The sequence below is a fragment of the Curtobacterium sp. MCBA15_016 genome, from assembly GCF_001865105.1.
In the GTDB taxonomy this organism is placed as follows: Bacteria; Actinomycetota; Actinomycetes; order Actinomycetales; family Microbacteriaceae; genus Curtobacterium.
This window is the reverse complement of the sequence record NZ_MJGR01000012.1, coordinates 1-40,512: the sequence shown is the minus strand read 5'-3', so window position 1 is coordinate 40,512 and position 40,512 is coordinate 1. Positions and strand designations below refer to the sequence as shown.

Below are 40,512 nucleotides of genomic sequence, written 5' to 3'. Positions count from 1 at the left end.
GCGGCCCCGGCGGCCCCGGCAGACCCGTCGCAGCCGGACCAGCCCGTCCAGTCCGTCCAGCCCGGTGCGCCGGTCGGCCAGCCGCACCCGAGCCAGCCCTTCGTCGGCCAGGGCGCCCCCGCCCCCGCGCCGATGTCCCCGCACGCGAAGAGGGTCCTCGTGCGCTCCCTCGTCGCGGGCGGCGCGGTCGTCGTGGTCGTCGTCGCGGGAGCGATCACCACGGGCGTGCTCCGCACCACCGTCTGGGGCCCCGGACCGACGGCCCGGTCGTACGTCGACGCGATCGCGCAGGGCGACGCGGACACCGCGGCGAGCCTGAGCGAGGTGACCGGCGACGCCTCGATGCTCGACTCCGCCGTGCTGGAGAGCGCGAAGGACCGTCCCACCGACGTCCGCGTCGGCCGGGTGTCGACCAGCGGGGACACCGCGTACGCGAACGTCACCTTCCGGCAGGGCGACGCGCAGCGCTCCGGCCAGATCGTCCTCGAGCGGACCGGCACGTCGTTCCTCGTGAAGGACGAGTGGCGCGTCACGGAGCCGCTCACGGACCGCGTGACCATCACGGCCGGAACGGTCCTCGAGGGCGCCGACGTGACGATCGGCGGCAAGAAGGTGGGCGAGATCGAGAACGGCGCCTTCACGTCGCTCGCCTACCCCGGCAGCTACCAGGTCGAGGTCGGCGGCACGGAGTACTTCACCGGCGGCACCGAGACGCTCCGCGTGGGGTCGTCGAGCTCGCCGTACGCCGACTTCGAGGCGAAGCCCACGAAGGAGCTCGAGACCGACGCCGAGCAGTACGTGTCGGACCTCATCGACGACTGCGCGGCGAAGACCGACATCAGCTACGCGGACGGCTGCCCCTGGTACGGCCCGTACGACGCGGACGGCGCGGTGCAGTACGACGTCCGGTCGAAGCCGGATCTCGAGGTGCAGTCCTCCGGGGGCGGACTCGTCGAGGTGACCAGCACCGCGGACGGCAGGATCGGGTACTCGTACACGGACTACTTCGGCGACGCGCAGAAGAGCGAGGACACGTTCGACGTGGACGTCTACCTGAAGGTCGAGGACGGGAAGCTCGTCTCGGCGTACTGAGAGCCCGTACCGCCTGCACGGCCGACCCTGGAGTCCCGGGGTCGGCCGTCTCACTAGGCTCGACCCCATGGTCATGACACGGGCGTGGCGGAACGGCACCGCGGCGGAACGGGACTTCCCGGTCGACCGGATCTCCGAGCTCATCGCCGAGGACGGCACCTTCGTGTGGGTGGACTACACCGACCCCGAGCCGTCCGACCTCGAGCACGTCGAGGCCGAGCTCGGCATCCACGCGCTCGCGGTCGAGGACGCCGTCGAGCGCGGCCAGCGCCCGAAGCTCGACCGGTACCGCGACAGCCTCTTCCTGGTCGTCTACGACGTGGGCGGCCTCGACCACGCCGGAGACCTCACCACGCACGAGGTGAAGGCCTTCGTGACCGAGCACGCCCTCGTCACGATCCACGGCAGCGACGTCGACACCGGGGCCATGGAGCGCCGGCTCGACGCGACCACGGACATCGCCGACCACGGCGTCCCGTGGTTGATGTGGGGCCTGCTCGACGCGGTCACGGACCACGCCACGAACACGGTCGAGGACATCGAGCGCCGGATCGACGCGCTCGAGGAGGACCTCTTCGAGCACGGCACCCCGCGTGAGAAGCAGATCCAGCGGCGATCGTTCCGCCTCCGCAAGGCCCTGGGCGTCCTGCGCCGTCAGGTGGTCCCCACGCGGGACAGCGTCGCCTCGTTGCTGCACGGAGACGCCGAGACGATCTCGGACGGCATCCGCCCCTACTTCCGCGACGTCGAGGACCACCTCGTGTCGATCACCGACTCCGTCGACCAGCTCCGCGACGCGGTGTCGAGCGTCCTCGACACGAACCTCAACCTGGCGTCGAACCGGCAGAACACGGTCATGAAGAAGGTGACGAGCTGGGCGGCGATCATCGCGATCCCGACGGCGATCACGGGGTTCTTCGGCCAGAACCTGAAGTTCCCGGGAATGGGCGAGTGGAGCGGGCTCTACTTCTCCCTCGGGCTCATCATCGCCTCATCGCTGACGCTGTACCGGGTATTCAAGGCGAAGGACTGGCTCTAGAGCCGAAGCGCGAGGACCCCGGCGACGACGGTGAGCGGTGCCACGATGCACCCGAGCGCCATGTACCGCCCCCACGACAGGTGGACGCCCTCGGACGACAGTCGTGCGTGCCACAGCAGCGTCGCGAGCGAGGCCCACGGCGTGATGAGGCAGCCGGCGTTCACCCCGACGAGGAGCGCCGCGTAGCGCAGGGCCTCGTGCCCGGCGGCCGGCTCGAGCACCAGGTAGGCGGGCAGGTTGTCGATCGCGTTCGCCGCCAGCGCGCCGGCACCGCCGAGCACCAGGAGCGACCCCGTCCCGGTGCCACCGGAGAGCGCAGCCACGATCGGGTCGGTGATGCCGGTCGTGTGCAGCGTCTCGACGACCACGAACAACCCGGCCGCGAAGACGAGCGTCGACCACGGCACGCGCGACGGCTTGAGCTCCGACGGCGCCCGGAAGGCCGCGACGACCACGAGCACGACCGCCGCGGCGATCGCGGCGATCCACACCGTGACGCCGGCGGTCAGGGCGATCACCAGCGCGACGAGCACCGCCGACGCCGACCAGAAGAACACCGGGTCGGTCGCCGCCCGGACCGAGACCGGCGTGTACCGGCCGAAGAGCTTGCCGCGGAACACCACGAGGAGCACCGCGCACGGGACCACCACACCGGCGAGCGCCGCCCACACCATGAGTCCGGCGAACGGGATCGGCCCGTCGAGCCCGATGCGGTCGACGGCGAGCAGGTTCGTCAGGTTCGACACCGGCAGCAGCAGCGACGCCGTGTTCGCGAGCCACACGGTCGTCAGCGCGAACGGCATCGGCGGCAGTCCGACCCGCCGGGCGAGCGTGATGACGATCGGGGTGAGGAGCACGGCCGTGGTGTCGATCGACAGGAACACGGTGCAGAGGACCGCGAGCACGACCACGGCGCCCCAGAGCCCGATCGTCCGACCGCCCCCGACCCGTGCGGCGACGTCGGCGAGCCGGTCGAACACCCCGGCGTCCGCCGCGAGTTCGGCGACGACGGTGAGTCCGAGCACGAAGGCCAGCACCGGGACGACCCGGTCGGCGAGCTCGGCGAGGTCGGACAGTGGGAGCAGCCCGAGGGCGACGCACACCGCGCCCACCACGAGCAGGACTCCCCCGATGACGGCCTGGCGCACGACGACTCCTCCACGAGTGCGCCGGGCAGGGCGTCCGGCGGCGCTCCAATGTACTGGCCGGTAGCGTTGACGGGACGACGACAGGAGGAACCCGTGCGGAAGTTCATGTTCAGCGGTGCGGTGTGGAGTTCGATCATCAGCGGCTACAGCGTGCTGCAGACCACGCGGCAGGGCCCGCGTGACTGGCGCCTCGCGCTGACGTGGGTGGCGTGGATCGCGACGACGCTCGTGGCGATCGGCACGGTCGTCGAGGACGACCGCGCCGTCAAGGCCAAGCAGCCGTAGACCGCGACGCGACCCGGTGACGGACGGGAGGGACGGTGCCAGCTGGCACCGTCCCTCCCGTCCGTCTGTTCCGGGGCCGGCCGGTCAGCGCTCCGACCGCGGGATGTCCGAGGTCTGGATCGGCCCCGTGAAGAGCGCCGCACGGTCGTCCTGGTCCGGCGTGAACAGCGCGGACTCCGAGGCGGTCGACGCCGCACGCCGTCGCGGCGCCGCGACCTCGTCCACCATGAGCACCCGCTGGACCGGCAGCGCGTCGGGGTGGGTCCGCTGGATCCAGTCGACGAGCTCCTCGCGGATGTAGCAGCGCAGGTCGAACAGGGACGGGGCGTCGTGCGAGGTCGCGAGGACCCGGACACGCACGGACCCCTGCACGGCGTCGGTGACCTGCAGGACCTTCACCCGGCGGTCCCAGAGCTCGGTGCGGTCGAGGATCCGGTCGAGCTCGGCCCGCATCTCCCCCGGCCGGACCCGCCAGTCGAGGTCGAGCTCGACGGCACCGAGCAGCTCGCTGTTGGTCCGGGTCCAGTTCTCGAACGGCGTGCTCGTGAAGTACGTCGACGGCAGCACGAAGCGTCGGTCGTCCCACAGGTGCACGACGACGTAGGTGAGGGTGATCTCCTCGATCCGCCCCCACTGCTGCTCGACCACGACGACGTCGTCGACACGGATCGACCCGGAGAACGCGAGCTGCATGCCGGCGAAGACGTTGCCCAGCGTCGACTGCGCTGCGAGGCCCGCGATGACGGAGATGAGCCCCGCCGACGCGAGCACGCTCGCCCCGGCTGCCTCGACCCCCGGGAAGGTCAGCAGGATCGCGCCGATGCCGATGATCACGAGGACCGCGACGGTCAGCCGACGGATCACGAGGACCTGCGTACGGATGCGGCGGGCCTGCCGGTTGTCCGGGACGTCGATGCGGAAGCGGTGCAGGCCGAGGTCCTCGAGGAAGATCGCGATCTGGCACGCCAGCCAGGTGCCGGCGGCGATCGTGGCGATGAGGAAGCCGTGCGACACCGGCGCGCGCCACGGGAAGGCGTCCGGCCGGTTCGGGACGCTCGTGACGAACGCGACCCAGAGGAGCACGACGAGCAGTTCGGTGCGGAACGGGTGCTTCATGCGTCGGGAGAGCACGGCCGCCCAGCGTTCCCGCCGCGCGAGTGCGCGGAAGACGAGGTGCAGGACGAGCGCGGCGGCGGCGGTGACGAGCAGCGCGACGCCGATCGCGACGAGGAGCCGGAGGAGGATGTCCATCCCTCCATCGAAGCGGTGGACGACGGACGTCGTTCAGGAACGCGACCACCCGCACGACAGGAGGCGCGATGCCGGACCGGCACCGCGCCTCCTGGCAGGGACTGCTGCTACTTCGTCGAGGTGAGCGAGTCCACGTAGTCCTGGTGCTCGGACGCCCACTTCGCGGTGATCGCCGGGTACTCGCTCGTCTTCGCACCGCTGTTCACCAGCGCGTTCTCGAGCGAGTAGAGCGTGTCGGAGTCCATCGCGAAGTCCTCCATCCACTTCGACGCCTGCGGGAACTCGTCGGCGAAGTCCTTCTTGGCGATGGTGTGGATCTCCTCGTTCTTGCCGAGGGCGCCCTTCGGGTCCTCCAGGTCCTTGATCGGGAAGGCGTCGTACGCCCAGTGCGGACGCCACAGCGTCACGACGACGTCCTCCTTCTTCGCGATCGCGGCCTTGAGGTCGGCGAGCATCGCCGGCGTCGAACTCGTGATGAAGTCCATCCCGTCGAGGCCGTACTTCGGGATCACCTGGTCCTGCACGACCTTCGTCTCGCCGGCCGCGGGCTCGATGCCGACGATCTTGTTGCCGAAGTCCGAGGCCTTCGCCGTGAGTTCGTCGATCGAGTCGATGTCCGAGTACTCCGGCACGGCGAGCTCGAGCGACGCCTGCTCGTTCCACGCGCCGAGGTCCGTGAGGTCCTTGCCGTACGTGTCCATGTACTCCTTGTGCGTGTTCGGCAACCAGGTGTCGAACACGACGTCGTAGTCGCCGGATGCGAGGCCCGTGTAGGCAGGGGCGACGTCGGAGTTCGTGAGCTGGACGTCGTAGCCCTTCTCCTCGAGGACGTGCTTCCACAGGTAGCTCGCGGCGGTGTCCTCGTCCCAGCCGTTGAAGACGACGACGTGCATCGACTTCTGGTCGCCGTTGTCGAGCGTGCCGGAGGCGCCGTAGTACCCGGGCGGCATGCACGCGGACAGGCCGAGGGCGGTGGCGGCGGCGAGCGCGGCGGCCGCGAGGGTGCGCTTGGTTCGCTTCATGATCTGTTCCTTCCTCACGCGTCGACGGTCTGGCGGTCGGTGACCGCTTCGGTGGTGGCGGCGGTCTGGGCGGTCGCCGCGTTCGGCGTCGCGGTCGCGGTGGGCTTCCGCTTTCCGCGTCCGAAGAGCCTGGAGGCGCGGCCCGAGTCACCGCCGAGCGCTGCGGTCAGGCGGTCCAGCAGGATCGCCAGCACCACCACCGACAGGCCGGCTTCCGCACCGAGACCGACGTCGATGCGGTTCAGCGAGGCGACGATCTGCTCGCCGAGTCCCCCGGCGCCGACCATGCCGGCGATGACGACCATCGAGAGCGACAGCATGATGACCTGGTTGACGCCCGCCATGATGCTGGCCTTCGCGAGCGGCAGCTGGATCTGGCGGAGGATGCGCCACGGGCTCGACCCGAACGCGGCGCCGGCCTCGACGACCTCGCTCGGGACCCCGCGGATGCCGAGCTCGGTGAGCCGGACGCCCGGAGCCATCGCGAACACGATCGTCGCGACGATGCCGGGGACGACGCCGACGCGGAAGAGCAGCAGCGCCGGGATCAGGTAGACGAAGGCCGGGGTGGTCTGCATGAAGTCGAGCACCGGGCGGATGATCCGGCTGGCGGTGTCCGATCGGGCGGCCCAGATGCCGAGCGGGATGCTGAACACGACAGCGAGCCCCGCGGCGACGATCACGAGGGCGAGGGTGTCCATCGCGTTCGTCCACTGGCCGACGCTCACGATGAAGAGCAGACCGACGGCGGCGCCGAGTGCGAGCTTCCAGCCCTTCGCGACGAACGCCAGGACCACGAGGATCGCGACGACCACCCAGAACGGCGGCGTGGAGAGGAAGTACTCCATCCACGCGTCCATCCACGTGAACACGTAGCGGACGACGTCGAAGAAGCCGGAGAGGTAGGTGGTGATCCAGTCGACGATCGCTGCGACCCAGGTGCCGAGGGGCAGGTGGAAGTCGCCGAAGGAGTTGGTTCCGGGGGTGATCATGCGTGGTCTCCTTCGGCGAGGGTCGAGTCCATGTCGGAGTCGGAGATGCGGGTGACCGGCTCGAGCACCGGGATGGGCATCGTCGCCGTCGGCACGTTGCCGAGGGCGGCGAGCAGCGTGACGCGCGGGACGACCCCGAGCAGGCGTCCCTCGTCGTCGACGACCGCGATCGGCAGCGGCGACTCCACCGCGAGCTCGAACAGGTCGGTCAGCGCGGTCTCCGGCGCGACCCGGGCGTACTCGGTGTTGACGATGGCGTCGAGGTTCGTGTCGCCGGCCTTGACCTGGCGCATCACGTGCCGGTCGCGGACCCACCCCTCGAGCTTCCGGCCGCGTCCGGTCACGAAGACCGCGGCCGTCTGCAGGTCGCGCATGGTCCGGAGCGCGCCACGCGGGCCGACGGTCAGCGGGACCGCGGCACGTGCGGGCTCCATGACGCTCGACGCGGTGAGCACGCGGGCGCGGTCGACGTCCTGCACGAACTGGGCGACGTAGTCGTTCGCGGGGTCGGTGAGGATGTCCTCCGGCGAACCGATCTGCACGATCCGGCCGTCGCGCATCACGGCGATCCGGTCGCCGAGGAACATCGCCTCGTTGAGGTCGTGCGTGATGAAGACGATCGTCTTGCCGAGGCGCTGCTGCAGGTCGACGAGCTGCTCCTGCATCTCGCGGCGGATGAGCGGGTCGAGGGCGCTGAAGGCCTCGTCCATCAGCAGGACGTCGGTCTCCGCGGCGAGGGCGCGGGCGATGCCGACGCGCTGCTGCATGCCGCCGGAGAGCTCGTCGGGCTTGGCGTCCGCCCAGACGTCGAGTCCGACCAGGCCGATGACCTCGCGGGCCTTGGCGAGCCGGGTGGCCTTGTCGACGCCGTTGACCTCGAGGCCGTACGCGACGTTCTCGAGCACCGTGCGGTGCGGCAGCAGCGCGAAGTGCTGGAAGACCATCGACACGCTGGTGCGTCGGATCTCGCGGATCTCCTTCGGCGTCGCCTTGGTGACCGTCCGGCCGCCGATCTCGACGCTGCCCGCGGTCGGCTCCAGCAGGCCGTTCAGCATGCGGATGAGCGTCGACTTGCCCGAGCCGGACAGGCCCATGACGACGAAGATCTCGCCGGGACGCACGTCGAAGGACGCGTCGATGACGGCTGCCGAGCCGAGGTCACGGACCTCGTCACGGGTGGCGCCGTCGGCCAGGCGGCGGACCGCTTCACCGGGTCGGCGGCCGAAGACCTTGTAGGCGCCGTGCACGCGCACGGCCGGGACGTCGGTGGGGTGGTCCGGCGTGACGGCACGCCGGTCCTGGGGTGGTGCGATGGTCAACGGTGCTCCTCGCGGGACCGCGGCGCGAGGACGGCGCACGGCGGTACCGGTGGTTGCGGACGGGTCGCCCGGCACCGTGTTCGGCGGCATCGCATCGAGCCCGCGCAACGGCGCAGGGCGAGCGATCACGCACGCGGGGGTCGTACTCGGGACGACCCCGGTCCAGCCGACCGTACGGCCCCCGCCGTGCTGCTGCGGTGGACGCGTCCTGATCGTCGGTGTCCCCTGAAGGGACGTTCAAGGCTATCGACGCTTGTCCCCCGGCGCGAATCCGGGTCCGCCGGAATCCCGGCACCGGTGTACCCCGTTCACGGCGTGTCGCCCATCGGTCCGGGGATCGCGATCGTGACCGGCTCGTTACTTTTCAGGAGACTCGCATGGTTGTGTGCCACCCCGGTTCGACGCACCTGTAGCGTGTCGCGCATGACAGCGCAGAACGACACCGGGGTGGACCGCGCGCCCGCGAACGACTTCTCGCACGAGCAGGAGGGCTACCAGCACGGGCTGAAGCCCCGGCAACTGCAGATGATCGCCATCGGCGGCGCGATCGGCACGGGGCTCTTCCTCGGCGCGGGCGGTCGCCTGCACACCGCGGGGCCGGCCCTGGCGGTCGTGTACCTCATCGCGGGCATCTTCGCGTTCTTCATCCTCCGGGCACTCGGTGAGCTCGTGCTGCACCGTCCGTCGTCCGGGTCGTTCATCTCGTACGCCCGCGAGTTCTTCGGGGAGAAGTTCGCGTACGCCGCCGGGTGGATGTACTTCCTCAACTGGGCGATGACCTCGATCGTGGACACCACCGCGGTCGCGCTCTACCTGCACTACTGGGCCGGACCGCGCGCGATCCCGCAGTGGGCGCTGGCCCTCGCGGCGCTCGTCGTCGTGCTCGCCGCGAACCTCGTCGCCGTGAAGGTGTTCGGCGAGCTGGAGTTCTGGTTCGCGATCATCAAGGTCGCCGCCCTGGTGGCCTTCCTCATCGTCGCGCTCGTGTGGCTCGTGTTCGCGTTCCCCGTCGAGACGGGCGGCGAGACGGTCCGGACCGGCTTCAGCATCTGGGCGGACAACGGCGGCCTCTTCCCGACCGGCCTGCTCCCGGCGGTCCTCGTCGTGCAGGGCGTCGTGTTCGCCTACGCCGCGATCGAGCTCGTCGGGACCGCGTCCGGCGAGACGCAGGACACCGAGAAGGTCATCCCCCGCGCGATCAACTCGGTCGTCTTCCGCATCGCGGTGTTCTACGTCGGGTCGGTCGTCCTGCTCTCGCTGCTCCTGCCGTACACCTCGTACAAGGACGGCGTCAGCCCCTTCGTGACCTTCTTCTCGTCGATCGGCAACCCGCAGGTCGGCCAGGTCGTCGGCTCGATCATGAACTTCGTCGTCCTCACCGCGGCGCTGTCGTCGCTGAACGCCGGGCTCTACTCGACCGGACGCGCACTCCACTCGATGGGCATGAACGGCTCCGCGCCGAAGTGGACCACGAAGATGACGAAGGGCGGCGTGCCGTTCGCCGGCATCCTGCTCACCTCGGCGTTCACGCTGGTCGGCGTCATCCTCAACCTGTTCGTCCCCGGGCAGGCGTTCGAGATCGCCCTGAACATCGCGAGCCTCGGGATCATCACCGCCTGGGGCACGATCATCCTCTGCCAGATGAAGCTGCGGTCGTGGGCGAAGCAGGGGCTCGCGAAGGAGCCGTCGTTCAAGCTGCCGGGCGCGCCGTACACGTCCTGGCTGACGCTGGTGTTCCTCGCGACCGTCATCGTGCTCATGGCGATCGACTACCCGATCGGCACGTACACGATCGCGTCGCTCATCATCGTCATCCCGCTGCTCATCCTCGGCTGGTTCCTGCAGCGCGACCGCATCCTCCGGATCGCCTCGCTCCGCTCGGGCATCACGGGTCCGTACCCGGTGACCGGTCGGGACCCGGCGAACCAGGTGCGTCGGAGCGGCTCCGGCACGGACGGCTCCTCGACCGCAGCGACGGACGGTTCCTCGACCGGGTCCACGGATGCGTCCGCTGGTCCGGACGCCGGGTCGGACGACCACCGGGCCTGATCGCCGGCCGCTCCCCCGTCCGTCGGCTCGACCGGCGAACGGGCGGAGTGTCCGGATAGCGAAACAGCGCGCCCGGGGCGTGCAGGAGGGTCCGGCACCCGTCGGTACGATCGGCGGGTGCCGGACCCATCTGTCTCCCCCACGCTCGACCTCCAGCTCACCTGGCGCGGTACCTTCGGCCGCGTCCGGGTGTTCGACGACCGCGTCGCCGCCGAGACCAGCTACGAGCGGGACGCGCTGACGCCGGTGCCGATGGAGTCCGTGCGCGGGTGGCGGATCGAACCGTGCGACTTCGACGCGGTGTGCGTCGAGTTCGTCACGCCCGGGGAGACCTACCGGGTGCTGCTCGACACCACGGACGAGCAGGTCGCCGGGCTGGCGTTGCGTCGAGCCCTGGGCGCGCCGTTGCCGTCCGCGTCCTGACGCCCACCGCCGACCGGCGGGCGCTCACGGCCAGGACGGGTGGGCTGTACCGTCCGCGAGCCGACGTCCCCACACCGCGTCGAGGTCGGCGACCTGTGACTCGTCCAACCGGACCGCACCCGCGGCGAGGTTCTCGGCCAGGTGCCCGGCGTCCGACGTCCCGGGGATGAGCAGGACGTCCGGCGCGTGCTGCAGCAGCCACGCGAGTCCGAGCTGCGCCGGAGTGACGCCGAGCTCGTCCGCGATCCGCACGGCCACCGGTTCGTCCACGACCTTCGGGAGGCCCGGGAACGCCCCGCCGAGGGGGAAGTACGGCACCCACGCGATCCCTTCCCGGATGCACTGGTCGAGCAGCGCCTCGTGCTCACGGGCCACGAGCGAGTAGGCGTTCTGCACGCAGACGATCCCGGCCGCGAGCCCCCGCTCGAGCACCTCGCCGGACACGGCGCTCAGACCGATCCCCCCGATCAACCCCTCGTCGCGCATCGCGGTCATCTCCGCCAGCTGGTCCTCGACGTCCACGAGCTGGTCCCCCTCGGCCAGCAGACCGGGGCCGGTGTCCGCTCGGCGGAGGTTCACGACGTCGATGCGCTCACGGCCGAGGCTGCGCAGGTTGGCGTGCACCTGAGCGCGCAACTGCTCCGGACGCTGCGCGAGGGCGAGTGGCACCGGTGCGGCGACCCGGACGGCACCGACCTTGCTCACGACGACCACGTTGTCATCGGCCCCGAACGCTCGCCGGATCACGTCGTTCGCGACGCCGTCTCCGTAGAAGTCCGCGGTGTCCACGTGGTCGACGCCGAGCTCCCGGGCGCGGTGCAGCAGGGCCACGCCCGCCTGCCGGTCGTCGGTGAACCGTTCGAGTGCCATCGCCCCGTAGCCGATCCGTCCGACGGTCCGACCGCCGAGCGTGGAGGCGCCACCCGGGCGCCGTGACTGTTCCTCGTGCATGTCATCTCCGGTAGTGTCGATCGAAACGGAGGAACCTCCGCTTCGATCAGCATAACCGGAGGAGCCTCCGCTTTGTCCAGCGATCCCGTGACGAACGCTCGGCGACCTCGCGCGGACGCCGCGCGTAACCGCCAGCGGGTGGTGGACGCCGCGCGTGCGGCCTTCACCGCGCAGGGCGAGGACACGTCGCTCGAGGCCGTGGCACGGGCCGCAGGCGTCGGGATCGGGACGCTGTACCGGAACTTCCCGACGCGCGAGGACCTCATCGCCGCGGTCTACCGCGCCGAGCTCGATGCGGCGCTCGCGACCGTCGACGAGCTCCTCACCCCCGGTACCGGCTCCGGGAGCGCCGCGGACGCCTTCCGGGCCTTCGCCGGCCGGTACGCCGAGTTCGTCGTCACGAAGCGGGGGCTCGCCGAGACCGTGCGGGCGGGGGCGTTGCGCGGGACAGCCGAGGCCGCGGGGACCCGAGAGCGGGTGAACGCGGCGGTGCAGCGGTTCCTGGACGCCGGGGCCGCCGACGGCTCGCTCCGTGCCGAACTGCTCGCCGACGACGTCACGGCCGCACTGGTGGGCATCCTGCTCTCCACCCGCGACGCGGTCGACGCCGCGCAGACGGGCCGGCTGCTCGACATCCTCGTGGCGGGACTCAGCCGTCCTGCGGCGCGAACTGCGTGACGCGGAACGTCGCACCCTGCGGGTCCTGCAGCTCCGCGGCCCGGGTCCAGAAGCCGTCCCACGAGCCCAGCACCCGGCCGCCGAGCTGTTCGGCGAGCGCCGCGGCACCGTCGCGGTCCGCCACGCTGAACGACACGTGCCAGTCGTCGGCACCGGCGTCGAGCCGGGCGAGCGCGGAGATGACGTCGGCGAACCCCTCGGGCGTGCCGACCTGGCGTTCGCGGATGTCCGGGTCCGAGGTCGCCGCGAGGTGGTCGCCGTACCCGGGCAGCCGGACCATCGCGCTCGGGCCTTCCTCGATGCCGGAGACCTGCCAGCCGAAGAGCTGCTCGTAGAACCCGATCGCCTGCTCCGGATCGGTCGAACGGAGGTCGCTGAACACCCACCCACCGGGGGCGTTGATGTGCTGCGCGCCGAGTCGGGCGCGCGCCTGCCAGAGCCCGAACGCGGCACCACGGGGATCGACGCAGTCGACACTGCGGCCGGCCGCTCCCCCGGGTCCGGCGTCCTCGGCGGGACCAGCGGTGCCGCCGAGCTCCGTGACGCGACGGGCCACGGCGTCGGCGTCGTCGACCGCGATGTACGTGCGCCACGTGGCCGGCTCGTCACTCGACGCGACGGCACCGACCTCGTGCCCGTCGATCGACACGATGCGGTAGGAGCCCGGCGCCCCCGGCGGGAGTCGCTCCTCGAAGTCCCAGCCGAACAGCCCGCCGTAGAAGGCCTGGGCCGCATCCGGGTCCGGCTGTCGGGCGTCGATCCAGCTGGGGACGCCCTGGGGGTACGTGCGCGGGGTCTGGTCGGTCATCGTCGCTCCCGGGTGAGCCGGCGCGTGGCCGGATGCCCCAGGTCTACCGCGGACCACCGACGCCCTCGCGCCCGCGCCCGCGCTCGCGCCCACGGCCGCGCCCGCGCCCGCGCCTCAGTCGTCGGTGTCGACCTCGTCCGTGACGACCTTGCCGGTGCCCGCGTCGAGGCGGACGCTGTGCTTGGTGCCCGAGGCGTCGCGGACGTCGCCCTCCCAGACGACCTTCCCGAGGTGGTCGTCGAGCCCGAGCTCGGTGATCGTGCCGGCGTGCAGGTCCTCGAACCGGCCGACCGCGTCGTCCACGGTCAGGTCGGCCGCGGCCGTGAAGCGCTCGTTCTCGGCCCGGTCGTCGGCGTCCGAGGTCTCGGTGCGCGGCGATCCGGACACCGCCGTGCCGGCCTCGTTCGTGTGCACCTCGTGCTCGGTGCCGTCGTCGGTGACGACCAGCACTTCGTACGCGGTGCCGTTCTGCTCCTGCTCGACCGAGATCACGGTGCCAGACCCCACGGCGTCGCGGGCGGTGGCGACGGCGGCACGCAGGGCGTCGTTCGACGTGGCGGACGCAGCGGTCGCGCCGCCGGACGCCGATCCGGACGAGGACGACGACGACGTCGTGGACGAGGCCCCGTCGGACTGCGCGGTGGAGCACCCGACGAGGGCGAGGGACGCCACGAGCGGCAGGGCGGCGATTCCGGCGACACGACGGGTGGAGCGGGCTGTGGTGGTGCGGAGTGCGTTCATGCGACCAGGGTGCCGGGCGGGTGCTGAAGCACGGCTGAAGCCCCCTGGTCAGCCGCCGAGTGCGATGCGGACCGCGAACCGGGCGCCGCCGAGGGGCGAGTCCGTCACGACGACGTCCCCGCCGTGTGCCCGGACTGCGTCCTGGACGATCGCGAGGCCGAGCCCCGCGCCGCCCGCGTCCCGGCTGCGCGCCTCGTCGAGCCGGACGAGACGTTCGAACACGCGGTCACGGTCTGCCGGGGCGATGCCCGCCCCGTCGTCGTCCACCGTCAGGACGGCGCGTCCGTCCTGCTCGGCGAGCGCGACGACGACCCGACCCTCGGCGTGCCGGACGGCGTTGTCGACGAGGTTGCGGACCACTGCGGCGAGGAGCCGTTCGTCCCCGAGGACACGGGCAGGCCCGATCCCGGACCCCTCGACCCGGATCGACCCGTCGGTGCTCCCGCCGAGCCGTCCACGCGCCCGGGCCACGGCGTCGAGCGCCAGGTCGTCGAGGTCCACCGGACGCCGGACGCCCACGTCGCCCTCGTCGAGCCGCGAGAGCTCGAGGAGGCCCGTCACGAGGTCCTGCAGCCGGAGCGCCTCCGAGCGCACCACCTCGGACAGCTCGACGACGTCGGCGCGGTCGGGGTGCGCCGTGGCGACCTCGGCGTGCTGGCGGATGGTCGCGATCGGCGACCGCAGCTCGTGGGAGGCGTCGGAGACGAACCGCCGCTGCCCCGCGGCGGAACGGTCGAGCCGGTCGAGCATGGTGTTCATGGTCGTGGCGAGCCGGGCGATCTCGTCGCCGGTGTCCGGGACGGCGACCCGGGCGTCCGGTCGTGCCGCGCGGATCGTCTCGACCTCGGTGCGCATGCGTTCGACCGGGCGCAGCGACCGGCCGGTGACCACCCACGTGACGGCCCCCATCACGAGCACGAGCACCGGGACGCCCACGGCCAGCAGCGCGACCGCGGCACCGACGGCGGCGTCGGTCTGGTCGAGGGAGACCCCGTAGACCAGCGTCGCGTCCCCGCCGCCGGGCAGGTCGACGTCGTCGGCGACGAGCAGCCACCGCTCGCCGTCGTGGGTCCAGCGGGACTCGTCGGCCGTCGGGAGCGCCGGTGGATCGGCGTCGTCCCCGTGGGCGAGGACGGACCCGTCGTCCCGTACGACCTGCACGAGGACGTCCTCGTAGCCGCTCACGACCCCGGCGCCGTCGGCCTCGACACGAGCCGAGGCCTGCTCGAGCCCCGACTCCGCCGTGGTCCGCACCCCGTCGAGGAGGACGAGGCGCAGCACGACGACGAACGCCGCCGCGCCGACGAGCAGCGCCGCGAGCACGACGACGACCGCCCCGAGGGTGGTCCGCGCCCGGACGGACCGGAAGCGCCGGCGGCCGCCGTCAGCCACCGTCCGCCGCCAACCGGTAGCCGGCGCCGCGCACGGTCTCGATCGCGGTGCGACCGAACGGCCGGTCGACCTTGCGACGCAGGTGTCCGACGTACACCTCGACGATGTTCGGGTCGCCGTCGAAGTCGACGTCCCACACGTTCTCGATGACGTCGCGCTTCGAGCAGACCTCGCCGGCGCGGCGCGCCAAGAACTCGAGGACGGCGAACTCCCGACTCGTCAGCTCGACGGGCGTCGACGCCCGGGACACCGTCCGGGCGGCCGGGTCGACGACGAGGTCACCGAGCGTCAGGACCGCCGGGCGCTCGCGCGCACCACGGCGGACCAGGGCACGCAGCCTCGCCACGAGGACGGGGTGCGAGAACGGCTTCGTCACGTAGTCGTCGGCCCCGGCGTCGAGCGCCTCGACCTGGTCCCACTCGCCGTCCTTCGCCGTCAGCATGAGGACGGGCGTCCAGTCGCCGTCGGCACGGAGCTGCGCGCACACGGCCCAGCCGCTGAGCCCGGGCATCATCAGGTCGAGCACGATCGCGTCGTAGCCGAACTCGCGGGCGTGCCACAGTCCGTCGACGCCGTCGTGGGCGACGTCGACCGCCCACCCCTCGGCTTCCAGCCCGCGACGGACGCCGTCGGCGAGCCGCACCTCGTCGTCGACCACCAGGACACGCATGCCCCGATCCTGCCGTGCGCCGCTGAAGCAGGCCTGAAGCGTCCTGGACGCGACCGGTCGCGGGCCAGGAGGCGCGGTGCGAGCCCGCACCGCGCCTCCTGGCCGGCACCGGGTCACGTCCACAGCCCCGTCGTCGCCGGGTCCCGGGACGGATTCGGGTTCTGGCCCGGCCTCCGGCGGCGACGGTACCAGCGCCGATCCTGCTCCCTCGGCGACGGACACGCTCGCAGCCGACCGGGCCGGCGAGGCCGGTCGGGACCGGCTCAGACGAGCAGGAGGATCCCCGCGACGACGGCCGCGACGGCGATCGCCAGCGCGATGAGCAGCAGCACGAGGTGCACCGTGTAGAACGTCGTCGGCTTGCCGGCGGCGTCACGCGCCCGGGAGTCCTTCGCGACCCGCTGGAAGAAGCGGGGCCAGGTGACGACGTTGAAGACGGCACCGATGAACAGGACGAGGGCTGCGAAGACGGTCACCCGACGATCCTAGACACCGCGGGCACGGGGCCGGTGGTGCTCGGCCGCCCCCAACGCGGCCGAGTCCCACCCCGTGCTGCCACATCGCGTGTAGCACCTGCTACAGACCCTACACGGCGGCCCGGACGACGTCGACCCATCCAGTGGGATCGATGTCCCGTTCTGGTAACGACTGGCGCTACGCCGCGTCGAGGGCCGCTTCGGCGTCGGCCAGGGCCCGCTGCTCCGACTCGCTCAGCGACTGCCGGGCGCGACGGGCGCCGTCGTTGATCTCGACGATGAGCCGACTGAGCCGCGTCGCCGGATCGCCGGAGTCGGGGTAGGCGTTGTCGGTGCCGATCCGCGCGTGCAACGGCGTGAGGGCGCACAGGGCGGTCTCCACCCGACGGGAGCGCCGACGACGGGAGACCTGGTGGCCGATGACGAGCAGGAGCATCCCGGACGACACGCAGATCACCGCACCCGGGGTCGTGACGTCGTAGGGCAGCGCGAGGGCCCGGGTGAGGCCGAGGTCGCCCAGGACGTGCGCGAGGTCCATCACCACGACGACGACCATCCGCACGACACCGAGGACCCCACCGAGCACGAGGACCCACAGGCCGACGAGGTCGGTGGTGGTGCGGGCCTCGCGCAGGTGCAGGACGCAGATGAGTCCGGTCGCGCCGAGCGCCACCCCGAGGTAGACCGTCTGCGCGATCGAGTAGACCGTCGCTGCCGGGTGCGATCCGGCGTCGAGCATGAAGGTCGTCGTCGTCGCGGGCTTGTCGAGCACGGTGAACGCCACGATGACCACCACGACGACGACCGCGCACGTCACGACGATCGCGTTCCGGAGCCACGGCCGCGCGGCACCGACGGCCTTCGACACACCCCAGAGCAGGGTGCTCGTCCCCGCGACCATCAGGCAGTCGCTGACGACCGTGACCACGTTGAACCCGCCGAACAGCGGATCGAGCCACCGGTACAGCGGGTCGACGTTCGTGACGATCGTCGCGGCGAACAACAGGAAGGTGACCGCGAGCGTGCGGTCCTGCCCGCGCTGCAGGACGAACAGCGTGACCGTGCCCGCGATCAGGAGCAGCGCCTGGACGAGGGAGACGATCACCCGAACACCCCGCGGAACGCGCTCGGACGGTCGCGGTGGCCGCGGATGAGCCCGGCGAGCCGGTCGGCGAAGACCTCGGCCTCGTGCTCGTACTCGTTCGAGAACAGCCCGCGGGCGAGTGCCCGCTCGACCTTGTACTCCGGCAGGTCCGGGATGACGTCGCGGATGTAGGCCGCCTGCGGGGCGTGGTCCTGGTGGCGGTGCAGGATGTGGCCGAGTTCGTGGCCGATGACGAACGACCGGAACGTCCGCGAGGCCGTCGGGGAGATCATCACGAGGTGCTGCCGCTCGAGCGTCGCCACGAAGCCGCACACGGGCTCGGCGGCGAGGAACGCCTCTTCGCGGACGACGATCGGCTTGCCGACCACCTCGGCCGCGGCGGCGACGGCCTGGTCGACGTCGGACCACCCCTCGGCCGCACCACGCGCCCAGAACGCCTCGACGAGGTCGGTCGGTGCGCTCATGCGACGCTCCCCCGGGCGGACTCCTCCTCGAGCACCTCGGCGATGCGACGGAGCGCCTCGGGCGAGAGCTCACCGGGGAAGGTCCGGGCGGCGAAGCCGCTGACACGTGCCGATCGGAGGGAGCGGACGAGGGCGAGCTGGGCGCCGATGCGCTCGGGGACGTCGCTGTCCTCGAGCAGGAAGCGCTCGTCGACCTCGAAGAAGCCCGCGAGCAGGCGGAGCAGCCCGGTGTCACGGTTGCGACGGCCGTCGCCGGAGAGCATGTACGTCCACTTCGCCCGGGACAGCGAGCCACCCTGGGCCGCCACGTACTCCTCGATCGCCGCGAACGGGACGGGGGCGCCGCGCTGCGCTTCCTCGAAGTCGAGGAGGAGGTTCAGCCGGCGCGCGAGTTCCGCGGCGTCGAGCACGCCACCCCTCGGATCTGCTGTCGCCATGTCGATCGGACTCCTCCCCAGCCGCACGTCGTGCAGGACATGGTAGCGCGAGCCGCCGACGAGGACCTCGCTAGCCTCGACGGTGTGAGCACGCCGTACCCGTCCACGGTCGCCGCCTCGGTCGAGCACGAGATCGTCATCACGAAGTCGCGCTTCATCACGACCGTGGCGCCGGTGTCCGGGGTCGCGGACGCGGACCGGGTGATCGCCGAGGTCCGCCGCCGGCGGTGGGACGCCCGGCACAACTGCACCGCGATGGTCACCGGCGTGCTCGGGGACCAGGCGCGGTCGAGCGACGATGGTGAACCCTCCGGGACCGCCGGCGTCCCGATGCTCGAGGTGCTCCGACGCCGCGGGCTGACCGACGTCGTCGCGGTCGTCACGCGGTACTTCGGGGGCGTGAAGCTCGGCGCCGGCGGCCTCGTCCGTGCCTACTCGACCTCGGTGTCCGAGGCACTCGACCGCGCGACGCTCGTGCACCGGCGTGCACTGACCCGGGTGACGGTGGACGTCCCGCACGCCGACGCCGGCCGGATCGACAACGTGCTGCGCGACTGGGTCCGGCACCACGGAGCCACGCTCGGCGACCCCGCGTACGGCGCCGCCGCGACGTTCGAGCTCTGGGTGCCGGGCGACGGCATCGAACCGCTGCGTGCCGACCTCGCCGCGACCTCGGCGGGAGCGCTCGACCCGGTGGTCGGCGAGGAGCGCGTGGTCGACGTCTCCGCCGACTGATCCGCACGCGGAGTCGCGGCCGAATCGCACTCCGGGCGTGTCTCACCGTGCGGCACCGCACGCCGGGAACGACGAAGGCCCCGACTCGATGAGTCGGGGCCTTGCTGGTGCACCCCCTCGGACTTGAACCGAGAACCCACTGATTAAGAGTCAGTTGCTCTGCCAATTGAGCTAGAGGTGCATGTTGCGCTTCCGTGCTGCAACGGGAAACAACAATAGCATGGGTTTCGCGTGCTCTTGACCACTCGGGGCACGGACCACGAACAGGAGCCCCATGACCGACCGTCTCGCCGCCGGCGACACCGCCCCCGACTTCACCCTGCCGGACCAGGACGGCACCGAGCACTCCCTCTCGGCCCTGCGTGGGAAGAAGGTCATCGTGTACTTCTACCCGGCAGCGTCGACGCCGGGGTGCACCACGGAGGCGTGCGACTTCCGCGACAACATGTCCTCGCTGCAGGCCGCCGGGTACGAGGTGCTCGGCGTCTCGAAGGACGACCTGCCGGCGCTCAAGACCTTCCAGCACGAGCAGGCCCTGACCTTCCCGCTGCTGAGCGACCCCGACCTCGCCGTGCACAAGGCGTACGGCGCCTGGGGCGAGAAGAACAACTACGGGAAGATCGTCACCGGCACGATCCGCTCCACGATCGTGGTCGACGAGGACGGCACCGTGCAGCTGCCGCTCTACAACGTCAAGGCGACGGGGCACGTGGCGAGCCTGCGGAAGAAGCTGGGCCTGGTCTGAGACCCGACTGATCGACGGACGGGAGGCGCGGTGCCAGCTGGCACCGCGCCTCCCGTCCGTGGATCAGGACCGTCTACTCGACCGGTCGGGCGAGCGCGTCCGTCACCGGTCGCGACAGCACCAGCGTGATGCCCAGCAGCGCGGGGATGAGCAGGAACCAGCCGACGGCGGGCACGCGGAAGACGCCCTGGAACGCCCCGATCGCGAGCGCACCTTGCAGCACCTGCCAGACGATGATCCCGGACCGCACCCACGGACGACGGTTGCGGAGGCCGATGAACAGGGAGCCGAGCCAGAGCGCCGCGATGGCCGCGAGGACCGTCAGCGCGATCCCGGACGCGATGCTCGTGGCCGGCGCGACGATGAGTTCGACGATGAGGACGATCGTCACGACGACGAGGGCGGCGAACTCGAGTCCGACGACGACGAGGAGCGCCAGGAGGGCAGGCGACCGCCGCTCGACGTGGTCGGGCTCGGTCGGGGTGGTGTCGGGCACAGCATTCCTCCAGCGTCGGAACCCTTGATTTGGCCCTACCAGTATGGAACGATATTCGAGGTCGTTTGGACGGCACGATGTGGTGTGCGTCTCCCGTGGTTCGACGCTCCTCCCCCGAGCGTTCTGCGGGCGTCAGACTCGCTTCCAGCGGACTCCTCCCCCACGGGTGTCCCCTCGTGCCTCGCGCATGCTCAGCGTTCCGATCCCCGAACCACGGCCCCGGCCTGCCGTTCGAGCATCGATTTCAAGGAGCACCACACATGGACTGGCGTGACCAGGCAGCCTGCCTCACCGCGGACCCCGAGCTCTTCTTCCCCGTCGGGAACACCGGACCGGCCGTCGATCAGATCGAGAAGGCCAAGTCGGTCTGCGCTCGCTGCACGGTCACCGAGATGTGCCTGCAGTACGCCCTCGAGAACAACCAGGACTCCGGTGTCTGGGGTGGCCTGAGCGAGGACGAGCGCCGCGCGCTGAAGCGTCGCGCCGCCCGCGCTCGCCGCGCTTCCTGACCCGGCGCCTGCTGCGCGCCTGACGCCCGCCGCCCCCTCGGGGCCGGCGGGCGTCGTCGTGCGCGGGGCGCGGCTGCGCCGCGCGCGGGGGCGGCTGCGCCGCGCCGCGCCGCGCCTCCAGGCGGTTGCGCATGCCTGCGCACAACGGAAAGCACGCGGCGCCGCGCGATCGCGCGGTTCGGACGCACTTCCGTTGTGCGGCCGCCCTCTGCGCATGCCGCCGCGGCGAACCACGGAACCGACGTCGAACCAGGGCCCGACGGCGGTTCGACGTCGGGAACGTGGTTCGACGCGGGCCTGGCGGGCGCACGCCGCGCCTCCAGGCGGTTGCGCGTGCCTCCGCACAACGGAAAGCACGCGACGCCGCGCCTCCAGGCAGTTGCGCGTGCCTCCGCACAACGGAAAGCACGCGACGCCGCGCCTCCAGGCAGTTGCGTGTGCCTGCGCACAACGGAAAGCACGCGACGCCGCGGCATCGCGCGGTTCGGACGCACTTTCGTTGTGCGGCCGCCCGCTGCGGCTGCGGTTGCGGCGGGCGCGCCGGCGCGCGCGCCGCGCGGCGAACCACGGAATCGACGTCGAACCAGGGCCGGACGGTGGTTCGACGTCGGGAACGTGGTTCGATGCGGCCCTGGCGGGCGCACGCCGCGCCTCCAGGCGGTTGCGTGTGCCTGCGCACAACGGAAAGCAGGCGACACCGCGGCATCGCGCGGTTCGGACGCACTTCCGTTGCGCGGCTGCATGCTACGGCTGCCGCCGCGGCATGCGCGCCGGCGCGCGCCGCGCGACGAACCACGAGACCGACGTCGAACCAGGGCCGGACGGTGGTTCGACGTCGGGAACGTGGTTCGATGCGGCCCTGGCTGGCGCGCGGCGCCTTCAGGCGGTTGCGCGGGACGCCGCGGCGGGCGCGCGGCGCGGGCGCGGAGCGCGCTACGCGGCGCCCGGGTTCGCCGTCAGCCAGCGGAACGGGATCGTGATGGTCACCTCGGTGCCGCTGCCGGTCAGGGTGTGCCAGTCGATGGTGCCGCCGAGCTCGCCCTGGATCAGCGTCCGGACGATCTGTGTCCCGAGGCCCGACCCGACCTTGCCCTCGGGCAGGCCCCGCCCGTTGTCGCGGACCTGGATGTCGAGGTGGTCGTCGAAGCGCTCCGCCACGATCTCGACCTCGCCGTCGCGGCCGTCCAGCCCGTGCTCGACGGCGTTCGTGACGAGCTCGGTGAGCCCGAGCGCGAGCGGGGTCGCGGCCTCGGAGGGCAACACCCCGAACTCCCCGGTCTTCTTCGGGCGGACGGTCGTGTTGTGCGACGCCGCGACCTCGGTCACGAGCTTCAGCACGGAGTCGAAGACCTCGTCGAAGTCGACGTTCTGGCTGAGGCCGGTCGACAGGGTGTCGTGCACGACGGCGATCGCGGCCACGCGGCGCATCGCGTTCTGCAGCGACGTCCGGGCCTCGTCCGAGTGAGTGCGGCGCGCCTGGATGCGCAGGAGCGACGCCACGGTCTGCAGGTTGTTCTTCACGCGGTGGTGGATCTCGCGGATCGTCGCGTCCTTGGTGATGAGCTCGCGCTCCTGGTGCCGCAGCTCGGTGACGTCGCGGCAGAGGACGATCGCACCGATCCGCTCGCCGTGGTCGCGGAGCGGGATCGACCGCAGCGAGACCGTGACGCCCTTCGACTCGACGTCGGCACGCCACGGGGCACGGCCGGTGACGACCAGGGGCAGCGACTCGTCGACGTCGAGCTGCGCACCGATGAGCTCGGTCGTGACCTCGGCGAGGGACTTCCGCTCGAGCTCGCCCTCGAAGCCCATCCGGTTGAAGGCGCTGAGGCCGTTCGGGCTGGCGAACGTGACGATCCCGTTCGTGTCGAGGCGGAGCAGGCCGTCGCTGGCGCGCGGTGCACCGCGTCGGGGTCCGGCCGGCGCACCGATGTCGGGGAAGTCACCCGTGGCGATCATGCCGAACAGGTCGTTCGCGCTCGCGGTGAAGTTGAGCTCCTGGCGGCTCGGGGTGCGCATCTCGTCCTGGTTCGAGTGCCGCGTCACGACCGCGATCGGGCGTTCGGTCGTCTCGGCGCTGTTCGCGCTCAGCCGCCGGAGCACCGGGATCGCCCGGACGCGCGTCGGGGTGTCCTCGTACCAGTCCGGCTCGGCGGAGTCGACGACCTTCGCGCCGACGAAGCTCTCGGTGACCTGTTCGCGCCACTCCTCGCGGATCTCCTGCCCGACGATGTCGCGGTAGAAGAGCGTCGCCGCGGAACTCGGGCGAGCGTGCGCCACCGCCACGAACGAGCCGTCCTCGGCGGTCGGGACCCAGAGGACCATGTCCGCGAAGGACAGGTCGGCGAGCAACTGCCAGTCCCCGACGAGCAGGTGGAGCCACTCCACGTCGGCTTCGGAGGAACGGCCTTGTGCGAGGACGAGGTCACTGAGGGTCGACACCCGCCCAGTCTAGGTGCGCACCACTGTGGACAACTCCGCTCTCTCCACAGGCACGATGACAGTCATATTTCTCATGTTGTACTCGCTCTACGCTCAGCCCCGACGAAAGGGGCAGGGGTGGCCGAGGAAGCACGCCGGATCGATGACGCAGAGCCGATGGGGGACGTCCCGCGACTCAGCGCGGTACCGCCACCGACCGACGTCGAGGACACCGCTCGCGCGCTCGGCCTCTGCGTCGCCGAGATCCTGACGGGGTCACGCGAGGTCGACAGCATCGCCCGGTGGATCACGGACGAGGTGCACCGGCACCTGCAGCAGCGGGCGGCGGTGGCGGCGCGGGCCCGGCAGCTCGGCAGCCGGTCGCGCGGACGGGCGCTGCTCCGGGTCGGCAGCGTCATCGTGTGCCGCCCGGCCGACGGGGTCGCCGAGGCGACGGTCGTCGTGCACACGCGCAGTCACGCCCGTGCGGTCGCGATGCGCCTGGAGGAACGGCAGGGTCGCTGGCGCGCGACGGCCGTCGGGGTCTTGTGACGCCCGTGACGTGACGGGGAACGGACAGGAGGGGGGCCCCACCCGCCGGTACCGGCGTGACGCGCCAGCGGCACGACGGCCGAGACGGGAGGGACGGTGCCAGCCGGCACCGCGCCTCCTGTCGGGACGTGGTCGCGTCAGCCCTTCTTGGCGGCCTGACGACGCTCGGCACGGTTGCCCGCGGCAGCCTGGCCGGACGCGGTCGCGGCGTTGCCGAACGCGGAGCCCTGCTCCGGCCCGGCGGCCGCCTCGGCCTCGGCCTGCGCCTTCTGCGCTCGCGCGGTCGCGGCCTGCTCGAGGCGACCGCGCTCGTCGCGGACCTCGACCTCGCCGTCGATCGACGGAGCGGAGTACTCGAGACCGGAGACCTCGTCCTCGCCGAGGCCCTTGGCCTCGATCACGGCGTTCTCGCCGTCGGACTGGACCTGCACCTCGAGGTTGAAGAGGTAGCCGACCGACTCTTCGCGGATCTGGCCCATCATGCTCTGGAAGAGCGCGTAGCCCTCGCGCTGGTACTCGACCAGCGGGTCGCGCTGTGCCATCGCCCGGAGGCCGATGCCGTCCTTGAGGTAGTCCATCTCGTAGAGGTGGTCGCGCCAGCGGCGGTCGATCACGGAGAGGACGACGCGGCGCTCGAGCTCACGCATGGCCTCGTCGCCGAGGAGTTCCTCGCGCTGCTGGTAGGCGAGCTTGGCGTCGGAGAGGATCTCGCGGCCGAGGAACTCGCGCGAAGCCTTGCCCTTCGAGCCGGCCTCGGTGATGACCTCGTCGATGGAGATCGAGATCGGGTACAGGGTCCCGAGCTCGGTCCACATGGCGTCGAGGTCCCAGTCGTCCGCGTTGCCCTCGGCGGTGTGGGAGTCGATCACGTCGTCGACGACGCTCTTGAGGAACGACTGCGCACGGTCGTGGATGTCGTCGCCCTCGAGGATGTGGCGGCGGTCGCTGTAGATCGCTTCACGCTGGCGGTTGAGGACGTCGTCGTACTTCAGGACGTTCTTGCGGATCTCGGCGTTGCGGCCCTCGACCTGCGCCTGGGCCGACCGGATCGCACGGCCGACGAGCTTGTTCTCGATCGCGAGGTCGTCCGGGACGTTCGAGCGGCCCATCAGGCTCTCGGCGGCACCGGAGTTGAACAGGCGCATGAGGTCGTCGGTGAGCGACAGGTAGAAGCGGCTCTCGCCCGGGTCGCCCTGACGGCCGGATCGACCGCGCAGCTGGTTGTCGATGCGACGGGACTCGTGGCGCTCGGTGCCGAGGACGTAGAGACCGCCGACCTCGCGGACCTTGTCGGCCTCGTCCTTGATCTCGGCCTTGACGCGGTCGAACACGTCGTCCCACGCGGCCTCGTACTCTTCCGGGGTCTCCGTCGGGGACAAGCCCTTGGCGTGCATCTCCTGCACGGCGAGGAACTCCGAGTTGCCGCCGAGCATGATGTCGGTACCGCGACCGGCCATGTTCGTCGCGACCGTCACGGCGCCGAGTCGACCGGCCTGGGCGACGATCGCGGCCTCACGCGCGTGGTTCTTCGCGTTGAGGACCTCGTGCTTGACGCCCTTCTTCGCGAGGAGCTTCGACAGGTACTCGGACTTCTCGACGCTCGTGGTGCCGACGAGGACCGGCTGGCCCTTCTCGTGGCGCTCGGCGATGTCCTCGGCGACCTGCTCGAACTTCGCCTTCTCGTTCTTGTAGACGAGGTCGGTCTGGTCGATGCGCTGCATCGGCTTGTTCGTCGGGATGGGGACCACACCGAGCTTGTACGTCGACATGAACTCGGCGGCCTCGGTCTCGGCCGTACCCGTCATGCCGGACAGCTTCTGGTAGAGGCGGAAGTAGTTCTGCAGCGTGACCGTGGCGAGGGTCTGGTTCTCGGCCTTGACCTCGACCTTCTCCTTCGCCTCGATCGCCTGGTGGATGCCCTCGTTGTAGCGGCGGCCCATCAGGATGCGGCCGGTGTGCTCGTCGACGATGAGCACCTCGCCGTTCATCACGACGTAGTCCTTGTCACGCTTGAAGAGGGCGACGGCCTTGATCGAGTTGTTCAGGAACGAGATGAGCGGGGTGTTCGCCGACTCGTACAGGTTGTCGATGCCGAGGTAGTCCTCGACCTTCTCGATGCCGGGCTCGAGCACGCCGACGGTGCGCTTCTTCTCGTCGACCTCGTAGTCCTCGCCCGGGGTGAGGCGGGTCGCGATGGACGCGAATTCGGTGAACCAGCGGTTGGCCTCGCCCGAGGACGGACCGGAGATGATGAGCGGCGTGCGCGCCTCGTCGATGAGGATCGAGTCGACCTCGTCCACGATGGCGAAGAAGTGGCCGCGCTGCACCATGTCGGATGCCTGCCACGCCATGTTGTCGCGGAGGTAGTCGAAGCCGAACTCGTTGTTCGTGCCGTAGGTGATGTCGGCGGCGTACTGCTCGCGACGCTCGGCCGGGGACTGGTTCGCGATGATGCAGCCGGTCGTCATGCCGAGCGCACGGAACACGCGGCCCATGAGCTCGGACTGGTACGACGCGAGGAAGTCGTTGACGGTGATGACGTGCACGCCGCGCGACGGGATGGCGTTGAGGTACGCGGCCGTCGTGGCGACGAGGGTCTTGCCTTCACCGGTCTTCATCTCGGCGATGTTGCCGAGGTGCAGTGCGGCACCGCCCATGAGCTGCACGTCGAAGTGCCGCATGCCGAGGGTGCGCTTCGCTGCTTCCCGCACCGCGGCGAACGCCTCGGGCAGCAGGTCGTCGAGGGTCTCGCCGTTCGCGTAGCGCTCGCGGAGCTCCTTGGTCTCGTCCTGGAGTTCCTCGTCGGTGAGGCTCGCGAAGTCGTCCTCGAGGTCGTTGATGGCCGAGGCGTACGCCTTCAGCCGTCGGAGGGTGCGTCCTTCGCCGATGCGGAGGACCTTCTCCAGCACGTTTGCCACGTGAGCTCCTTACGAGATCGTCACGCGCGACCTGCGCGATGCGAACAGCCAGTCATGCTAGCAACCCGTCGACTCCGGCCGCTGTGAACAGCGCGGGTGTGCGCGGCCCGCGAACGGTCCGCGCACACCCGGGTTCGGTCTGCCGTACTGAGCGATCGTCAGGCGATCGCGACCGCCGGCTCGGACTCCGACGCCGCTGCCGGAGCGTGCTCGGTGGACGGGTCGTCGATGCCGATCACGCCGTAGTCCCAGCCCTTGCGGCGGTAGACCACGCTCGGCCGGTGCGTCTCCGCGTCGACGAACAGGTAGAAGTCGTGCCCGACGAGCTCCATGAAGTACAGGGCGTCGTCGACCGTCATGGGACCGGCTTCGAAGACCTTGTGCCGGATCACGACGGGGCTGTAGACCTCGTTCTCGTCGTCCTCGGCGTTCGCGTCGACCACCGGGACGGCACCCGTCGCGACGTCCTCGATGAGCTTGCCGTCGGCCGGGACGACACCCATGCGCTCGAACGCGGTGCCGGACGCCTCGGACACGGAGGTCGGACGGTGGCGGCCTCGGTGCACCTTGCGGCGGTCGCGTGCTCGACGGAGTCGTTCCATGATCCGGGCGAAGGCCAGATCGAAGGCGGCGTACTTGTCCGACGCGGCGGACTCCGCCCGTACGAGGGGGCCGGGGCCGATCAATGTCAGCTCGACGCGGTCCTCGCCCTGGGAACCGCCCGATTTCTCGTTGTGGCGGCTGATGCGCACCTCGAAGGCGAGGGCGCGGTCGGCGAGCACGTCGATCTTCTCGGACTTCTGTTCGACGTAGGTGCGGAATCGGTCGGTGACCCCGATGTTCCGGCCCGTGATCGTCACGTCCATGTGGCGGCTCCCATCCAGACTCAGCGCGTCGCCTCCATCCGGCGATCCTGAACGCCTTGTCGCGAGGCTAGACCCGGTGGCGCTCCGGCGTCACACGATGTCGGTGAGTCGCCAGGACACCCACCGGACGCACAGTGGCCACCGAGCGTTCACCGATGCGCGAAGAGCTCCGGGCGGGCGCTCCTCAGTCGTCGACGCTCGCGACGGCGACGCACCGCACGACCCGACCACCGGCGGCACGCACGGCGCGGACGGCCTCGGCCATCGTGACGCCGGTGGTGACGACGTCGTCCACCACGACGACGGCTCGACCGGCGACGCCCGTCACCGAGAGGGTGCCGACCGTCGCGGCCACCCGTTCCACCGCGCTGCGTTCCTTCTGCCCACCGCGCACTGCGCCGTCGCCGACGCCGACACCTGCACCGGCACCGACGCCGACGCCGACGCCGACACCGGCACCGGCACCGGCACCTGCACCGACGCCGGCGCGGCGCCGCACCAGCCCTCCTGCCCGCACCCGCGACATCGCCCGCGACCGCTGCACTCCCCCGCGCGCCGCCAGCAGCACGACGGGGTCGAACCCCCGCCGCCGAGCACCCTGCCGCGACGGCGGCACCCGCAGCAGTACGGCCCCGGGACCGGCGTCGGCGAGCGCCGCCCGCACGAGCGCACCGAACCGGGCGCCGAGGGGCCGAGCGAGGTCCACGCGTCCGCGCAGCTTGAGCTCGAGGAGCATCGTCCGCACGAGTCCCGTGTACTCGAACGCCGCGTCCAGCCGGACCCCGGCGACGAGACGCACCCGGCGGGGCATCGCGTCGAGCGCGTGTCGACACGCGGCGCAGAGTGCCCGGTCGGGCCGGCCGCACCCGACGCAGTCCACCGGCAGGAAGAGCCCGAGCACCGCGACGGCCGCGTCGAGCCACGGCCGCAGCCTGTCCCGTGTCCTCATGACGACGATCCTGACCGCCACCCACCACCGGGCGCAGGCCGATCCGTGGGGCTGGGGACGCGCCTCCTGGACCGCCGCCCTGTGGAGGAGTGACCTCAGCGCTGCACGCCGAGCACGTCCGCACTGATCCCGGTCGTGACCCAGCCACCGCCGGTCGACTGCAGGACCGACCCGTCGGACATCCGCAGGAGCATCGAACCGCCGCTCCCGCCGACGATCTCGGTCGCCCGCCCGTCGGGCTTCGGCAGGGTGCTCGACTGCCCACCGATCGTGGAGCGGACGACGTCCGGGCCGGAGGACGTCTGCCCGACCGAGGCGACGTCGGAGTCGCTGATCCAGGCGGCGCCGACGGCGTTGCCCGTGGCGGCCTGCACGCGCACCGGGGAGCCGAGCGCGGTCGGTGTGCGGTCGGCGCCGCGGACGATGGCCATCACGTACAGGCTCGGTCCGTCGTTCGTCTGGATCAGCGCGAGGGCCCTGGTCGAGTCGCGCGAGACCTGGAACGACACGAGGTCGCCGGCCGGGAGCGTCGTGTTCACCGCGTGCGGATCGCCGCCGAGGCCGTAGGCCGTGACCCGGCGGGTGTTCTTCTCGGACGCGACCCAGACGAAGCCGAGGTCGTCGATGGACGGCGGGACCAGGCCGTCGGTCGCGTCGATGCGCAGGTGCGAGCGTCCGCGCACGACCGTCACGCCGTCGCCGTTCCCGACCACCGCAGCGGTACCGGACGCGGACAACGCGAACGAGGACGGCCCGAGGTCGCCGATCTCCGCGCCCATGCCGTTGCCGAGCGGTGCGATCTTCCCGCCGCCGAGGGCCGAGTAGCCCACGGTGCCGTCCTGGTCGACGAGCGGGCGGGCATCGACGTCGGGGTTCTGCTGCGCGTCGGACCCGCTGCCGTCGGGGACGGCGAAGGTCGTGCCCTCGGCCGTGATGTCGACGGAGGACACCGTGGCGACCGAGGCGAGCGACTTGCTCAGCTGCTCGCGCATCCGGATCCGGTCCTGACTGCTGGCGCGCAGGGCGTCGCTGGACAGGTCGACGAGGGCGGTCCCGCTCTGGATCGTGACGGCGTTCAGGGAGAGCTGTGTGCCCTCGGGGAAGGCGGTGACCACGGCCCCCTTGAGCCAGCTCGCGGGTCCGGCGAGCAGCGCGCTCGCGATGCGGGTGCTCGTCGACGACCGGGCGAGGAACCAGCGCTCGTCGGGCACGAGGAACTTGTACGTCGGGTCGTAGAAGTAGAGCGCGTGCTGCTGGAACACCGACTCGAAGTTCACCGGCGACAGGATGATGCCGTCGGGGGCGTAGGCGATGCGCCACTCGCCGTCCTCGCGGGTGAACTGGAACGTCAGCGTGGACGAGGTCGGTCGGACCGCCTGCGTGTACTCGCCGTCGGCGTCCACCGAGGCGCTGGCGGTGAGGGTGTAGGTCAGCTCGCGTTCGCCGACGCGCTCGATCGCCGGGTTGCCGGGCTGGATCGTCACCGAGCGCCGGGGGTTCCACTTCGTCGAGAAGTTCGAGGCGAGGAACTCCCGGGCCACGGCGTAGTCGTCCGCCGCACCGGTGCCGGCCGCGATGAAGCCGCGGAGGATCGTCGTCTGGTCGGCGCCGGGCACGGGCTTGCCGGGCCGGTAGTCGACGCCGGACACCGACTGGTCCTTGATCACGCCGCCGGAGCGCACCGCGCCGTCGGTGGGGATCGCGGCGCAGGCGGACACGGCGACGATCGTCACCGCGGCGAGCGCCGTGGCGACCAGGGTGCGGAAGCGGGTGCGCATCAGTAGTCCTCCCTGACGGCGCGGGGGCCGTCGTACGACTCGTCGAGGTCCGGCAGTGGGATCGCCGAGGTCGTCACGGTGACGCGGTCGTTGCGCGGCAGCGTGAGCACGAAGGTGGAGCCCTCGCCGGGGCGGGACCACACGTCGATGCGGCCGCCGTGCAGGTTCGCGTCGCCGAGCGAGATCGCGAGTCCGAGGCCGGTCCCGCCGATCGTCCGCTTGCGGCTCGGATCGGCGCGCCAGAACCGGTCGAACACGCGGGCGGCGTCCTCCGGCGGCATGCCGACGCCCTGGTCGCGGACGGCGATCGCGACCGAGCGGGCGTCGCTGTCGACGACGACCTGCACGGGCTTCGCGTCGCCGTGCTCGATCGCGTTGCCGACGAGGTTGCGGAGCACGCGGCGGATGCGCTTCGCGTCGAGCTGCATGGTGGTGTGCCCGCCGGGTGTGGCGAGCTGCAGGTCGATGCCGGCGCGTTCGGCGAGCGGCCGGAACTCGTCGACGATGTCGGTCGCCAGGGCTGCGGGGATGACGGGCTCGGGATCGAGGTGCACCGCCTGCGCGTCGAACCGCGAGATCTCGAGGAGGTCGGCGAGCAGGAGCTCGAACCGCTCCACCTGGGCGTGCAGGAGCTCGGCGGACCGACCGACCGACGGCTCGAAGGCGTGACGGGAGTCGAACAGCATGTCGCCGGCGAGCCGGATGGTCGTCAGCGGGGTCCGGAGCTCGTGGGAGACGTCGGAGACGAACCGCTGCTGCACGCGGGAGAGCTCGGCGAGCTGGGTGATCTGCCGGCTCACCGCGTCGGCCATGCCGTTGAAGCTGCGGGCGAGGGTGGCGATGTCGTCGTTGCCCCGCACCGGGATGCGTTCGTCGAGCCGGCCGGCGGCGATCTTCCGGCTCGTCTCGGCCGCACCCCGGATCGGCACGACCACGAGCCGGACGACGAGCGAGGTCACGAGGGCGATGAGCACCATGAGCGCGACACCGCCGATCGAGAGCGTCTGCGAGACGAAGTCGAGGGTCTGCTGGGCGTCCGACAGGTCGTAGACGAGGTACAGCTCGTACTGACCGGCACTCGGGATCTGCAGGGTCGACCCGACGGCGAGGCCGGGCTGGTGGCGGCCGTCGTCGTCGAGGCGCACGGGCTGCAGGCTGAGCGTGCCGGTGTTCTTGCCGACCTGCTTCCGGAGGGCGTCGGTGATCACGGCGTCCGGGAAGCCCTGGCTCGCGACGTTCTGCACCGTCTGCGGCCCGGGCTGGTCGGGACTCCGCTCGATGGCGATGCTCGTGCCGCCGGGGCTCGTGGTGTTCGACAGGATCGCCTGCTGCGCCTCGCTCTGCAGGGTCTCGAGCTCGCTCTGGTTGTTGTCCTCGCCCGCGGTGGCCGCGTCGAAGATGCCCTGCGCCACGATCGTCGCGCGTGCCGACTCGGCCTCGATCTGGTCGCGGCGCTGCGAGTAGACGTTGTTCGAGATGCTGATCATGACGGCCGTGCCGATGATCGCGACCGCGAGGCCGGTGGTCATCACCGTGATCGCGACCGACCGGAACATCAGGGAGCGGCGCCACAGGTACGCCGCGGCGCGCCAGCCGCGCCGGACCCACCGTCGAAGGCGACGGCCGGCACGGGCGAGCCTGCCCTGCACGGCGACGCCGCCGGTCGACGCTGCGGACGGCACGGTGCTCAGGCTCCTCCGGCCCGGTACCCGACGCCGCGCACCGTGGTGACGATCTTCGGGTTGTCGGGGTCGTGCTCGATCTTCGCGCGGAGGCGCTGCACGTGGACGTTCACCAGGCGGGTGTCCGCCTTGTAGTGGTAGCCCCAGACCTGTTCGAGCAGCATCTCGCGGGTGAACACCTGGTTCGGCTTCTCGGACAGCGCCCGCAGGAGGTCGAACTCGAGCGGGGTCAGCGCGATGACGGCGTCGCCGCGACGGACCTCGTGCCCGGCGACGTCGACGGTGAGGTCGCCGACGTGCAGCACCGTCGCGTCGGCGGCCGTCGGACGGAGCCGGGTACGGATGCGGGCGACGAGCTCCTTCGGGTTGAAGGGCTTCACGACGTAGTCGTCGGCGCCGTTCTCGAGCCCGGCGACGACGTCGGAGGTGTCGCCCTTGGCGGTGAGCATGATGATCGGCGTGCCGCTCTCGGCGCGGATGCGCTTGCAGACCTCGATGCCGTCGATGCCCGGGAGCATCACGTCGAGCAGCACCAGGTCGGGCTTCGTCCCGTGGAACGCGTCGATGGCGTCGTTGCCGTCGGCGCTGAACTCGGGTTCGTAGCCCTCGGAGCGGAGGACGATGCCGATCATCTCGGCGAGGGCCTGGTCGTCGTCGACGACGAGGATGCGCGGTGTCATGTGATGGGGACTCCGTGTGACGTGCAGCGGTACCCGGTCGGCACCTGACCACTCACGATAGCCGAGGCCCCGTGCGACGGCGTTTTCCGACAGGATGGGTGTCGACCGCGCCTTCCGCGTGCTCGGTCGGGACCACGAGGGGGCGGCGATGTCCGATTGGCAGGTACCGGGGGCGCCCGGCGGTCCGCAGGACGGTCGGGGGAACGGCCCAGGAGGCGCGGCGCGGCCCCCGGGGCAGCAGCCGTCCGCCCCGTGGCCGGGCCGGTCCGGTGGACCGTCCGCCGGTGGACCGTACGGCAGCGGGCCTTCCGCCGGTGGGCCGGGTCGGCCGCCGGGGCCGCCGCCGGCCGGGTCGCGGCCGGTCATCCCGCTGCGACCGCTCGGGCTCGGTGACGTCCTGAGCGGCGCCTTCACCGTGTTCCGCCGCAACGCGCGGGTGCTCCTGCTCTGGAGCGTGCTCCTCAGCGGGGTCCTCGGGCTGCTCTCCACCATCGCGAGTGCGTTCGGCCAGCGTGCGATCCAGTCCCGCATGCTCTCGGCGGTCGACGGCGACGTGAACGGCCAGACGTCGATCCTCGCCGGATCGGTGACGCTCTGGCTGGTGCTGTCGATCGGGCTCCCGTTCCTCGCCTACCTCGGGCGCGGCTTCCTCGTCGCCCCGGTCGCCGCGGACACCGGACAACGCATCCTCGGACGGCGCGCCACCTTCCGCGGGCTCTGGGCGCTCCTCGCCGGACGACGCTGGTCGGTGGTCGCCTGGATCCTCCTGCAGCTCGCAGCCGGTGCCGTCCTCGGGATCGTCTTCGTGCTCGTGCTGGTCGGCGCCGCCGCCGGGCTCTCCGGCAGCGGGTCCGGCATCGGCGGCTTCCTGCTCGCCCTCTTCGTGCTCGGCCTCGGTTTCACGGTCGTGCTCGTCTGGCTCGGGACGAAGTTCGCGTTCACCGTGCCGACCATCGCGCTCGAGGGACGCCCCGTCTTCCAGGCCGCGGCGCAGTCGTGGCGGCTCACCCGCGGAGCGTTCTGGCGCACCTTCGGCATCATCCTGCTCGTGCAGGTCATGTTCGGCCTCGCGGTGTCGATCGCCTCGGTCCCGCTCACGATCGGTGCGACGCTCGTCGGCGGCACGTTCGACCCCCTCGGGCAGACCGATGCGGGGTCGGGAGCCGGGGTCGGCGGGCTCGTGGCGATCGTCGTGGGGAGCCTGCTCGGGATCGCGGTGCAGTGCATCACCGACGTGCTGTCCGCGTCCGTCGTGACCTTCCTGGCGATCGACCGCCGCATCCGGACCGAGGCGCTCGACCAGCGGATCGCGTCGCACCTCGAGACCGGGCAGCCGGGAGACCCGTTCGCGCCGTCGCCGCGGGTGGACCGGCCAGCGTGGCCGGGGCAGGGGTGGCCGGGCGCCGGTCCGGGACCGCAGCAGCCGTGGCCGGGGCGGCCCGGGGCCGGTCCGGGTCCGCAGCAGCCGTGGCCTGGCCAGCAGTGGCCGGGGCAGCCGGGAGCGGGCGGCCAGCAGCCGGGCGGCCCGACGCCGCCGCAGTGGGGCGGCGAACCCGGACGGTACCCGCCGGACGGCCGCGCATGACGATCGACCCCGACGACGCACGACGGCTCCTCGAACGCGAGCTCGAGCGGTCGGAGTACGACGGTGCCCACGTGACGTGGTGGGACCGTGCCTCGCGCGCGGTCCTCGACTGGCTCGGCTCGCTCCGCGCGGACGGCCTCGGCTCCCCCGCGGTCGCGCACACCCTGCTCTGGACGGCCGTCGTCGTGCTCGTCGCGGTGGTCGTCCTCGTGGTCGTCGCCCGCGGACTCCCCCGGCGTCGCGCTCGGCTCGCGGACGGGCAGGTCGGCGGGGTGTTCGACGACGACGACCTGCGTCCCGCCGGTGCCATCGCCGAGGACGCCCGGGCGGCCCTGCGCGCGGGTGACTGGTCCCGCGCCGTGCTCGACGGGTACCGTGCCCTCGCCCGTGGGCTCGGGGAGCGCGACCTCGTCCCCGACGTCCCCGGTGCCACCGCGCGTGCCATCGCCGGCCGGGCGGCTGTGGTCTTCCCGGCCGAGGCCGCGCGGCTCGAGGGCGCCGCGGCCACCTTCGACGAGGTGCGGTACCTCGGCGCCGACGCGACCGAGCGGAGCGCCCGCGACGTCCTGGACACCGAGCACGCCGTCCGGACGGCACGCCCCGCACGGACGACGACCCCGGCGGTCCCCGCGTGACCGCGACCGCCACCCCGTCCGCACCGTCGGGAGCAGCCTCGACCTCGACCGCGCCGCGCCGCGCGGGCCGTGGGCTCCGCGTCGGCTTCTGGGTCGCCATCGTCCTGGTCGGCACGGTGCTCGCCGTGCTCACGGCCGTCGTCGGGCGGACCGGTCCCGGGCAGGCGCCGCTCGACCCGACCTCCGCGACGTCGAGCGGCGCGAAGGCACTCGTGCGGGTGCTCGAGCAGCAGGGCACCGACGTCCGGATCGTCGACCGCGCCGACCGGATCGGGGACGGCACCGTGTTCGTCGACGACGAGCAGGGCGTCCTCGACCGAGGCGTCGCGCGGCGGATCGCTCGGCAGGCGGACCACGTCGTCCTCGTGTCGACGGCCCCCGCGACGCTCGAGGCGTTCGGGCTCGACGTCGAGCCGGTCACGCAGGTCGGCGGGGACGACACCGTGTCCACCGCCTCGTGCGCGATCCCGGCCGCTGCCGGGGCCGAGCGTGTGACCCTCGGCGGCACCGGGTACGCCGTGCCGGACGGCGGCCGGGCCCCCAGCGGCACCGACCTCTGCGCACCGTCCGGCTCGGGCGGCGACCGGGCCTACGGCCTCGTCCGGACGGCGACCCCGGCCGGTGACGTCACGCTCGTCGGGACCACGGCGGCGTTCCGGAACGACACGATCACCACCGCCGGCAACGCCGCCCTCGCCCTCGGCCTGCTCGGCGACGACGCGACGCTCACCTGGTACACGCCGACCCCCGGCACGGCGGACGCGGCACCGACCCTCGGGTCGCTCGCACCGCCGTGGGTACCGAGCGCACTCGTGCTGCTCGGACTCGTCGCCGTCGCCGCCGCGGTCTGGCGCGGCCGCCGGCTGGGCCCGCTCGTGGTCGAGCGGATGCCGGTCGTCGTCCGTGCCGCCGAGACCACCGAGGGCCGTGCCCGGCTCGCCGCACGCACCGGCGACCGGACCCACGCGCTCGACACGCTCCGGATCGCGGCCCTCCGTCGCACGGCACGCCGGCTCGGGCTCCCCCGGTCAGCTCACGTCGACGAGGTCGTCCGGGCCGCGGCACGCGCCACCGGGATCCCCGACCGGCGCGTCGGGGCGGTCCTCGTCGGCGGCCCGGCCACCGACGACCGGGCCCTCACCGCCGGGGCAGCGGCGCTCGACGACCTCGAGCGCGCCGTCCTCGCCGCGACCACCGGCGCCCAGCAGACCGACCGAGACCACCGAGGAGCACGACCGTGACCGATCCGTCCACCACCCACACCCCGCAGGCGACCCCCGCTGGTGATCCGTTGCGCGACGTGTTCGGACGGCTGCGCGCCGAGGTCGGCAAGGCCGTCGTCGGGCAGGAGGGCGCCGTCTCCGGGATGATCGTCGGCATCCTCGCGCAGGGGCACGTCCTGCTCGAGGGCGTCCCCGGCGTGGCGAAGACCCTGCTGGTCCGGAGCCTCGCCGCCGCGATGTCGCTCGACACGAAGCGGATCCAGTTCACGCCGGACCTGATGCCCGGCGACGTCACCGGCTCGCTCGTGTACGACGCCTCGACGGGCACCTTCCCGTTCCGCGAGGGACCGGTGTTCACGAACGTGCTCCTCGCCGACGAGGTGAACCGGACGCCGCCGAAGACCCAGTCCGCACTCCTCGAGGCCATGGAGGAACGCCAGGTCAGCGTCGACGGCGACGCCCGGGTGCTGCCCGACCCCTTCTTCGTCGCGGCGACGATGAACCCGATCGAGTTCGAGGGCACGTACACGCTCCCGGAGGCCCAGCTCGACCGCTTCCTCATGAAGCTCACGCTCGACGTCCCGCCGCGGGACGTCGAGTGGCAGGTGCTCCGTCGGCACGCGGACGGCTTCGTGCCGCGGGACGTCCGGTCTGCCGGGATCGCGCCGGTCCTCGGGGTCGACGAGGTCCTCGCCGCACAGCGCGCGGTCCGCGGGGTCGGGGCGCGGGACGACGTCCTCGCGTACATCGTCGACCTCGCCCGCGCCACCCGGCAGGCGCCGTCCGTCCGGGTCGGGGTCAGCCCGCGCGGTGCGACCGCCCTGCTCGCCGCCGCGAAGGCCTGGGCCTGGCTCACCGGCTACGACGCGATCACGCCGGACCACGTCCAGGCCATGCTCCTGCCGGTGTGGCGGCACCGGCTCCGGGTGGCCGCCGACGCCGAGCTCGAGGGCGTCGGTGCCGACGGGGTGCTGCAGCAGGTGCTCGAGCAGGTCCGGGTGCCGATCTAGTGGCGATCTCCGGCCGGTTCGTCGCGCTCCTCGCCGTCGCGATCGTGCCCACCGTGTTGCTCGGCACGGGATGGGCTGGTGCGGCCTGGGCGGGCGTGGTCGTGCTGGCCGCCCTGCTCGACGTGCTGCTCGCCGCCGACCTCACCGCCGTGCGCGTCGAGCGGCGGATGCCCCGGCTCGCCCGCCGAGACACCACCGCCGACGGCACCCTCGTGCTCGCCAACGACGGCCGCCGGACGCTCCGCGGTGTGGTGCGCGACATGTGGGAGCCGTCCGCCGGGCAAGCTCCGCGCCGCATCGACCTGCAGGTCCCCGCCGGGGAGCGACGGACCGCGCGCATGCGGTTCGCCCCGTTCCGTCGCGGCCGCCGGGCCTCCGCGGGCGTCGCCGTGCGTGCGTTCGGGCCGCTCGGGCTCGCCGCACGCCAACGCGTCCTCGTGGCGCCCGCCGAGCTGGTCGTCACGCCACCGTTCCGGTCGCGTCGGCACCTGCCCTCACGGCTCGCGCGGCTGCGGGAACTCGACGGCGAGACCACCCTCCAACTGCGGGGCCACGGCACCGAGTTCGACTCGCTGCGGGACTACGTGCGCGGCGACGACGTCCGGTCGATCGACTGGCGTGCGACCGCCCGCCGCCAGGACCTCGTCGTGCGCACCTGGCGTCCGGAGCGGGACCGTCGGGTGATCGTCGTCGTCGACGCCGGGCGTGCCGGTGCCGGACGGGTCGACGACGAACCGCGGCTCGACACGTTCATCGAGTCCGCGCTGCTCCTCGGCGCACTCGCGGCGGCCGCGGGCGACCGGGTGGACCTCGCCGTGCTGGACGACGCCGTCCGGGGTCGCGTGCACGGTGCCACGCGCACCGACGTCGTGCAGCGGTTCGGGGAGACGCTCGCGCTCGCGGAACCCGGGATCGCGGCCACCGACTGGTCGGCGGTGCCCGGGCTCGTCGACTCGATCACCACCTCCAGGGCCCTCGTGGTGCTCGTGTCGAGCCTCGACTCGGTCGGCGCGTCGGGTGACCTCCTCGCCGTGCTCCCCCGCCTGACGCGGCGGCACGCGGTCGTCGTCACCAGCGTGACGGACCCGGCCGTCGAGCGGATGGCGAGCGGGGCGGTGGACCCGGCGGTCTCGGGACCGGGGCGGCGGGGCGGACGTGCGCCGTCCCTCCAGGGCCGTGGCGAGCGCGACGTGTACCGACGCGCTGCCGCCGAACGCACGCTCCTCGATGCCGACGGCGTGGCGGACGTGGCGCGCCGCGCCGGGGCCGAGGTCGTCCGGGCCGCACCCGAGCAGGTGCCGCCCCTCGTCGCGGACGCGTACATCCGCGCGAAGGCGACCGGACGGCTCTAGGCGTCGGTCAGTCGGCGACGAGGGCGGACGTGCCGCGCTCGAACTCCTCGAGGTCGCCGCGCTGCCCCGCGCGGTACGCGCGACCGCCGAGGACCCACTGGTACCAGAGCACGGCCGCGAGGGCGACGGTGCCGATCCCGATCTTGACGGGCCACGGCCAGTCCTGCCGGGTCACCGTGCCCTCGACGAGACCGGACAGCAGGAGCGTCAGGGCGAGGCCGACCGCGATCGTGATGAGGGCTCGGCCGTCCTCGGCGAGGGCCTGCCCGCGGGTGCGGGCCCCGGGGGCGACCCACGACCAGAAGATCATCAGGCCCGCGGCCGCCGCGAGGAAGATCGAGTACAGCTCGAGCTGCCCGTGCGGGGCGATGTAGAGGAAGAAGTCGCCGAGGCGGCCCTGGTCGTGCAGGATGGCCGCCGAGACACCGAGGCTCATCGCGTTCTGGCCGATCGAGAACGGCACGAAGAGTCCGGTGATCCCGAAGGCGACCATGGTGGCGGCGATGTACGCGTTGTTCGTCCACACCTGTGCCGTGAAGGCACCGAGACCGTGGTCGGAGTAGTACGCCTGGAAGTCCCGGGTCGCGTACTGCCGGAGGGCCTCGGGGGTGCCGAACGTGTCGACGGCGCCCGGGGTGGTCGTGATCCAGACCGCCGTGATCGCGGCGATCGCCGCCGTGGCGGCCGCCACCCAGATCGCGACCCAGCGGATCCGGTACAGGGCGGCGGGGAGCTGCAGGACGAAGAAGGACGTCAGCGCCGCGAGCGGGTCGACGGGGGTGCCGGTGAACCGGAGTCGGGCGCGGAACAGTGTCAGCGAGAGCCGGTCGCCGACCGCGGTGCGCGGGGCGGCGCCGCGGATCCGCGCGAGGTCGGTCGCTGCCGCCTGGTAGCCGGAGACGAGGCGGTCGACGTCGGCACCGGAGGCGTGGCGGGTGCGGGCGAGCCGGTCGAGTTCCTGCCACCGGTCGCGGTGCACCTCGGTGTAGGCGTCCAGGTCCACAGCGTCTCCCCCGCTCGTTCCGGTGTTCGCGCGTCCGTGCCGTCCGGGCGGCGGGCGTGCGTCTCCGACAGAATGATCCCATGCCGAAGACCCGCGTGCCGCGTGACCTCGCCGACGGTCGGTTCGTCGTCGCGCTCGACGACACCCACGACGAGCTCGTCGTCGGCGAGGCCGTCGCACTCGACGTGCAGCCCGCTGGCATCGCGTTGCGGCTCGCGGCGGCGCTCCTCGACGGTGTCTGCCTGCTCGCGCTGTACGTGATGCTCATGATCGGCCTGTCGCGGGTCTGGCCGAGCGACCTCGACGAGGCCTGGGCAGCGGCGCTCAGCATCGGCGTGCTCGTCGTCGTGCTCGTGCTCGTCCCGGCGGCGCTCGAGACCGTCACCCGGGGCAAGAGCGTCGGCCGGTACGCGACCGGCACCCGGGTCGTCCGGCTCGACGGCGGGGCGATCGGGTTCCGGCACGCGTTCACCCGTGCCCTCGTCGGGTTGTTCGAGCTGTGGATGACGTTCGGCTCCGTGGCGCTGCTCGTGGCGTTGTTCGGGTCCCGACCGCGGCGGCTCGGGGACCTGCTCGCCGGGACGTTCGTGCAGCACGAGCGGGCGGCGAAGCAGCGGTCCCCCGAGGTCCTCATGCCCGCGGAGCTCGTGGCCTGGGCCGGGGTCGCGGACGTGTCGGCGCTGCCGCAGCGGCTCGAGAACCGGCTCGGGGCGTTCTTCCGCGGTGCTGCCGACCTCCGTCCCGAGCTCCGGGAGGCGGCGGCACGGTCCCTCGCGGCAGCGGTCGCCGAGTACGCGCACCCGGTGCCGGCGGTCCACCCCGAGGTGTTCCTCGCCGGGGTGGTCGTGCTGCGGCGGGAGCGGGACCTGCGCGCGTTGCGGGGTCGGGCGGCGGTGCTCGACCGGGCGTCGGCGGTGGCGACGGCGCGGCCGCCGGGGTTCCCGCGCTGACGGGCTGCGCCGCGCGGCGGCGGGCGTCGCGGCGGCGCGGCTCGCGTCCGGCTTTCGAACCAGGTTTCCGACGTCGAACCA

38 protein-coding genes, 1 tRNA gene and 1 pseudogene are annotated in these 40,512 nt (G+C 72.1%); 16 read left to right on the top strand and 24 right to left on the bottom strand.

The annotated features are described in order from the left end of the window. Positions 1-1,092 (top strand): annotated as a pseudogene (locus tag BIV03_RS05360) (hypothetical protein); the annotation flags it as partial. A gap of 67 nt (positions 1,093-1,159) precedes the next feature. After that, a complete protein-coding gene (locus BIV03_RS05355; protein ID WP_070418523.1) occupies positions 1,160-2,131 on the top strand; it encodes a magnesium transporter CorA family protein in 972 nt (323 codons plus the stop codon). Here the strand turns inward: BIV03_RS05355 and BIV03_RS05350 are convergent. Then, positions 2,128-3,279, bottom strand: a complete 1,152-nt coding sequence (locus tag BIV03_RS05350) for an SLC13 family permease (protein WP_071294932.1) — start codon at positions 3,277-3,279, stop codon at positions 2,128-2,130. The two genes, BIV03_RS05355 and BIV03_RS05350, sit on opposite strands and share 4 nt — an antisense overlap. Before the next feature lie 93 nt (positions 3,280-3,372). On the opposite strand from BIV03_RS05350, the gene BIV03_RS05345 reads away from it, so the two are divergent. Continuing rightward, positions 3,373-3,564 carry a hypothetical protein gene (locus BIV03_RS05345; protein WP_071294931.1) on the top strand — a complete coding sequence of 64 codons (192 nt, stop codon included), beginning with the start codon at positions 3,373-3,375 and terminating at the stop codon, positions 3,562-3,564. Between the two features lie 84 nt (positions 3,565-3,648). On the opposite strand, the gene BIV03_RS05340 is transcribed toward BIV03_RS05345, so the two are convergent. The 4 genes from BIV03_RS05340 to BIV03_RS05325 form a co-directional block, all read right to left on the bottom strand. After that, positions 3,649-4,815 (bottom strand): mechanosensitive ion channel family protein, encoded by a 1,167-nt coding sequence (locus BIV03_RS05340; protein ID WP_070418520.1) that lies wholly within the window; start codon positions 4,813-4,815, stop codon positions 3,649-3,651. 107 nt (positions 4,816-4,922) lie between these two features. Then, the gene (locus BIV03_RS05335; RefSeq protein ID WP_071294930.1) at positions 4,923-5,837 is read right to left on the bottom strand and encodes a glycine betaine ABC transporter substrate-binding protein; all 915 of its coding nucleotides are present in this window, start codon (positions 5,835-5,837) and stop codon (positions 4,923-4,925) included. Between the two features lie 14 nt (positions 5,838-5,851). Further along, positions 5,852-6,829: a proline/glycine betaine ABC transporter permease gene (locus BIV03_RS05330; RefSeq protein ID WP_071294929.1), complete on the bottom strand. Its 978-nt coding sequence runs from the start codon at positions 6,827-6,829 to the stop codon at positions 5,852-5,854. Then, the gene (locus tag BIV03_RS05325; protein ID WP_071294940.1) at positions 6,826-8,082 is read right to left on the bottom strand and encodes a glycine betaine/L-proline ABC transporter ATP-binding protein; all 1,257 of its coding nucleotides are present in this window, start codon (positions 8,080-8,082) and stop codon (positions 6,826-6,828) included. Before BIV03_RS05325 ends, BIV03_RS05330 begins: the two co-directional genes overlap by 4 nt. 489 nt (positions 8,083-8,571) lie before the next feature. Here BIV03_RS05325 and BIV03_RS05320 point away from each other — a divergent pair, with 489 nt between their 5' ends. Together BIV03_RS05320 and BIV03_RS05315 are read left to right on the top strand one after the other, a co-directional pair. Continuing rightward, a complete protein-coding gene (locus tag BIV03_RS05320; RefSeq protein ID WP_083403214.1) occupies positions 8,572-10,197 on the top strand; it encodes an amino acid permease in 1,626 nt (541 codons plus the stop codon). Between the two features lie 117 nt (positions 10,198-10,314). After that, entirely contained in the window at positions 10,315-10,620 is a 306-nt protein-coding gene (locus tag BIV03_RS05315; protein WP_070418517.1) for a hypothetical protein, read from the top strand. Positions 10,621-10,644: 24 nt separating this feature from the next. Here BIV03_RS05315 and BIV03_RS05310 read toward each other — a convergent pair whose 3' ends face one another. Beyond that, entirely contained in the window at positions 10,645-11,571 is a 927-nt protein-coding gene (locus BIV03_RS05310) for an aldo/keto reductase (RefSeq protein ID WP_071294928.1), read from the bottom strand. 138 nt (positions 11,572-11,709) lie between these two features. Here BIV03_RS05310 and BIV03_RS05305 point away from each other — a divergent pair, with 138 nt between their 5' ends. Next, the gene (locus tag BIV03_RS05305) at positions 11,710-12,249 is read left to right on the top strand and encodes a TetR/AcrR family transcriptional regulator (protein WP_254790743.1); all 540 of its coding nucleotides are present in this window, start codon (positions 11,710-11,712) and stop codon (positions 12,247-12,249) included. Here BIV03_RS05305 and BIV03_RS05300 read toward each other — a convergent pair. The 8 genes from BIV03_RS05300 to BIV03_RS05265 form a co-directional block, all read right to left on the bottom strand. Then, on the bottom strand, positions 12,221-13,057 hold the full coding sequence (locus BIV03_RS05300) for a VOC family protein (RefSeq protein WP_071294926.1): 837 nt from the start codon (positions 13,055-13,057) through the stop codon (positions 12,221-12,223). The two genes, BIV03_RS05305 and BIV03_RS05300, sit on opposite strands and share 29 nt — an antisense overlap. A 114-nt stretch (positions 13,058-13,171) precedes the next feature. Next, the gene (locus BIV03_RS05295; protein ID WP_071294925.1) at positions 13,172-13,798 is read right to left on the bottom strand and encodes a PepSY domain-containing protein; all 627 of its coding nucleotides are present in this window, start codon (positions 13,796-13,798) and stop codon (positions 13,172-13,174) included. 48 nt (positions 13,799-13,846) lie between these two features. Next, the gene (locus BIV03_RS05290; RefSeq protein WP_071294924.1) at positions 13,847-15,190 is read right to left on the bottom strand and encodes a cell wall metabolism sensor histidine kinase WalK; all 1,344 of its coding nucleotides are present in this window, start codon (positions 15,188-15,190) and stop codon (positions 13,847-13,849) included. Next, the gene (locus tag BIV03_RS05285) at positions 15,183-15,860 is read right to left on the bottom strand and encodes a response regulator transcription factor (protein ID WP_071294923.1); all 678 of its coding nucleotides are present in this window, start codon (positions 15,858-15,860) and stop codon (positions 15,183-15,185) included. The genes BIV03_RS05290 and BIV03_RS05285 overlap by 8 nt, the downstream gene beginning before the upstream one ends. 263 nt (positions 15,861-16,123) lie before the next feature. After that, positions 16,124-16,336, bottom strand: a complete 213-nt coding sequence (locus BIV03_RS05280; protein WP_070418512.1) for an SCO4848 family membrane protein — start codon at positions 16,334-16,336, stop codon at positions 16,124-16,126. Positions 16,337-16,514: 178 nt separating this feature from the next. Continuing rightward, positions 16,515-17,441: a hypothetical protein gene (locus BIV03_RS05275; RefSeq protein ID WP_071294922.1), complete on the bottom strand. Its 927-nt coding sequence runs from the start codon at positions 17,439-17,441 to the stop codon at positions 16,515-16,517. After that, positions 17,438-17,905, bottom strand: a complete 468-nt coding sequence (locus BIV03_RS05270; protein ID WP_022905932.1) for an ImmA/IrrE family metallo-endopeptidase — start codon at positions 17,903-17,905, stop codon at positions 17,438-17,440. Before BIV03_RS05270 ends, BIV03_RS05275 begins: the two co-directional genes overlap by 4 nt. After that, on the bottom strand, positions 17,902-18,342 hold the full coding sequence (locus BIV03_RS05265) for a hypothetical protein (protein WP_070419521.1): 441 nt from the start codon (positions 18,340-18,342) through the stop codon (positions 17,902-17,904). Before BIV03_RS05265 ends, BIV03_RS05270 begins: the two co-directional genes overlap by 4 nt. Before the next feature lie 84 nt (positions 18,343-18,426). Here BIV03_RS05265 and BIV03_RS05260 point away from each other — a divergent pair, with 84 nt between their 5' ends. Next, positions 18,427-19,077, top strand: a complete 651-nt coding sequence (locus BIV03_RS05260) for a YigZ family protein (RefSeq protein ID WP_254790741.1) — start codon at positions 18,427-18,429, stop codon at positions 19,075-19,077. A gap of 105 nt (positions 19,078-19,182) precedes the next feature. On the opposite strand, the gene BIV03_RS05255 is transcribed toward BIV03_RS05260, so the two are convergent. Continuing rightward, positions 19,183-19,258, bottom strand: a tRNA-Lys gene (locus BIV03_RS05255). Between the two features lie 93 nt (positions 19,259-19,351). On the opposite strand from BIV03_RS05255, the gene bcp reads away from it, so the two are divergent. Then, positions 19,352-19,822 (top strand): thioredoxin-dependent thiol peroxidase, encoded by a 471-nt coding sequence (bcp, locus tag BIV03_RS05250; protein WP_071294921.1) that lies wholly within the window; start codon positions 19,352-19,354, stop codon positions 19,820-19,822. Positions 19,823-19,895: 73 nt separating this feature from the next. Here the strand turns inward: bcp and BIV03_RS05245 are convergent, their stop codons facing one another. Then, entirely contained in the window at positions 19,896-20,318 is a 423-nt protein-coding gene (locus tag BIV03_RS05245) for a hypothetical protein (RefSeq protein WP_071294920.1), read from the bottom strand. Between the two features lie 260 nt (positions 20,319-20,578). Between BIV03_RS05245 and BIV03_RS05240 the strand changes: the two genes are divergently transcribed. Then, complete coding sequence (locus tag BIV03_RS05240) at positions 20,579-20,827, top strand: WhiB family transcriptional regulator (protein ID WP_022904217.1); 249 nt, start codon at positions 20,579-20,581, stop codon at positions 20,825-20,827. A 933-nt stretch (positions 20,828-21,760) separates the two neighbouring features. Here the strand turns inward: BIV03_RS05240 and BIV03_RS05235 are convergent. Beyond that, a complete protein-coding gene (locus BIV03_RS05235) occupies positions 21,761-23,269 on the bottom strand; it encodes a sensor histidine kinase (protein ID WP_071294919.1) in 1,509 nt (502 codons plus the stop codon). A 117-nt stretch (positions 23,270-23,386) separates the two neighbouring features. Here BIV03_RS05235 and BIV03_RS05230 point away from each other — a divergent pair, with 117 nt between their 5' ends. Beyond that, positions 23,387-23,800: an Rv3235 family protein gene (locus BIV03_RS05230; RefSeq protein WP_083403212.1), complete on the top strand. Its 414-nt coding sequence runs from the start codon at positions 23,387-23,389 to the stop codon at positions 23,798-23,800. A 137-nt stretch (positions 23,801-23,937) separates the two neighbouring features. Here BIV03_RS05230 and secA read toward each other — a convergent pair whose 3' ends face one another. The 6 genes from secA to mtrA all read right to left on the bottom strand — a co-directional run bounded on the left by secA (position 23,938) and on the right by mtrA (position 32,673). Then, positions 23,938-26,718 carry a preprotein translocase subunit SecA gene (secA, locus tag BIV03_RS05225; RefSeq protein WP_071294918.1) on the bottom strand — a complete coding sequence of 927 codons (2,781 nt, stop codon included), beginning with the start codon at positions 26,716-26,718 and terminating at the stop codon, positions 23,938-23,940. Positions 26,719-26,876: 158 nt separating this feature from the next. After that, positions 26,877-27,584 carry a ribosome-associated translation inhibitor RaiA gene (gene raiA / locus BIV03_RS05220; protein ID WP_070418505.1) on the bottom strand — a complete coding sequence of 236 codons (708 nt, stop codon included), beginning with the start codon at positions 27,582-27,584 and terminating at the stop codon, positions 26,877-26,879. A gap of 184 nt (positions 27,585-27,768) precedes the next feature. Beyond that, positions 27,769-28,533, bottom strand: coding sequence for a ComF family protein (locus BIV03_RS05215; protein ID WP_139201870.1), 765 nt, complete (start codon positions 28,531-28,533; stop codon positions 27,769-27,771). Between the two features lie 95 nt (positions 28,534-28,628). Beyond that, positions 28,629-30,311 carry an LpqB family beta-propeller domain-containing protein gene (locus BIV03_RS05210; RefSeq protein ID WP_071294916.1) on the bottom strand — a complete coding sequence of 561 codons (1,683 nt, stop codon included), beginning with the start codon at positions 30,309-30,311 and terminating at the stop codon, positions 28,629-28,631. Next, on the bottom strand, positions 30,311-31,993 hold the full coding sequence (gene mtrB / locus BIV03_RS05205) for an MtrAB system histidine kinase MtrB (RefSeq protein WP_254790739.1): 1,683 nt from the start codon (positions 31,991-31,993) through the stop codon (positions 30,311-30,313). The genes BIV03_RS05210 and mtrB overlap by 1 nt, the downstream gene beginning before the upstream one ends. Positions 31,994-31,998: 5 nt before the next feature. Further along, positions 31,999-32,673 carry an MtrAB system response regulator MtrA gene (gene mtrA, locus BIV03_RS05200; RefSeq protein WP_070418502.1) on the bottom strand — a complete coding sequence of 225 codons (675 nt, stop codon included), beginning with the start codon at positions 32,671-32,673 and terminating at the stop codon, positions 31,999-32,001. A 148-nt stretch (positions 32,674-32,821) separates the two neighbouring features. On the opposite strand from mtrA, the gene BIV03_RS05195 reads away from it, so the two are divergent. From BIV03_RS05195 to BIV03_RS05175, 5 genes are read left to right on the top strand one after another with little or no spacing between them, the layout of a single operon-like run. Further along, on the top strand, positions 32,822-34,258 hold the full coding sequence (locus BIV03_RS05195; RefSeq protein ID WP_175475723.1) for a glycerophosphoryl diester phosphodiesterase membrane domain-containing protein: 1,437 nt from the start codon (positions 32,822-32,824) through the stop codon (positions 34,256-34,258). After that, the gene (locus tag BIV03_RS05190; RefSeq protein WP_071294914.1) at positions 34,255-34,893 is read left to right on the top strand and encodes a DUF4129 domain-containing protein; all 639 of its coding nucleotides are present in this window, start codon (positions 34,255-34,257) and stop codon (positions 34,891-34,893) included. The genes BIV03_RS05195 and BIV03_RS05190 overlap by 4 nt, the downstream gene beginning before the upstream one ends. After that, positions 34,890-36,134: a DUF4350 domain-containing protein gene (locus BIV03_RS05185; RefSeq protein ID WP_071294913.1), complete on the top strand. Its 1,245-nt coding sequence runs from the start codon at positions 34,890-34,892 to the stop codon at positions 36,132-36,134. The genes BIV03_RS05190 and BIV03_RS05185 overlap by 4 nt, the downstream gene beginning before the upstream one ends. Positions 36,135-36,184: 50 nt before the next feature. Continuing rightward, positions 36,185-37,126 (top strand): MoxR family ATPase, encoded by a 942-nt coding sequence (locus tag BIV03_RS05180; protein WP_070419518.1) that lies wholly within the window; start codon positions 36,185-36,187, stop codon positions 37,124-37,126. Beyond that, positions 37,126-38,478, top strand: a complete 1,353-nt coding sequence (locus tag BIV03_RS05175; protein WP_071294912.1) for a DUF58 domain-containing protein — start codon at positions 37,126-37,128, stop codon at positions 38,476-38,478. The genes BIV03_RS05180 and BIV03_RS05175 overlap by 1 nt, the downstream gene beginning before the upstream one ends. A 7-nt stretch (positions 38,479-38,485) precedes the next feature. Here the strand turns inward: BIV03_RS05175 and BIV03_RS05170 are convergent, their stop codons facing one another. Then, positions 38,486-39,481: a stage II sporulation protein M gene (locus BIV03_RS05170; RefSeq protein ID WP_071294911.1), complete on the bottom strand. Its 996-nt coding sequence runs from the start codon at positions 39,479-39,481 to the stop codon at positions 38,486-38,488. An 80-nt stretch (positions 39,482-39,561) separates the two neighbouring features. On the opposite strand from BIV03_RS05170, the gene BIV03_RS05165 reads away from it, so the two are divergent. Continuing rightward, positions 39,562-40,431: an RDD family protein gene (locus BIV03_RS05165; protein WP_071294910.1), complete on the top strand. Its 870-nt coding sequence runs from the start codon at positions 39,562-39,564 to the stop codon at positions 40,429-40,431. The last annotated feature ends 81 nt before the right edge of the window (positions 40,432-40,512 follow it).

What these genes read in the sequence shown, in the direction of transcription:
- bcp (WP_071294921.1), top strand. Translation starts at nt 19,352, where the DNA reads ATGACCGACCGTCTCGCCGCCGGCGACACCGCCCCCGACTTCACCCTG.
- BIV03_RS05165 (WP_071294910.1), top strand. Translation starts at nt 39,562, where the DNA reads ATGCCGAAGACCCGCGTGCCGCGTGACCTCGCCGACGGTCGGTTCGTC.
- BIV03_RS05295 (WP_071294925.1), bottom strand. Translation starts at nt 13,798, where the DNA reads ATGAACGCACTCCGCACCACCACAGCCCGCTCCACCCGTCGTGTCGCC.
- BIV03_RS05300 (WP_071294926.1), bottom strand. Translation starts at nt 13,057, where the DNA reads ATGACCGACCAGACCCCGCGCACGTACCCCCAGGGCGTCCCCAGCTGG.
- BIV03_RS05215 (WP_139201870.1), bottom strand. Translation starts at nt 28,533, where the DNA reads ATGAGGACACGGGACAGGCTGCGGCCGTGGCTCGACGCGGCCGTCGCG.
- BIV03_RS05335 (WP_071294930.1), bottom strand. Translation starts at nt 5,837, where the DNA reads ATGAAGCGAACCAAGCGCACCCTCGCGGCCGCCGCGCTCGCCGCCGCC.
- BIV03_RS05330 (WP_071294929.1), bottom strand. Translation starts at nt 6,829, where the DNA reads ATGATCACCCCCGGAACCAACTCCTTCGGCGACTTCCACCTGCCCCTC.
- BIV03_RS05195 (WP_175475723.1), top strand. Translation starts at nt 32,822, where the DNA reads ATGTCCGATTGGCAGGTACCGGGGGCGCCCGGCGGTCCGCAGGACGGT.
- raiA (WP_070418505.1), bottom strand. Translation starts at nt 27,584, where the DNA reads ATGGACGTGACGATCACGGGCCGGAACATCGGGGTCACCGACCGATTC.
- BIV03_RS05210 (WP_071294916.1), bottom strand. Translation starts at nt 30,311, where the DNA reads ATGCGCACCCGCTTCCGCACCCTGGTCGCCACGGCGCTCGCCGCGGTG.
- BIV03_RS05320 (WP_083403214.1), top strand. Translation starts at nt 8,572, where the DNA reads ATGACAGCGCAGAACGACACCGGGGTGGACCGCGCGCCCGCGAACGAC.
- mtrA (WP_070418502.1), bottom strand. Translation starts at nt 32,673, where the DNA reads ATGACACCGCGCATCCTCGTCGTCGACGACGACCAGGCCCTCGCCGAG.
- BIV03_RS05265 (WP_070419521.1), bottom strand. Translation starts at nt 18,342, where the DNA reads ATGGCGACAGCAGATCCGAGGGGTGGCGTGCTCGACGCCGCGGAACTC.
- BIV03_RS05285 (WP_071294923.1), bottom strand. Translation starts at nt 15,860, where the DNA reads ATGCGTGTCCTGGTGGTCGACGACGAGGTGCGGCTCGCCGACGGCGTC.
- BIV03_RS05240 (WP_022904217.1), top strand. Translation starts at nt 20,579, where the DNA reads ATGGACTGGCGTGACCAGGCAGCCTGCCTCACCGCGGACCCCGAGCTC.
- BIV03_RS05340 (WP_070418520.1), bottom strand. Translation starts at nt 4,815, where the DNA reads ATGGACATCCTCCTCCGGCTCCTCGTCGCGATCGGCGTCGCGCTGCTC.
- BIV03_RS05310 (WP_071294928.1), bottom strand. Translation starts at nt 11,571, where the DNA reads ATGCACGAGGAACAGTCACGGCGCCCGGGTGGCGCCTCCACGCTCGGC.
- BIV03_RS05270 (WP_022905932.1), bottom strand. Translation starts at nt 17,905, where the DNA reads ATGAGCGCACCGACCGACCTCGTCGAGGCGTTCTGGGCGCGTGGTGCG.
- BIV03_RS05355 (WP_070418523.1), top strand. Translation starts at nt 1,160, where the DNA reads ATGGTCATGACACGGGCGTGGCGGAACGGCACCGCGGCGGAACGGGAC.
- BIV03_RS05190 (WP_071294914.1), top strand. Translation starts at nt 34,255, where the DNA reads ATGACGATCGACCCCGACGACGCACGACGGCTCCTCGAACGCGAGCTC.